The organism is Nonomuraea sp. ZG12 (assembly GCF_052068115.1).
In the GTDB taxonomy this organism is placed as follows: Bacteria; Actinomycetota; Actinomycetes; order Streptosporangiales; family Streptosporangiaceae; genus Nonomuraea.
The window spans coordinates 1-55,722 of the sequence record NZ_JBQHCW010000004.1; the positions used below are offsets into that span (position 1 = coordinate 1).

Annotated in this window: 52 protein-coding genes (1 of these 52 only partly in view); 19 read left to right on the forward strand and 33 right to left on the reverse strand. The window is 70.3% G+C overall.

What is annotated here, in order from left to right; genetic code table 11:
- Positions 1-230 precede the first annotated feature (230 nt).
- Both ACTMTF_RS14265 and ACTMTF_RS14270 read right to left on the reverse strand, forming a co-directional pair.
- Positions 231-437: a hypothetical protein gene (locus tag ACTMTF_RS14265; protein ID WP_441111038.1), complete on the reverse strand. Its 207-nt coding sequence runs from the start codon at positions 435-437 to the stop codon at positions 231-233.
- Between the two features lie 72 nt (positions 438-509).
- Positions 510-869 carry a hypothetical protein gene (locus ACTMTF_RS14270; protein ID WP_441111039.1) on the reverse strand — a complete coding sequence of 120 codons (360 nt, stop codon included), beginning with the start codon at positions 867-869 and terminating at the stop codon, positions 510-512.
- Positions 870-1,116: 247 nt separating this feature from the next.
- On the opposite strand from ACTMTF_RS14270, the gene ACTMTF_RS14275 reads away from it, so the two are divergent.
- Entirely contained in the window at positions 1,117-1,935 is an 819-nt protein-coding gene (locus ACTMTF_RS14275) for a helix-turn-helix transcriptional regulator (RefSeq protein ID WP_441111040.1), read from the forward strand.
- Positions 1,936-2,177: 242 nt separating this feature from the next.
- The gene (locus ACTMTF_RS14280) at positions 2,178-2,750 is read left to right on the forward strand and encodes a hypothetical protein (protein ID WP_441111041.1); all 573 of its coding nucleotides are present in this window, start codon (positions 2,178-2,180) and stop codon (positions 2,748-2,750) included.
- Between the two features lie 16 nt (positions 2,751-2,766).
- Here the strand turns inward: ACTMTF_RS14280 and ACTMTF_RS14285 are convergent, their stop codons facing one another.
- The 6 genes from ACTMTF_RS14285 to ACTMTF_RS14310 all read right to left on the reverse strand — a co-directional run bounded on the left by ACTMTF_RS14285 (position 2,767) and on the right by ACTMTF_RS14310 (position 11,413).
- Positions 2,767-3,681, reverse strand: a complete 915-nt coding sequence (locus ACTMTF_RS14285) for a hypothetical protein (protein WP_441111042.1) — start codon at positions 3,679-3,681, stop codon at positions 2,767-2,769.
- A gap of 153 nt (positions 3,682-3,834) precedes the next feature.
- Positions 3,835-4,992, reverse strand: a complete 1,158-nt coding sequence (locus ACTMTF_RS14290; RefSeq protein ID WP_441111043.1) for a VWA domain-containing protein — start codon at positions 4,990-4,992, stop codon at positions 3,835-3,837.
- Positions 4,985-7,342 carry a DUF5682 family protein gene (locus ACTMTF_RS14295; protein WP_441111044.1) on the reverse strand — a complete coding sequence of 786 codons (2,358 nt, stop codon included), beginning with the start codon at positions 7,340-7,342 and terminating at the stop codon, positions 4,985-4,987. Before ACTMTF_RS14295 ends, ACTMTF_RS14290 begins: the two co-directional genes overlap by 8 nt.
- On the reverse strand, positions 7,339-8,403 hold the full coding sequence (locus tag ACTMTF_RS14300; RefSeq protein ID WP_441111045.1) for an ATP-binding protein: 1,065 nt from the start codon (positions 8,401-8,403) through the stop codon (positions 7,339-7,341). The genes ACTMTF_RS14295 and ACTMTF_RS14300 overlap by 4 nt, the downstream gene beginning before the upstream one ends.
- On the reverse strand, positions 8,400-9,737 hold the full coding sequence (locus ACTMTF_RS14305) for a DUF5691 domain-containing protein (RefSeq protein ID WP_441111046.1): 1,338 nt from the start codon (positions 9,735-9,737) through the stop codon (positions 8,400-8,402). The genes ACTMTF_RS14300 and ACTMTF_RS14305 overlap by 4 nt, the downstream gene beginning before the upstream one ends.
- A gap of 101 nt (positions 9,738-9,838) precedes the next feature.
- Positions 9,839-11,413, reverse strand: a complete 1,575-nt coding sequence (locus tag ACTMTF_RS14310; protein ID WP_441111047.1) for an SWIM zinc finger family protein — start codon at positions 11,411-11,413, stop codon at positions 9,839-9,841.
- Between the two features lie 123 nt (positions 11,414-11,536).
- Here ACTMTF_RS14310 and ACTMTF_RS14315 point away from each other — a divergent pair, with 123 nt between their 5' ends.
- Positions 11,537-12,085, forward strand: a complete 549-nt coding sequence (locus ACTMTF_RS14315) for a cupin domain-containing protein (RefSeq protein WP_441111457.1) — start codon at positions 11,537-11,539, stop codon at positions 12,083-12,085.
- Positions 12,086-12,157: 72 nt separating this feature from the next.
- Here the strand turns inward: ACTMTF_RS14315 and ACTMTF_RS14320 are convergent, their stop codons facing one another.
- On the reverse strand, positions 12,158-13,186 hold the full coding sequence (locus ACTMTF_RS14320; protein WP_441111048.1) for an alpha-hydroxy acid oxidase: 1,029 nt from the start codon (positions 13,184-13,186) through the stop codon (positions 12,158-12,160).
- A gap of 484 nt (positions 13,187-13,670) precedes the next feature.
- Here ACTMTF_RS14320 and ACTMTF_RS14325 point away from each other — a divergent pair, with 484 nt between their 5' ends.
- Positions 13,671-14,051: an STAS domain-containing protein gene (locus tag ACTMTF_RS14325; protein ID WP_441111049.1), complete on the forward strand. Its 381-nt coding sequence runs from the start codon at positions 13,671-13,673 to the stop codon at positions 14,049-14,051.
- Here the strand turns inward: ACTMTF_RS14325 and ACTMTF_RS14330 are convergent.
- From ACTMTF_RS14330 to ACTMTF_RS14345, 4 genes are all read right to left on the reverse strand, one after another.
- A complete protein-coding gene (locus ACTMTF_RS14330) occupies positions 14,044-14,535 on the reverse strand; it encodes a MarR family winged helix-turn-helix transcriptional regulator (protein WP_441111050.1) in 492 nt (163 codons plus the stop codon). The genes ACTMTF_RS14325 and ACTMTF_RS14330 overlap by 8 nt on opposite strands.
- 21 nt (positions 14,536-14,556) lie before the next feature.
- Positions 14,557-16,176 carry an arylsulfatase gene (locus ACTMTF_RS14335; protein ID WP_441111051.1) on the reverse strand — a complete coding sequence of 540 codons (1,620 nt, stop codon included), beginning with the start codon at positions 16,174-16,176 and terminating at the stop codon, positions 14,557-14,559.
- A gap of 94 nt (positions 16,177-16,270) precedes the next feature.
- Complete coding sequence (locus ACTMTF_RS14340; protein WP_441111052.1) at positions 16,271-17,164, reverse strand: sulfotransferase family protein; 894 nt, start codon at positions 17,162-17,164, stop codon at positions 16,271-16,273.
- A 57-nt stretch (positions 17,165-17,221) separates the two neighbouring features.
- Positions 17,222-17,446 (reverse strand): type II toxin-antitoxin system VapB family antitoxin, encoded by a 225-nt coding sequence (locus ACTMTF_RS14345; protein ID WP_441111053.1) that lies wholly within the window; start codon positions 17,444-17,446, stop codon positions 17,222-17,224.
- Between the two features lie 39 nt (positions 17,447-17,485).
- On the opposite strand from ACTMTF_RS14345, the gene ACTMTF_RS14350 reads away from it, so the two are divergent.
- The 4 genes from ACTMTF_RS14350 (at position 17,486) to ACTMTF_RS14365 (ending at position 19,800) form a co-directional block, all read left to right on the forward strand.
- Positions 17,486-17,872 (forward strand): type II toxin-antitoxin system RelE/ParE family toxin, encoded by a 387-nt coding sequence (locus tag ACTMTF_RS14350; protein WP_441111054.1) that lies wholly within the window; start codon positions 17,486-17,488, stop codon positions 17,870-17,872.
- Entirely contained in the window at positions 17,869-18,198 is a 330-nt protein-coding gene (locus ACTMTF_RS14355) for a helix-turn-helix domain-containing protein (protein ID WP_441111055.1), read from the forward strand. Before ACTMTF_RS14350 ends, ACTMTF_RS14355 begins: the two co-directional genes overlap by 4 nt.
- A gap of 80 nt (positions 18,199-18,278) precedes the next feature.
- Positions 18,279-18,743, forward strand: a complete 465-nt coding sequence (locus ACTMTF_RS14360; protein WP_441111056.1) for an NUDIX hydrolase — start codon at positions 18,279-18,281, stop codon at positions 18,741-18,743.
- Between the two features lie 67 nt (positions 18,744-18,810).
- Complete coding sequence (locus ACTMTF_RS14365; RefSeq protein WP_441111057.1) at positions 18,811-19,800, forward strand: LLM class flavin-dependent oxidoreductase; 990 nt, start codon at positions 18,811-18,813, stop codon at positions 19,798-19,800.
- A gap of 2 nt (positions 19,801-19,802) precedes the next feature.
- On the opposite strand, the gene ACTMTF_RS14370 is transcribed toward ACTMTF_RS14365, so the two are convergent.
- From ACTMTF_RS14370 to ACTMTF_RS14380, 3 genes are all read right to left on the reverse strand, one after another.
- Complete coding sequence (locus tag ACTMTF_RS14370) at positions 19,803-20,372, reverse strand: dihydrofolate reductase family protein (RefSeq protein WP_441111058.1); 570 nt, start codon at positions 20,370-20,372, stop codon at positions 19,803-19,805.
- A gap of 201 nt (positions 20,373-20,573) precedes the next feature.
- Entirely contained in the window at positions 20,574-21,611 is a 1,038-nt protein-coding gene (locus ACTMTF_RS14375; protein WP_441111059.1) for a 1-aminocyclopropane-1-carboxylate deaminase, read from the reverse strand.
- A 2-nt stretch (positions 21,612-21,613) separates the two neighbouring features.
- Positions 21,614-22,264, reverse strand: a complete 651-nt coding sequence (locus ACTMTF_RS14380; protein ID WP_441111060.1) for a GntR family transcriptional regulator — start codon at positions 22,262-22,264, stop codon at positions 21,614-21,616.
- A gap of 116 nt (positions 22,265-22,380) precedes the next feature.
- Here ACTMTF_RS14380 and ACTMTF_RS14385 point away from each other — a divergent pair, with 116 nt between their 5' ends.
- Both ACTMTF_RS14385 and ACTMTF_RS14390 read left to right on the forward strand, forming a co-directional pair.
- On the forward strand, positions 22,381-23,082 hold the full coding sequence (locus ACTMTF_RS14385) for an alpha/beta fold hydrolase (protein WP_441111061.1): 702 nt from the start codon (positions 22,381-22,383) through the stop codon (positions 23,080-23,082).
- Between the two features lie 22 nt (positions 23,083-23,104).
- Positions 23,105-23,875: an MBL fold metallo-hydrolase gene (locus ACTMTF_RS14390; RefSeq protein ID WP_441111062.1), complete on the forward strand. Its 771-nt coding sequence runs from the start codon at positions 23,105-23,107 to the stop codon at positions 23,873-23,875.
- A 166-nt stretch (positions 23,876-24,041) separates the two neighbouring features.
- Here the strand turns inward: ACTMTF_RS14390 and ACTMTF_RS14395 are convergent, their stop codons facing one another.
- Both ACTMTF_RS14395 and ACTMTF_RS14400 read right to left on the reverse strand, forming a co-directional pair.
- On the reverse strand, positions 24,042-25,655 hold the full coding sequence (locus ACTMTF_RS14395; protein WP_441111063.1) for an FAD-binding oxidoreductase: 1,614 nt from the start codon (positions 25,653-25,655) through the stop codon (positions 24,042-24,044).
- A gap of 165 nt (positions 25,656-25,820) precedes the next feature.
- Positions 25,821-26,195, reverse strand: coding sequence for a hypothetical protein (locus ACTMTF_RS14400; protein ID WP_441111064.1), 375 nt, complete (start codon positions 26,193-26,195; stop codon positions 25,821-25,823).
- 145 nt (positions 26,196-26,340) lie between these two features.
- Here ACTMTF_RS14400 and sigJ point away from each other — a divergent pair, with 145 nt between their 5' ends.
- The gene (gene sigJ, locus ACTMTF_RS14405) at positions 26,341-27,276 is read left to right on the forward strand and encodes an RNA polymerase sigma factor SigJ (RefSeq protein ID WP_441111065.1); all 936 of its coding nucleotides are present in this window, start codon (positions 26,341-26,343) and stop codon (positions 27,274-27,276) included.
- A 75-nt stretch (positions 27,277-27,351) separates the two neighbouring features.
- Positions 27,352-28,887: an aldehyde dehydrogenase family protein gene (locus tag ACTMTF_RS14410; RefSeq protein WP_441111066.1), complete on the forward strand. Its 1,536-nt coding sequence runs from the start codon at positions 27,352-27,354 to the stop codon at positions 28,885-28,887.
- Between the two features lie 213 nt (positions 28,888-29,100).
- Here the strand turns inward: ACTMTF_RS14410 and glnII are convergent, their stop codons facing one another.
- From glnII to ACTMTF_RS14430, 4 genes are all read right to left on the reverse strand, one after another.
- Positions 29,101-30,120 (reverse strand): glutamine synthetase, encoded by a 1,020-nt coding sequence (gene glnII, locus ACTMTF_RS14415; protein WP_441111067.1) that lies wholly within the window; start codon positions 30,118-30,120, stop codon positions 29,101-29,103.
- 92 nt (positions 30,121-30,212) lie between these two features.
- Positions 30,213-30,683: a hypothetical protein gene (locus ACTMTF_RS14420; RefSeq protein WP_441111068.1), complete on the reverse strand. Its 471-nt coding sequence runs from the start codon at positions 30,681-30,683 to the stop codon at positions 30,213-30,215.
- Positions 30,684-30,714: 31 nt separating this feature from the next.
- On the reverse strand, positions 30,715-33,363 hold the full coding sequence (locus tag ACTMTF_RS14425) for an AAA family ATPase (protein WP_441111069.1): 2,649 nt from the start codon (positions 33,361-33,363) through the stop codon (positions 30,715-30,717).
- A 9-nt stretch (positions 33,364-33,372) separates the two neighbouring features.
- Positions 33,373-34,026, reverse strand: a complete 654-nt coding sequence (locus tag ACTMTF_RS14430; protein WP_441111070.1) for a hypothetical protein — start codon at positions 34,024-34,026, stop codon at positions 33,373-33,375.
- 260 nt (positions 34,027-34,286) lie between these two features.
- On the opposite strand from ACTMTF_RS14430, the gene ACTMTF_RS14435 reads away from it, so the two are divergent.
- Complete coding sequence (locus ACTMTF_RS14435; RefSeq protein WP_441111071.1) at positions 34,287-34,613, forward strand: carboxymuconolactone decarboxylase family protein; 327 nt, start codon at positions 34,287-34,289, stop codon at positions 34,611-34,613.
- On the opposite strand, the gene ACTMTF_RS14440 is transcribed toward ACTMTF_RS14435, so the two are convergent.
- Positions 34,573-35,730 carry a PQQ-dependent sugar dehydrogenase gene (locus ACTMTF_RS14440; protein WP_441111072.1) on the reverse strand — a complete coding sequence of 386 codons (1,158 nt, stop codon included), beginning with the start codon at positions 35,728-35,730 and terminating at the stop codon, positions 34,573-34,575. The two genes, ACTMTF_RS14435 and ACTMTF_RS14440, sit on opposite strands and share 41 nt — an antisense overlap.
- Before the next feature lie 111 nt (positions 35,731-35,841).
- Between ACTMTF_RS14440 and ACTMTF_RS14445 the strand changes: the two genes are divergently transcribed.
- A complete protein-coding gene (locus ACTMTF_RS14445; RefSeq protein ID WP_441111073.1) occupies positions 35,842-36,591 on the forward strand; it encodes an SDR family NAD(P)-dependent oxidoreductase in 750 nt (249 codons plus the stop codon).
- A gap of 111 nt (positions 36,592-36,702) precedes the next feature.
- Here the strand turns inward: ACTMTF_RS14445 and ACTMTF_RS14450 are convergent, their stop codons facing one another.
- Positions 36,703-37,923 (reverse strand): ABC transporter ATP-binding protein, encoded by a 1,221-nt coding sequence (locus ACTMTF_RS14450; protein ID WP_441111074.1) that lies wholly within the window; start codon positions 37,921-37,923, stop codon positions 36,703-36,705.
- A gap of 178 nt (positions 37,924-38,101) precedes the next feature.
- Between ACTMTF_RS14450 and ACTMTF_RS14455 the strand changes: the two genes are divergently transcribed.
- Positions 38,102-39,163: a LacI family DNA-binding transcriptional regulator gene (locus tag ACTMTF_RS14455; protein ID WP_397002345.1), complete on the forward strand. Its 1,062-nt coding sequence runs from the start codon at positions 38,102-38,104 to the stop codon at positions 39,161-39,163.
- A gap of 21 nt (positions 39,164-39,184) precedes the next feature.
- Here ACTMTF_RS14455 and ACTMTF_RS14460 read toward each other — a convergent pair whose 3' ends face one another.
- Positions 39,185-39,670, reverse strand: coding sequence for a glutathione peroxidase (locus tag ACTMTF_RS14460; protein ID WP_441111075.1), 486 nt, complete (start codon positions 39,668-39,670; stop codon positions 39,185-39,187).
- Between the two features lie 181 nt (positions 39,671-39,851).
- Between ACTMTF_RS14460 and ACTMTF_RS14465 the strand changes: the two genes are divergently transcribed.
- Both ACTMTF_RS14465 and ACTMTF_RS14470 read left to right on the forward strand, forming a co-directional pair.
- Positions 39,852-40,295, forward strand: coding sequence for a transglycosylase SLT domain-containing protein (locus tag ACTMTF_RS14465; RefSeq protein WP_441111076.1), 444 nt, complete (start codon positions 39,852-39,854; stop codon positions 40,293-40,295).
- 334 nt (positions 40,296-40,629) lie between these two features.
- Complete coding sequence (locus tag ACTMTF_RS14470) at positions 40,630-41,178, forward strand: transglycosylase SLT domain-containing protein (RefSeq protein ID WP_441111077.1); 549 nt, start codon at positions 40,630-40,632, stop codon at positions 41,176-41,178.
- Between the two features lie 31 nt (positions 41,179-41,209).
- Here ACTMTF_RS14470 and ACTMTF_RS14475 read toward each other — a convergent pair whose 3' ends face one another.
- From ACTMTF_RS14475 to fxsA, 5 genes are all read right to left on the reverse strand, one after another.
- The gene (locus ACTMTF_RS14475) at positions 41,210-41,857 is read right to left on the reverse strand and encodes a TetR/AcrR family transcriptional regulator (protein WP_441111078.1); all 648 of its coding nucleotides are present in this window, start codon (positions 41,855-41,857) and stop codon (positions 41,210-41,212) included.
- A 46-nt stretch (positions 41,858-41,903) separates the two neighbouring features.
- Complete coding sequence (locus ACTMTF_RS14480; protein WP_441111079.1) at positions 41,904-44,696, reverse strand: P-loop NTPase fold protein; 2,793 nt, start codon at positions 44,694-44,696, stop codon at positions 41,904-41,906.
- A gap of 63 nt (positions 44,697-44,759) precedes the next feature.
- Positions 44,760-46,124 carry an MFS transporter gene (locus ACTMTF_RS14485; protein ID WP_441111458.1) on the reverse strand — a complete coding sequence of 455 codons (1,365 nt, stop codon included), beginning with the start codon at positions 46,122-46,124 and terminating at the stop codon, positions 44,760-44,762.
- A 134-nt stretch (positions 46,125-46,258) separates the two neighbouring features.
- Complete coding sequence (locus ACTMTF_RS14490; RefSeq protein WP_441111080.1) at positions 46,259-48,142, reverse strand: nSTAND1 domain-containing NTPase; 1,884 nt, start codon at positions 48,140-48,142, stop codon at positions 46,259-46,261.
- A 212-nt stretch (positions 48,143-48,354) separates the two neighbouring features.
- Positions 48,355-48,507 carry an FxSxx-COOH cyclophane-containing RiPP peptide gene (gene fxsA, locus ACTMTF_RS14495; RefSeq protein ID WP_397002358.1) on the reverse strand — a complete coding sequence of 51 codons (153 nt, stop codon included), beginning with the start codon at positions 48,505-48,507 and terminating at the stop codon, positions 48,355-48,357.
- Between the two features lie 151 nt (positions 48,508-48,658).
- Between fxsA and fxsT the strand changes: the two genes are divergently transcribed.
- Positions 48,659-51,193 (forward strand): FxSxx-COOH system tetratricopeptide repeat protein, encoded by a 2,535-nt coding sequence (fxsT, locus tag ACTMTF_RS14500; protein ID WP_441111081.1) that lies wholly within the window; start codon positions 48,659-48,661, stop codon positions 51,191-51,193.
- On the opposite strand, the gene ACTMTF_RS14505 is transcribed toward fxsT, so the two are convergent.
- The 3 genes from ACTMTF_RS14505 to ACTMTF_RS14515 all read right to left on the reverse strand — a co-directional run bounded on the left by ACTMTF_RS14505 (position 51,188) and on the right by ACTMTF_RS14515 (position 54,336).
- A complete protein-coding gene (locus tag ACTMTF_RS14505; protein ID WP_441111082.1) occupies positions 51,188-52,486 on the reverse strand; it encodes an HEXXH motif domain-containing protein in 1,299 nt (432 codons plus the stop codon). The genes fxsT and ACTMTF_RS14505 overlap by 6 nt on opposite strands.
- 10 nt (positions 52,487-52,496) lie before the next feature.
- On the reverse strand, positions 52,497-53,651 hold the full coding sequence (locus ACTMTF_RS14510; protein WP_441111459.1) for an FxsB family cyclophane-forming radical SAM/SPASM peptide maturase: 1,155 nt from the start codon (positions 53,649-53,651) through the stop codon (positions 52,497-52,499).
- 205 nt (positions 53,652-53,856) lie between these two features.
- Entirely contained in the window at positions 53,857-54,336 is a 480-nt protein-coding gene (locus ACTMTF_RS14515; RefSeq protein ID WP_397002364.1) for a nucleoside deaminase, read from the reverse strand.
- A 112-nt stretch (positions 54,337-54,448) separates the two neighbouring features.
- Between ACTMTF_RS14515 and ACTMTF_RS14520 the strand changes: the two genes are divergently transcribed.
- Positions 54,449-55,722 carry the 5' portion of an ABC transporter ATP-binding protein gene (locus tag ACTMTF_RS14520; RefSeq protein ID WP_441111083.1) on the forward strand. 508 nt of this gene lie beyond the right edge of the window, so 1,274 of the gene's 1,782 nt are visible here — the first part of the coding sequence; the start codon lies at positions 54,449-54,451; its stop codon lies beyond the right edge, outside the window.

The following is a 55,722-nucleotide window of genomic DNA, read 5'->3' on the forward strand; positions in this document are numbered from 1 at the left end:
GGCCTCTGACGAGGCTTCTGACATGAGCGATCCCGGCGGCCCGAGGTTCACCGGAGTGATCGTTGCACGCGTCGGCAGCAGCGTGGAATACGACGGGAATACGCCTGATCACCCGGCATCGAGAGATGACTTCGGGCGGCAGGTGATATCTGCAGCCGCGCCTTCGACCGGATCGCCGACGGCAGCAAGACCATCGAGTGCCGTCGAGTCTCCAGCACACCCACTGATGCTCAGGAGCCCGCGCCGAGGTGGCGTTCGGCCCACTGGGTGATGTCGCGGCGTTCGATCGCCGCCATCAGGTCGGGGAAGGCCCTGCTGCTCCCCGTGGACAGCGGCCAGCGCGCCGTCCATCGCCGCGTCAGCGCCCTGCAACCCGCACCCGGTGCCGTCCCCCTCGCCGCCGCCCAGCACCATGCGCCACCTGCGCAGCCGCTCATCCACGCGCTCCCCCCAAGATCGCCAGCACCGTCTTCGCCGCGGCGCCGGTTCCTCACGCCGTTCCAGATTTGCTAGGCCGCAGACCAGAACCGGGCCTTCAGCAGAGTGACGCCGACGAGGTCGGGGGTGAAGTCCTCGTGGGCCAGCGCCTTGCGATGGATGCTCACCCGCCAGAGCGTGTCCCGTTGGCCCAGATCGAATTCTTCGCCGTAGGTCGTGTCGCCGTCATAGTCGCTCAGAGCGAACACTCTTCCGGCCGCGAAGCGTACGTTTCCAGACCAGCTACGGTCCCAGGAGTCGAGTGGCGGTGGCTCCCCGTTCCAGAGCTCGTACTTGATCAGGCATCGCCGGCTTTCCCGCTCGTTGATCGCGATCGCGTTCTCGCCCGCGTTGATCCAGCCTTCAGGGTCGATGTCGTAGACGTCCGACATGCGACCGCGCGAATAAGGCGGCCACCGGGTGAACGGATAGTTCTGTGTAATGCCTTCTTGCTACATTGCCCGATCCGCCACCGTTGCTCATGCCCTCTGCTCCTCTCGCGTATCCCGCCCGGACAGCCAAGCAAGGCCAGTAATCCGGTTCCAGAGCACTTTGGGCCCGCGAATGAGGCAGAAATGCGGCATCGGGCCGGGTGAGCAGGACAGTTGTACGCCCGCCGTTTTACGCTTACTTGTGGCGATGGGAGTGCAGCGGGTTCGGCTCACCCAACGGCGCAAGGCAGTCGGCTACAGCCAGGAGGCGCTGGCCGATGCTCTTGGCGTCGAGCGTTCCACTACCGGCCGGTGGGAACGGGCCGAGACCGAACCGCAACCGTGGCTACGTCCCAAGCTGGCGGCGTTGCTCAAGGTCACAACCGCCGAGCTTGACGATCTGCTGGCCGACATCACCACCCTGCCCGGCAAGTCCGCCGACTACGTGTTGCACTCGTCGGTGCCGCTCGACTTCTCACTGACCCGCAGCCACACGATAAAGATCATGGAACGCTTCTCTACCTACGACATCGCATCCAGGCGACAGGTGATTGCCGAGCTGGTGGTGCTCGCCGGCTCGGCCTTGCCGCAACCCGTACGCCAATGGGTCGCCAACTTGCCGGTAGTGCCCGTGAGCGGCGATGTGACACAGGACGACGTAGCCGAACTGGAGCAGGCGGTCATGCTGTTCAGGCGATGGGACGCCTCGGGGGCGGGTGGACTGCGGCGTAAGGCTGTAGTCGGCCAGTTGAACGCCGTGACCGAAAGCCTGACTGAGCGCCACCCTGCCGATGTTGCCCGGCGACTATTCCTCATCACCGCCGAGCTGGGGCAGCTGGCAGGTTGGATGGCCTACGACCAAGGGTTGCATGGCATGGCGCAGCGCTACTACCTGCTCGCCCTGCATGCCTGCCGTGAGGCCGCTGCCCCTGCGCTTGGCGCAAAAATCATCGGCGACATGACGCAGCTATCCACTGCCCGCGGCAACTTCGAGGACAGCTTGAGCTTGGTGCGTACGGCGCTCTGAACCAGGCCGAAGTGGACTGCCTAGCGGCCAACACGTTCACAGAACTGGCCCTGCGAAGTACGGAACCAGAGCGTTGGCGGCGCTACGCGAACTCGCAGAGTCCGTTCGTTCGTCGTTGGTGGTGGATTGGTTCGTCCGATTCGATGGTGAGTTGCTGGCCCGCCACCCGGATTGCTCGGAAGCCGCCGGATTCCACGATGAGCTACGCGACTACATACGCAGGGCAGCGCCACAGAGGGAGCGTGAGCTGGTTGGGCACGGAGGCTGAGTACCGGGTGCTGAACGGCCAGGAGGCAGCCGAGCACCTGGACGAACTCACCGACCTCTACACGGAGGTGTACTCCGAACCGCCTTACGAGTGGGGGCCGGAACACGCCTCGCTGTTCCGCGAACGGTTCGACGTGCAGCGCCGGCAAGAGGGGTTCGCGTTGGTGACGGCCGGCGAGCACGGACATCTTGTCGGCTTCGGCTTCGGAGTTACACTCCAGCCGACAACCCCATGGTGGCGAAACTTGCTCGCGCCATTGCCGGATGACCTGACGACCGAACGGTCTGGTCGAACCTGGGCGTTGGTCGAGCTGCTGGTAGGCGCCGTGGCGGCGACAGCATGTAGCCCAGACCATCCACGACACGTTGCTCGCGGACAGGTCAGAAGAACGGGCCACGCTGACGGTGCTGCCGGCGGCCGCGCCTGCCGTGGCCGCGTACCGCACATGGGGGTGGAGACAGGTTGGGCAGAAGCGGAACCCTTTGCCGGGGGCGCCTGTCTTTGCGGTGATGCTGAAGGAGTTGAGCACGCGCTGAACCGCCGTTGAGCCTCCAGCACGCTCACTAATCGTCGTGCTCGGTGTAGCCGAAGAAGTGCAGCTGCCCCAGCCAGCGGATTGGATGGCCGGCCGGAAGCCTCCGATCGGGCATCAAGGACGGCAGGAACATTCGGGACCAGTCGATCTCCGGACCACCGGCTGGGGCTTGCCGAATCACCTCGGCCAGCTCCGTTCCTCCGCTTTGGCCGCCGGGGACGTGGGTCCACACCCCGAAGTCTTCGCCCAGTCCCTGGCCACGGCCGTCCAGCCATTCGGAGAGATAGTCATCCGCCGCGCTCCGGACTGTGGACACGTCGTTCAGTAGCCAGACCTGCCCCTTGGTGCTTCCGCTATGGCCTACCAGGCGGGTCATCTCCAACAGGTGAAATCCGTAGGGATGACGGGTAGTGATCCTTGTCGGCGGATCAGGAAGTTCAACATCCTCCAGTTCCTCCACACGCGCCCTGGCGATGTCATCGTAAGGGTCGATACGCAGCGCCTCACGGTAAGCGGCTGCCGCCGCCTGATCTTCGCTCAGCCAGTGCAGTGCGCACGCGAGCGAGAACGCCGCGAGGTTATCGTCCGGCTGAAGTCTGAGGGCAAGTCGCGCGGCCTCCATCACCTCCTTCGCCAACTCCAGTCCGAGCTCGTCGTCTTCATCCAACCCGGCAGGCGGATCGTAATGCGCCTCGAAGTGGTCCTCACCGCCGGCAGAAACGTCGTTCAAGTGGGCCCGCAGCTTCCCCAAGGCCAGCACCGTCAGGCACACGGCGCTGGTGGAGTCGTCGGGAACGGCAGCCTGGATGGCTGCGTAGGCGTTCCTCACCCCGTCCTCGTCTTCCAGGTCATCAAACGTGCCGTGCTCAGTGGCCTCCCAGAAGTACTGAAGGGACACACCGGCCGCTCTACGCACCGACTCGATATCCGCCATGTCGCTCATGACACGACACGATAATGATCACAATCTGCGTGTACGCGAGAATCGCCTCGATCACTGGATCACGTCACGAACAACGGCAGGGCATCCTCACCAACGGCGTCTTGCTCATCGCTCATCGGGCTCGCACTTGATCTAAGAAGCAGGCCCTAACGCTCAGGAGCCCGTGCCGAGGTGGCGTTCGGCCCATTGGGCGATGTCGCGGCGTTCGATGGCCGCCGCCATCAGCCCGGGGAAGGCGTCGGGCGTGCACGCGAACGCCGGCACACCCAGCGCGGCCAGGGCGGCGGCGTTGTCGTGGTCGTAGAACGGGGCGCCCTCGTCGGAGAGCGCCAGCAGCACGATCACCTGGACGCCCGCCTGGGTCATGGCGGCCACCCTGCGCAGCATCTCCTGCCTGACCCCGCCCTCGTACAGGTCGCTGATCAGCACGAAGATGGACTCGGCCGGCCGGGTGATGAGCCCCTGGCCGTACGCGATGGCCCGGTTGATGTCGGTGCCGCCGCCGAGCTGAGTGCCGAAGAGCAGCTCGACCGGGTCGTGGAGCTGGTCGGTCAGGTCCACCACCGCCGTGTCGAACACCACCAGGGACGTCTTGAGCGACCGCATCGACGCCAGCACCGCGCCGAACACGCTCGAATACACCACCGAGGCCGCCATCGACCCGCTCTGGTCGATGCAGAGCACCACCTCCCGCTGGACCGCCCGCTGTCTGCGCGCGTAGCCGACGAGCCGCGACGGCACGACGGTGTTCTTCTCCGGCAGGTAGTTCTTCAGGTTCGCCCGGATCGTCCGGTCCCAGTCGATGTCGGCCACCCGCTTGGGCCGGTGAGTGCGGGCGGAGCGGTCGAGCGCGCCGGTGACGGCCGTCCTGGTCTTCTGGGAGAGCCTGCGCTCCAGGTCCTGCACCACCTTGCGGACCACCGCCCTGGCCGACTCACGCGCCTGGTCGGGCATCACCCGGTTGAGCGCGAGCAGTGTGCCGACCAGGTGCACGTCCGGCTCCACGGCCTCGAGCATCTCCGGCTCCAGCAGCAGCCTGGTCAGGTTCAGCCGCTCGATGGCGTCCTTCTGCATGACCTGGACGACCGTGGACGGGAAGTACGACCTGATGTCGCCCAGCCACCGCGCCACCCGCGGCGCCGACGCACCGAGCCCGGCTCCCCGGCCGCCCTGCCCGCCGCCCTCCTGCTCTCCGTAGACGGCGGCCAGCGCGCCGTCCATCGCCGCGTCGGCGCCCTGGAGCCCGCATCCGGTGCCGTCCGCCTCGCCGCCGCCCAGCACCATGCGCCACCTGCGCAGCCGCTCATCCATGCTCTCTCCCCAAGATCGCCAGCACTGTCCTCGCCGCGGCGGCCGCGCGCCGCTCGTCCAGCTCCGCCTCGGCCGCCTCCGCGTGCCTCCCGCCCGACCGGACGCGCTCGCCGACAGCCCTGCGCTCCGGTACGGCGAAGCCGCCGAACGTACGCCTGAGCAGGGGCAGCACCTCGATGAACTGGTCGCCGCCGAGCCCGGTCAGCCACTCGTCCACCAGGGCGAGCAGCCGGGGATCGTGCACCAGCAGCAGCCCGCCGCCCGACAGGAACCCCTCCACCCAGGCCGCCGCCCTGACCGGCGTCTGCCCCCGGGACATCGCCCTGGACATCCGGTCCCCGACGTCGTCGAGGTCGCCCGCGTCCAGCAGGATCCTGGTCAGCCGTCCCTCGATGAGCCCGTGCAGGTCCTGCCGGTCGCAGATGCCGCGTAACGTGACCAGCCACCGGCTGCGCGGCGTGGCCGCCCGCACTCCGCCCTCGTCAGGCGCCGACGCCTGTTCCCCGCCCTCGTCGGGGCTGGGGTCGGGTGTCCGCGCCCGTCCTCCGTCCTCGTCGAGCAGGGCGACGGCGGTGTGTACGGCGTCCACGTGGCCGAGCAGGTCGGCCGCGGCGCCGTCGTCCAGGCCGGTGACCGAGACGGGCAGGCCCACGCAGATCCGGTCGACCATCGAGTGCACGATGACCTCCAGCCCTTCGGCCGAGGTGCCGCGCACGTCGCCGTACCGATGGGCGCGGACCATCGCGGGCAGCGCCGCCATCAACCGCGTGACGTCGGTGTCGAGCGCGGCCCGCGCCGACAGGGCGGCCAGCACTTCGGGCAGCGCCTCCGGCAGATCCGCCAGCAGGCACCGCTCCACCAGCGCGGTCAGATCCGCCAACGACCCGACCGGCCCCGGCCCCACGCTCCCGCCAGGCGCGGAGCCACCAGGGCCCTGCGGAGCTCCGCCGCCGTCCGGCTGCCCGGCGGTCGGCGGGGCGACCGCGCCGGAGGCCAGGTCGCGGGCCTGCTGGGTGGCCGCGGCGGACACGGTGGTGCCGAGGGCGGCGCGCTCGATCAGCTCCAGGTCGAACTCCGGCTGCCAGCGCAGCGTCCATGTCTCCCTGAACGTGCCCTTGCCGCGCGAGACGCCCGGCACGCCCCAGTCCACGCCGAGCAGCCGCAGCCGGTGCAGCAGGTGGCTGCGGCTCAGGTCGAGCGGCTTGCGCAGGTCCAGGTCGAGCTCCCGGTCGAGCGCCTCCGCCCGGAGCCGGACCTTGCGCTGCTGGTCACGCAGGTCCCGCTGCAGCGGGACCATGGGCGTGCCGTCGGTGACGTGCCCGAGCCGGTCCCCGACGACCATCCGCCGCTGGATCAGCTCGACGGCCAGGTCGTCGCCCTCGCACAGCACGGCGCGGGCCGCCTCGGTCACCTCGCCCAAGCCTGCCAGCGGACGCCCGCGCAGCCCGGCCAGGCTGTTCGCCAGCCGCACCGACTCGATCACGTGGGCCGGCGACACCGGCAGCCCCTCGTCGCGGAGCACGGCCGCCGCGCCCGTCAGCCACCGCTCCACCGGCCGGTCCACCACCGCGAACAGGTGGTCGTACCAGCCGGGCGAGGTGATCCCCGCCCCGTAGCCGCTCCACCACGCCAGCCGCCCGTACGTCCACGGCACCCAGGTCAGCTCGGCCTTCACCTTGGGCAGCCCGCGCAGCAGCGCGGTGTCGTCCTTCGCCGGGGGCAGCGGCTCGGTCAGCGCGGGCACGTGCCAGGCGCCGCACACGACCACGATCCGCTCGAAGCCCTCCTTGAGCGCCGCACGGAGCGTCTTGCGCATGTACGCCTCACGCCTGGCCTCCCGCTCGTCCGGCCGGTAGCCCTCCCGGACGGCGGCCATGGCCTCGGCGATCACCTCGAACGGCGTGTCGCCCCGATGCTCGACGACGTCCTCCCACCACCGCTCGGGATCGTCATACCCGGCCGCCCGCGCGAGCGCCGCGATGGGATCGACCCGCAGCTCCGGCCCGTCCGAAGGGTCGGACTGAGGCTCGGGCCGGGGTTCGGCCAGGGTGTGGGCCGCCGGTAGGTCGCAGAAACGTACCGGAATGCCCGCCGCGACCCCGTACAGGATGGCCTGCCACTCCGGCGAGAAGGTGGCGAACGGCCAGAAGGCCGCGCCGGCGGAGGTGCCCGGGACGTGGGCCAGCAGCGCGACCGGCGGCTCCAGCTCGGGCGCGAGCCTGACGAGCGCGTCCGCCTCCGGCGGGCCCTCGATGAGGATCGCGTCGGGCCGCAGGCGCGCGAGCTCGGCCCGCACGGCACGGGCGGAGCCGGGGCCGTGGTGGCGCACGCCGAGGATCGAGACGCTCATGACACCTCGCGGCAGGCGCGGTAGAAGTCACGCCAGTCGGACCGCTCGCGGACGACCGTCTCCAGGTATTCGCGCCACACCACCCGGTCCGACACCGGCTCCTGCACCACGGCGCCGACGATGCCCGACGCCACGTCCGACGGCCGCAGCACGCCGTCGCCGAAGTGGGCCGCCAGGGCGATGCCGCTGGTCAGGACCGAGATGGCCTCGGCCGTGGACAGGGTGCCGCTGGGTGACTTGACCTTGGTACGGCCGTCCTCGGTCACGCCGGAACGCAGCTCGCGGAAGATCGTCACCACCCGGCGGATCTCGGCCATGCCGGTGCTCGTCTCCGGCAGCTCCAGCGAACGGCCGAGCTGGGTGACGCGTCGGGAGACGATGTCCACCTCCTCCTCGGCGGTGGCGGGCACCGGCAGCACGACGGTGTTGAAGCGGCGGCGCAGCGCGCTGGACAGCTCGTTCACGCCCCGGTCGCGGTCGTTGGCGGTGGCGATCACGTTGAAGCCGCGTTCGGCCTGGACCTCCCGGTTGAGCTCCGGGATGGGCAGCGTCTTCTCCGACAGCACCGTGATCAGCGCGTCCTGCACGTCGGAGGGCATCCGGGTGAGCTCCTCCACCCGCGCGACGCGCCCCTCGGCCATCGCCCGCATCACCGGCGACGGGGTCAGCGCCTCCATGGACGGGCCCTCGGCCAGCAGCCTGGCGTAGTTCCAGCCGTACCGGATGGCCTCCTCGGCGGTGCCGGCCGTGCCCTGCACCAGCAGCGTGGAGTCGCCGCTGACGGCGGCGGCGAGGTGCTCCGACAGCCATGTCTTCGCCGTGCCGGGCACGCCGAGCAGCAGCAGCGCCCGATCGGTCGCCAGCGTCGCGACGGCGACCTCGACGATCCGGCGGGCGCCCAGGTACTTGGGCGAGATCCGGTCGCCGTCGCCCAGGATGTAGGTGGTGACCGCCCACGGCGACAGCTTCCAGCCCGGCGGCCTGGGCCGGTCGTCGTCCTTGGCGAGCAGGGCCAGCTCGTCGGCGTACTGGTCTTCCGCGTGCGGGCGCAGGATGGTCATGAAAGCTCCCTGATCATGTCGGCTCGGAAACGCAGCAGGGCGGCGACCTGCTGGATGGACGGGACCGGCGAGTAGTCCTCCGCCAGATCGGCGAGCGCGGGATCGATGCGCTCACCCGCCAGCCTGACCAGCTCGCCGAGGTTCCACGGCTGGGTGGTGGCCACCTGGATGATCTTGCGGAGCACGGCAGTGGCCAGCGTCTCCTGCCAGCACGGCGACACGCCTCCCAGCACCATGATCAACTGGCTGTCCAGGTCGTGCTCCGTGGTGAAGCCGGCGGCCAGCTCCTGCTGCTCGGCCGGCCCGAGCGCCACGAGCAGGTCGGAGATGGGGTCGCAGGCGAACATCGCCCGCGCCCACGCCGGCTCCCGCTGCAGCACCGCCGCGCGCACCCAGGCGGTCTTCACCTCGCTCTCCCAGTCGGGGATCTTCTTGCGCAGCATCGCGCCGGGCGACTCCCCCCACATCTGGAGCGGGGCGCGGGCGATCACCTGCTGCAGCCACCAGGCCCGCTCCCCGACGCCGCGCGGCGCCTTGGGCCTGATGCCGTCACGCTCCATGACCTTGTCGCAGCTCGACGGCGCTTCCACGATGATCGTGGCCGGCTCGACGGTCAGGCAGGCCCGGGCCCGCTCCGCCATCCGCTGCGACAGCCGCGAGCCGGGCAGCCGGGTGAGCAGGTTCGCGGCCCCCTGGCGCACCTCGCGCCTGCGGTCGTCCAGCGCCGCCTCCAGGAAGGGCTCGTCGTCCATCGACAGCCCTTCGGCCAGCACCTGCACGAACACCGCCCGGTCGTCGGGCGTCTCCCGCTCCCAGGTGCTCTCCAGCAGCCGCCGTGCCTCGCCCGGCTCGGCGGCCCTGAGCCGCCGCAGGTGGTCGCGCCGGTCGGCGGCACTGCCCAGCTCCCACGTCTCGCCCGTCGGCTCCTCCAGCAGGTACGCCCACACCGGGTTACGCTCGGCCAGCCACCGGCCGCGCCGGCCCGCCAGCACCCCGAGATCCGCCCGCATCGAGGCGTCCCGCCTGCCACGATGCAGCAGCTCGGGCAGCACGTAGGCGGGCGCCCTGCGTCCGCTGCCGGCGGCGACGGACAGCCACTCGGGCAGCACCCTCTCGTGCTCGCCGCCCAGAATCCTGACCAGCCGCTCGGCCGCGCGCCTGCTGACGGCCTCCTGCTCCTCGTCGGGCGCGCGCACCGGCTCCCCCGGCCGGCCCGGCCGCCACCCGGCCCGCCGCCGCACCACCTCGACGGCCGCGCTGCCGAGCAGATCTCCTGCGTACGGCCTGCGATCGGTCCCCACCAGTGCCGTCGACGCCAAGTCGTCCCAGCTCACCGAATCACCGCCACCTCATCGTCGTCCCAGCTCACCGGGTCACCATCGCCTCGTCGTCAGCCCAGCTCAAAGGATCACCGTCGCCTCGTCGTCAGCCCAACTCACAGGATCACCGTTGCCTCGTCCTCGTCCCAGGTGGTCAGGGGCCGGATGCCTTGCGGGGTCCATTCGGCGGCCACCGTCAGGGGCCGGCCGCCGGACACGGCGAGCAGCCGCCAGATGTCGCCCCTGCGCGGGTGCAGCGGGAAGCCCCCGAGTGAGGTCTCCTCGGGTACGACACCGGCCAGGACGATCGGCCACGAATCGGCCCACGGGTCCCCCGCCAGGGCGACGCCGATCTCCTCCATCGCCTCCTCAGGAGTGACCCCAGGCGGCACCCTGCCCTCGGCGACCCCCGCACCGCCCTGAGCAGCGCCGTCCCACGAACCACCACCGGCAAAGCCATGGCCACCCCTCTCCGCACCGCCCCCGGCGACGCTGCCCGCACCGCCGTGGGTGGCGGTGGGGGTGGTCGGGTCGGTGGGTCGGTGGCGGGTGGCCACCAGGGCGCGCAAGGGGGAGGCGCCTGGGTAGAAGGCGAGGTCGGCGTCGATGATGGTGCCCGTGACCAGGGAAGCGTCCAGGGCCTGGCCGGGTGGGGCGAACGACAGGATGAGCGCCGCCCGGCCCGTACGGCGGCCCCGCAGCCATACGCGGCGGGCGGCGAGCCGGTCCTGCTCCTCGTCGCGGCTGCCGAGCACGTCCCACCGGTCGCGCGTCACCGGGCCGGCCAGCACCTCCTCACGCGTGACCGGGAACCCGACGCGCATCAGGACCGTCTGGGCCAGGTCGGCCGGGAGTTCGGCGCGCTGCCTGTAGGCGATCGCGAGGAGGTTGAGCAGGGAGTACTCCTCCAGGAGTCGCCCCGGCCAGCCGTCCACGGCCCGCACCCGCGCCAGCCGCGACACGATGCCCGCCACCCCGGGCGCCTGCGCGTCGATGAGCCGCTTGGCCAGCCCGGCCCAGTCATCTTCCGCCGCACCCGACAGGCCCTGCCGCACCTGGTCCGCCAGCCAGCGCTCCAACTCGGCCAACCCCGCCGCCACGCGCGTATGCCGTACGGACTCCGCGCCCGCGGCCCGCCCGCCCACGGCACCGCCCAGACCGGAACCACCGCCTGAACCCGCAGGACCGCCCGCACCCGAACCAGCATCCAAGCCAGCTGCGCCGTCCGCACCCGAACCGGCGTCCAAGCCCGCTGCGCCGTCCGCTTCCGAACCGACCTCCGAGCCCGCTGCGCCGTCCGCGTTCTCGGCGGCGGACGCGGCTCGGACGGCTTCCGCGCGGGCGGCTGACTTGGCGGCGCGGTCGGCGCGTTGGGCGAGCCACTCCGCCGCCCACGACGGGACCGCCTCCACCTCGGGCACGCCATCGGCCGACCACAGCAGCAGCAGCCCGAGCGCGTGCTTGCAGGGGAACTTGCGGCTGGGGCAGGAGCACCGGTAGGCGGGCTCGGTCAGGTCCACGGCCGCCAGGTAGGGTTTGGCGCCGCTGCCCTTGCACTCGCCGAACACCGCATCGCCTGTCGTGCCGCGTAACGACCATTTACCCGGTGTCGCCACGCCCTGGGCCGCCTTTTTGGAGGGCGCGTCGGGGGCGAGGGCGAGGACCTGATCACGGCTCCACCGTTCGATCACTTGAAGCACACTAGTCACGCGCACCGACATTTCGCGTCCCCGCCGACGCACCCGCCACCGCCCCGAAACCTCCGCGCCCGCCGCGCGAATCCCCGCAGACCGTACAATCGCCGGGTGGAATTGATGATCTATCCCGAGGGTCCGACGGTCGAGGTCGCCGACGAGGCCGAGGCGCTGGCGTGCGATCTGGAAGGGCAGCTGGTCCTCGACGGCACCCGGTTCCTGCGGCGTGACGTCACCGGGGCGCCGGTCGCCTTCGTCGAGCGCCCGCCGATCGCCGACGCGCTGGACCTGCTCCCGCATCCCGAGGGCGGCTGGTTCAGGGAGACCTGGCGGTCCGCGGTGTCGTTCGTGCCGGACGGCTACGGCGGCCCACGGGCGAGCGCCACCGGCATCTACTTCCTGCTGCGGCCCGGCGAGGAGTCGGTGCCGCACCTGGTGCGTTCGGACGAGGTGTGGCTGTGGCACCGGGGCGGGCCGCTGAGCCTGACCATCGGCGAGCGGGACGTGGTCCTGGGGCCGCTGGTCGAGGAGGGGCAGGTCCCGCAGGCGGTGGTCCCGGGCGGCGTGTGGCAGTCGGCCAGGCCGGCGGGCGACGAGGAGGTGCTGGTGAGCTGCGTCGTCTCGCCGGGCTTCGACTTCGCCGACTTCACAGCCGTGGCTGACGCCTGACCGGACACTGACGCCTGATGGGACACGTACGCCTGACCGAGCACGGACACCTGACCGGACACGCGGTCACGTTCACGGCACCACCAGCTCCCGGGGCACCGCGCCGGGATCGGCGACGCCGCACAGGGTGAGGGCGTTGACCAGCTCCGCGCGCAGCAGGGACAGCACCTTGGTCACGCCTTCCGCGCCGGCCACCGACAGGCCCCACATCACCGGCCGCCCGATGGCCACCGCCTGGGCCCCGAGCGCCAGCGCCTTGACCACGTCGGTGCCGCGCCGTACACCGCCGTCGAGCAGCAGGGGCACCTGCCCGCGGACCGCGTCGGCGATCAGCGGAAGGCGGTCGATGGTCGGCGGCATGGTGTCGAGCTGGCGGCCGCCGTGGTTGGACACGATGACGGCGGAGGCGCCGTGCTCGACCGCGAGGGCGGCGTCGGCGGGGTGCAGGATGCCCTTGAGCACGATCGGCAGCGAGGTGATCCCGCGCAGCCAGTCGATGTCCTTCCACGAGAAATCAGGAGAAAGGACGACCTGCCGTACGTCTCCGTCGCGGAGGTTGGCGCAGGACATGCCCGGAGGCAGGTCGTGGAAGTCGTGGCGGTCCTTCCGCTCGTTCATGCCCAGGGCCGGCGAGTCGACGGTGATGACCAGCGCCTTGCACCCGGCCGCCTCCGCACGCCGCACGAGAGACTCGGTGTAGCCCAGGTCGGGCTGGATGTAGAGCTGGAACCACAGCGTCGCGCCGGTGGCGGCGACCTCCTCGACGGCGACCGTCGAGAGCATCGCCACCATCATGATCACGCCGGACTCGGCGGCGGCCCTGGCCGTCTCCGTCTCACCGGCCGGGTGCGCCAGCCGGTGGAAGGCGGTCGGCGCCAGCAGCACGGGCATCGACGCCTGCTGGCCGAGCACGGTGACGCCGAGGTCGGGCTGCCCGACGCCGCGCAGGACCCGGGGCACCAGCGACAGCCGTTTGAACGCGGCCTCGTTCGCCTGGACCGTGAGCTCGTCGTGGGCTCCGCCGGCGAAGTAGTCGTAGTAGACCGGGTCGAGCTTCTCGCGCGCCACATCCTGGAAGTCGCGCAGGTTGAAAAGGTGCAATCCGTCTCCTCGAAGAAGGCGTGCGGGGGCTCGCCGTCCGTTCACTCGTTGTCGAGGCCCCAGGGCAGGCGGCAGGTGGCGACCACCTGTCCGCCGGGGACGTTCACCCGTTCGGCTCGGGGATGCGGTCGTTGATGGTCGGCTGCGGCACGCGGTCACCGCCGAAGGGGGGGAGGGTCCATCCGGGCGATGACCCGATCGTAGGCGAGCTCGACGACCTTGTCCCGGCACGCGTAGGCGAAGGTGACCATACAGTGGCCGTCGCGCGTACCGGAACGCCGGCCGGTCGGTGGAGCCCGGCAGGTTGTCACGGACCGGATCGGGAAACAGAATCTCGTTCATGCTTCCTCCTCGTCGCTGTGAGTAATACGGTTGATGCGCAGCGGAGAGATTCGCGGAACTTGGCGCATGTATCGCGGCAATTTTGGGTACTGCACCAATTCATTGCACTATGCAATGATGAACCCGGGTGAAATGTCATACTTTGGAGGGCGGAGACGTGCAGGCCGGCTTCTCCTGGATCATTACCCCGCACAGCGGTGCAGCGGTTCTCAGCCTGTCGGGTGAGCTCGACCTCGCCACGGCGGCGGAGCTTCGCCACTGCATGGCCGAGGCCATCGCGAGCACCGTGCCACCAAGGGTCGTCGTCGACCTCAAAGCCGTCGCCTTCTGCGACTCCTCGGGCCTCAGCGAGCTGCTCGCGGCCCTGGGCGGCGCCGAGGCCGCAGGCGGCACCCTCGTCCTGTGCGAGGTGCACCCGCGGATCAAGCGGGTGCTCAACGTCACCGGGCTCAACAGGCGGTTCCAGACCTACGACACGGTCCAAGAAGCGGTCGTGGCCCTGCCCGAGCCGGTCGTCAGCTAGACCGGTCGTCAGGCCAGCCGAACGGGTTCAGGCCGCTCTCAGACGGCTCGCCGCCCGCCTCGTTGAAGGCGTTCATCGCCTCGACCAGCGCGCGGCACTGCTCGGGGGACAGGCGTGAGACGATCATGCCGATCTCCTGCCTGCGCCGGGCGGTCACCTCGTCCACGATCCGCTGCCCCTCCCCGGTCAGGCGGATCAGGCTCTCGCGGCGGTTGTCCGGGTTGACCTCCCGCACGATCAGCTCGGCCGCGGCGAGCCTGCCGGCCATCCGCATGGCGGTGGAGGAGTTGACGTTGAGCACGTCGGCCAGCGTGACGAGCTTGGTCTCGCCGTGCCAGGCCAGCACCACCAGCATCCTGAACTGCGGCAGCGTGACCCGGTCCTCGACCGCGGCCAGGGAGCGGGCGGCGATGCCGACGAGCATCCTGGTCCCGGTCAGCACGGCCGAAATGACCGCCGATAGGTCGTTCGCCTGTTCTGGCATATGCACTGTTCTACACGGCTCTCACATGAGCGCGCGCTCCACCTGGGCACGGCGGCGGAAGGTGTGCCGTCTGCCGTCCGCCCGGAAGGCCGCCGAAGCCGTGACCGGCCTGTCGCCGCTGACCCGGAAGACGGCGCTGCACTCCTCCCCCGGCAGGAGCGTCGCCACCTCGTCCCGCGCCGCCAGCCTGCGCCCCTGGGCCAGGTCCAGGCCCAGCCTGACCCGCCGCCACGGCTCCGCCGACCCGTTGACCAGCGTCACCGTGACCTCGTCGGCCGCGCCCATCACCTTCAGCCCGTACGGCCTGCGCGGGTCGGGGCCGATCGCCTCGTCGAGCAGCGTCATCAACTCCGTGGCCAGCTCCGGCCTGCGCTGGGCCAGGTCGCGCTGCTCCCCGAGGTCGGTGGCCAGGTCGTACAGCTCGACCCGCCCTTCGGGCCCGGCGCCCGCGATGCCGGGCGAGAACCTGATCGCCTTCCACCGCCCGCGCCGGATCGCCTGAGCCTTGCGCGGCCGGTTCCACACCAGATGGTCGTGCCGGGGCGCGGACCGGCCGTTGAGCAGCCGCCGGAACGACAGGCCGTCGATCCGGTCCGGCACCGGCACCTCCGCCAATTCGGCGAGGGTCGGCAGGATGTCGTAGAGCGCCACCGGCCGCTTCTCCACACGCGGGCGCAGCTTCGGCGACCACGCGATCAGGGGCACCCGGATGCCGCCTTCGTACAGGTCTCGCTTGTCTGCGCGTAAGGGGCCGTTGGAGTCGAACAGCCAGGGCGTCACGCCCCTCTCCCGGTGCGGCCCGTTGTCGCTGGTGAACAGCACGAGCGTGTCCTCGGCGACGTCCGCCTCGCGCAGCGCCCGCACGATCTTGGCCACATCGGTGTCCAGCCGGGTGACCTGCGCGGCGTGCCGGCGGTTGGACCCGGTCCAGGGCTTGCGGGAATACTGACCGGCGCCGCCGGGGACCACGCTGGGCGAGTGCGGCAGGTTGGTCGCGTAGTAGAGCAGGAAGGGCTGGTCGGACGGCTGCTTGATGAAGTCGACGGCCCGTTCCAGGAACAGGTCGGGCGCGTACGCCTCCCGCGCGAGCGGCACCGGGGTGTCGTTGTGCCAGAGGTACTCGGGATAGTACTGATGCGCATGTCGATGACCGATATATCCGAAAAATTCGCTGAATCCACGCTCATTCGGATGGGACGCCTGCCCCGCCTTCTCCGGCCCGAAGCCCCACTTGCCGATGCACGCCGTCCGGTATCCCGCCAGCTGGAGCAGCTCCCCGAAGGTCAGGTCGGCCTCGGTCAGCGAGCGCTGCGCCCCGCCCTCAGGGTTCTCGCGCACCGTCGCGTGCCCGGCGTGCAGCCCGGTCAGCAACGAGCACCGCGACGGAGCGCACAGCGGCGCCCCCGAGTAGGCGGCCTCGAAGCGCACCCCTTCGGCGGCCAGCTTGTCCAGATTGGGGGTGGCGATCATCCGCTGCCCCTGGCTGCCGATCTCGCCCCAGCCCAGGTCATCGGCGAGGATGACGACGAAGTTGAGCCGCGCGGGGAACGCGGCGGCCCGCGCGGGCGAGGCCGCGGACGGCAGGGTCATACCCGCGAGGGCACCCGTCAGGAGGGTACGGCGCGACGGCGCGTCGATCATGCAGGACACCTTCAAGGCAACAAGAGATCGGCAGGGGAACCACCGGAGAACGGCAGGCGAACACTGCCGGAGTCATGGTGACGGAAGTCCTGACTCAGCGGTAGTCCCACAGCATGCAGATCTCCCTGAGCTCAGGAGGCAGCTCGTCGCCTGACGGCAGCGGGCGGCCAGCGACGACCGTACCGCTACGGATCTTGTCGCGCCAGTCACCTACGCCTTTGACGAAACCTCCGTGGTCCTTCTCGCCGTAATTCAGCATCGACGGCTCCCACTCCACCTCCAGGAACGCGCACAACCGCCGCAGCTCCGCCTCCGGCTCGGCCACCAGATCCTCGTACCTGATGGTCGCCCCCTCCAGGTGGGTGCGGGCCTCCTGCAGATACGTCATGTAACTGAGGGTGCGCGGCACCGCCTCCTCCATCGGCCGTTTCTCCGGGTCGGCCTCGTGCCACGACTGCACGATCGACATCGGATGCCGCAGCAGGAAGATGAAGCGCGCGTCCGGCCAGCAGGTGGCCAGCCGCCGCCAGGCGAACACGTTGCTCGGCGTCTTCTCCACCAGCACCGGCTTACCGCTGCGGGACAGCTCCCGGTGCAGCATCCGGTCCCACACGAGGTGCTCGAGGTCGCTGTGGGTGTGGCCGAGCAGCTCCATGGCCTGCCGTACGGGATCCGTCGGAAGCCCTACGGTCATGCGGCGGAAGTGCGTCTCGATCGGCGAGTGGATCCGGGAGTGGGTGTTCAGCATGACGCGCAGCAGGGTCGAGCCCGAGCGCACCGAGGAGAGCAGGAAGACCGGCCTGCGCAGCAGCCTGTCGTGAACCGGATCCACCGGCGGGCGAACCTCGTCGCCCGGAAGCCGTACGAGCTCGGGCGCCGGCTTGGGCGGGGCGGGCTTGGGCGGAGCCTTCGTCACCCGGCCGGCCCGCGTCAGCGTGTAACCGGTCAGTCCCTCAAGCGTCGCGTTGGCCTTGTACTTCCAGCTCATGGCCCGCAAACGTAGGCTCTACCGGTGAACCCCCGGTTAACCCGCCCTGTGAAAACCCTACGTGCGCGCTTCGAGAACCGAGAAGTCGACCACTCCCTCGGCCACCATCTCCCGCATACGAGCCACCGCCGCAGCCCGCCTGCGCCGATCGACGACCTCTCGCAGGGCGGCGTTGACCATGCCCGTCTCGGAAGTGGTACCGAGCAGCTTCACGGCTTCGGCCAGAGCTTCGTCATCAAGATCGACCAGCGCCGAAGCCGTGCTCGCGACAGGATGGGTCAACTCCTCAACACACCATAAGGCACATGTTATATTGGCTGCATGGCATGGGAGATCGTGCTGCTTGAGCCCGTGGAATCCTGGTTCCTCAAGCTATGTGAGAGCGACCCGGTTTCGGCAACTCTGATCGAGAGAGCCATCGACCGCCTCGCAGAAGTCGGACCCGCTCTGGGGCGACCGTTGGTCGATACCCTGATAGACGATGAGATGGCCAACCTCAAGGAGCTTCGCCCTGGATCGCGAGGTCGAACCGAGATTAGAATCGTGTTCGTCTTCGACCCGGACCGAGAAGCGATCTTCCTAGCCGCCGGCGACAAGGCCGGCAAGTGGTCGCGGTGGTATGACGAGGCGATCCCCCTCGCCAAGGTCCGCTACTTCGAATATCGCGCCGAGAAGGCAGCCCGGACAACGAGGGAGGACAAGCGATGAGCCCTGGACGCAACTGGCGCGAGGTCAAGGCGGAGGCGCACAGACTGCATCCCGAGATGGCCGATCCGCAGCGTCAGGCAACTGCTGACGCGCTGTTGGACGCCTACATCGCTGGACACCACCTCAAGGAACTGCGCAAGTCCCTGGGAAAGACGCAGAGCGAGGTCGCGGCAACTCTCGGCATTTCGCAGGCGCGGATCTCCCAGATCGAGAACGGCGACCTGGATTCGATGGAACTGGAGACCATCCGTGCTTACGCGGCAGCGCTCGGCGGACATGTCGACGTGACCATCAGTGTCGGGCCCCTCACCGTCAAGGTCGCCTGAACTGCGATGACGCAGGAGACCCTCCCTCGCGTCGATGCCAGGGAGAACGATAATTCGCATAAGTGGTAGATCTGGCCAGTGTGACGGAGATCAGTAAAGAGCTCAGGGTTGCCGCCTACGCGGTTTGCATCGACGGTGGGAAGGTCCTGCTCGCCCGGTGGGCCGGCCCCGAGGGGCCGCGCTGGACGCTGCCCGGCGGCGGTGTCGACCACGCCGAGGACACCGTCGACGCGGCGGTCCGCGAGGTGGAGGAGGAGACCGGCCACGTCGTCGAGGTGGAGACGCTGCTCGGCCTGGACACCATCCGCCGGCACGTCCCTCGCGGCCCCGGCGTCGAGGCCGACTTCCACGGGCTCCGGGTCATCTACGCGGCCCGGGTCGTCGGCGGCACCCTGCGGAACGAGGTCGGCGGGAGCACCGACCTGGCCGCGTGGGTGAACCTCGACGAGATCGCCGGCCTCGATCGGGTGGAGCTGGTGGATGTCGGCCTGGAGCTCCACCGCCTCCGGCCGCGCGACGGAAAGCTGCCGAACAGGGTGAAATAACCCGGCCGCCGCGATGGTTGCACCCGCATACAAGTACGATCCGGGTCCCCGTGTGAAAGGCGTGTCCATGGCTCTCCCCCTCTCCATTCTCGATCTGGCGCACATCGGCGAGGGCGAGACGGTGAGCGACAGTCTGGCCGCCAGCGTCACGCTGGCGCAGCGCGCCGAAGGCTGGGGCTTCGAGCGGATCTGGTACGCCGAGCACCACAACATGCCGGTGATCGCCTCCTCGGCGACCAGCGTGCTCATCGCGCACGTGGCCGCGCACACGCAGAAGATCCGGCTCGGCGCCGGCGGCGTGATGCTGCCCAACCACGCCCCGCTGACGATCGCCGAGCAGTACGGCACCCTCGAAACGCTGCATCCCGGACGCATCGACCTCGGCCTCGGCCGGGCGCCGGGCAGCGACCAGGCGACCATGCGCGCCATGCGCCGCAACCCCGCCTCCGCCGACACCTTCCCGCAGGACGTGCTGGAGCTGCAGGGCTATCTCACCGGCGAGACCCGGATCCCGGGCGTCGACGCGACCCCGGGCAAGGGCACCAACGTGCCGCTCTACATCCTCGGCTCCTCCCTGTTCGGGGCCCAGCTCGCCGCCATGCTGGGGCTCCCCTACGCCTTCGCCTCCCACTTCGCGCCGAACGCGCTGGAGGAGGCCGTCGCGCTCTACCGGCGCGATTTCAAGCCGTCGGCGCAGCTGGACCGTCCGTACGTGATCGCCGGCGTGAACGTCATCGCCGCGGACACCAAGGACGCGGCGGAGGAGCAGTTCCTGGCCGCGAAGCGGTCCAGGGTCGGCCTGTTCGTCGGCCGTGGCCGGACGTTCACGCCGGAGGAGGCGGACGAGATCCTGCGCTCCCCCGGAGGCCAGCAGATCCTGCAGATGACCAAGTACTCGGCCATCGGCACCCCGGCCGAGGTGAAGGACTATCTGGACGACTTCGCCAAGCACGCCCAGGCCGACGAGCTGATCGTCGCCTCCCCCGCCACCGACCGGCAGGCCTGGCTGCGCTCCTTCGAGCTGCTGGCGGACGTCCGCGGCCTCATCCCCGCCTGAGGTCAGGGGGCCGCCGTCGTGGCGGGCCGGTACCGTACGTTGACGACCGCCGTAGGATCGCCTTCGCCGACCTGGTGGAGGCGGATCGGCTCGCCGCCGGGATTGTCGTACAGCCGGATGCCCTCGCCGAGCAGGACCGGTGCGATGTGCAGGTCGATCTCGTCGATCAGTCCCAGGGCGAGGAGCTGACGGCCGATGGTCGGCGAGAACACCTCGAGGTTCTTGCCGTCGGCCGCCGCCAGCCCGATCCGCACCGCCTCGGCCGGGTCGCAGCTCAGGAACGTGACCCCGGCGCCGGGTGTCGCGTCCTCGGGGTGGTGGGTGAGCACGAAGACCGGCCCGTCCCAGGCGCTGCCGTAGATGGCGCCGGCGTCCGGGGAATGGTCCCACCCGGTCCGGCCGCCCAGCACGGCGCCCGTGGTCTCGACGTACTCGTCCACCAGGCCCGGACGGTGCGAGATCCCGGCCATCCAGTCCATCGCGTGGTCGGGCCCCGCCACGAATCCGTCCAGGGACATCGTGAAGTGCCAGAGCACCTTCGCGCCCGCGGTCTGCCGCTCGGTGTCGCTCATACGTGGCCTCCTGCCGGCTGATCTCGGTTTCGAGGCCGATGCTGCCAGGTGCCACCGACATTCCGTCACCCGCAGGTCTTGCCCTCCGCTGCTGGGGTGACGGCCCCACCGGTCGGGTGATTTCGCGTGCACGACCGCATGGGCGACCACCTCCGAGACGACCATGACCACGTCGTGGGCCGGCGCGGATGACCCACGGGGTCAAGTCACCCGCTGCGTATGGGGGAACAGGCCGCTGTAGGCGTTCAGCGCCGGCTGGCCGCCCAGGTGGGCGTACAGGACGGTGGCGTCACGGGGGATCTCCCCGCTGGTGACGAGGTCGATCAGGCCGGCCATCGACTTGCCCTCGTAGACCGGGTCGATGATCACGCCTTCGAGCTCGCCGGTGAGCCGGATCGCGTCCAAGGTGGACTGCACCGGGATGCCGTACAGGTCGCCCGCCCACCCGTCCAGGATCGTGATCTCGTCGCCCCGCAGGGGCCGGTCGACGCCGATGAGCTCGGCCGTGGCCGTCGCGATGCGGGTGACCTGGTCGCGGGTCTCCTCCAGTTTCGCGCTGGCGTCGATGCCGATCACCCGGCGCGGCCGGCCGCCGGCCTCCTCAAGTGCGGCGAACCCGGCGATCATGCCGGCCTGGGTCGAGCCGGTGACCGCGCAGACCACGATGGTGTCGAAGAAGACGCCCAGCTCGCGTTCCTGCCGCTCCACCTCGTACGCCCAGTTCGCGAAGCCGAGCCCGCCGAGCCGGTGGTCGGAGGCGCCCGCCGGGATCGGGTACGGCGTGCCGCCGCGCGCCTTCACGTCCTCGATCGCGCGTGTCCACGAATCCTTGAAGCCGATGCCAAAGCCGGCCGGGTCGAGCCGGACCTCGGCGCCCATGATCCGGCTGAGCATGATGTTGCCCACCCGGTCGTTGACGCAGTCCGGCCAGTCGACCCAGTTCTCCTGCACCAGCACCGCCTTCAGGCCCAGCGACGCGGCGACGGCGGCGACCTGGCGGGTGTGGTTGGACTGGTAGCCGCCGATCGACACCAGTGTGTCGGCGCCCTGGGCGAGCGCGTCGGGGACGATGTACTCGAGTTTGCGGGTCTTGTTGCCGCCGTACGCGAGCCCGGAGTTGCAGTCCTCGCGCTTCGCCCAGACGGACGCGCCGCCGAGGTGCCGGGTGAGGCGCGGCAGTGGGTGGACGGGGCTCGGCCCGAAGGTCAGCGGGTGGCGGGGGAAGTCGGACAGGGTCATGGTCATACCTCGGTTGCCGGCAGCGTGCGCCAGGTGTCGAAGGCGACCGCGGCCGCCTGGTCCGCGTCTCCGGCGGCGCAGAGCCGGATCAGGTCGTCGTGCCGTGCGAAGGACGCACGTCCGCCCAGCGACGAGAAGCGCAGCCGCTCGGCGCGTCGCACCACCGGCGTGAACTGGTCGAGGACCGAGGTCAGGGCCCGGTTGGAGGCCACCGTCACGGGGATGCCGTGCAGGTCATCGTCGGCGCGCAGGGCCGCCTCGACGTCGCCCCGCTCGATCGCCGCACGGAACCGATCGTTGGCCTCGCGCATCGCGTCCAGGTGGGCTTCGGTGAAGCTGCCCACAGCTTCACGGACGGCGAGTTCGTGCATCGCCGCCACTACGTCGCGGGCCTCACGGACGTCGCGCACGTTCAGCGAACTCACCGTGGTGGAGCGGCCGGGCTGGGCGATGACCAGCCCGGCCTCCGCGAGACGCAGCAGTGCCTCCCGGACCGGAGTGCGGCTGACCCCGAGCCACGCCGCCAGCTCGGCGTCGCGCAACTGCTCGCCGGGGGCGAGGCTCCCGTCGACGATGGCGTCGCGTAGCCGGTGATAGACGTCGTCACGGAGGAGGCGCCGGTCGATCGCCGGCGCGTTCTGAGGGATGGGCATGCAATATATTGCTCACACCCTGCGGAAATGTTCAAGCCGGCCAGGGAAGCCTTGACAGTGTCAGCGATATATTGCATATTCCATTTCAGAGACTCCACCACCGAAAGGAACACCCGATGACCACTCCCACTGTCGTCCTCGTCCATGGCGCCTTCGCCGAGTCCGCGAGCTGGAACGGTGTCGTGGCCGACCTCAAGCGCCGGGGCTATCCGGTCGTCGCCGTCGCCAACCCGCTGCGCGGTCTGCAGGAGGACGCGGCGTACCTGCGCAGCCTGCTCCAGAGCCTGAGCGGTCCGATCGTGATCGCCGGCCACTCCTACGGCGGCTCGGTGATGAGCGAGGCGGCCGACGGTGTGCCCGGGGTCAAGGCCCTGGTCTACATCGCCAGCTTCAACCTCGAGGTCGGCGAGAGCACCGGTGAGCTGGCGGCCAAGTTCCCGGGCGGCGAGCTCGGCCCCGCGCTCAACCCGGTGCCGTTCCCGGCGGGGACCGATCTGTACATCCAGCAGGACGAGTTCCGCCGGGTCTTCGCCGGCGACGTCGCACCGGAGGTGGCCGAGCTGATGGCGGCCACGCAGCGGCCCATCACGGCGTCCGCGCTGGAGGACAAGGCGACCAAGGCGGCCTGGAAGACCATCCCGTCCTGGACCATGGTCACCCTTCAGGACCTCAACATCCCCGCCGAGGCCATGCGCTACATGGCCGAGAGGGCAGGGTCCACGATCGTCGAGATCGACGCCTCCCACGCCGTCACCGTCTCCCGCCCGGAGGCCGTCGCCGAGCTCATCGACGCCGCCGCCCGCGCCACCACCGGCTGACGCCGCCCTAAGGAGGCTCCGTATGCCTGCCACCAGCCCGGTCCGCGCCTTCGGCGGACCGACGGCCCTCTTCGAGTACGGGGGCCTGCGCTTCCTCGTCGACCCGACCTTCGACGCCCCCGGCGACTATCCGACGCCGGGTGGCACGCTGGTCAAGACCGCGCCCTCCGCCATCACCCCCGCGGAGCTGGGCCGCATCGACGTGGTCCTGCTGTCCCATGACGAGCACCCCGACAACCTCGACACCTCCGGCCGGGCCCTGCTCGCCGACGTCCCCCTCACCCTCACCACCCCAGGCGCCGGACAGCGTCTCGGGGGCGGGGCCAAGGGCCTGGCCGACTGGGAATCGGTCCGGTTGGACCGTCCGGACGGCGGCGTCATCACCGTCACGGGCGTGCCCGCCCTCCACGGCCCCGGACCGCGCGAGCTGGTCGAGGCGTTCCTCGGCCAGGTCGTCGGCTTCGTCCTGACCGGCGAAGGACTGCCCACCGTGTACGTCAGCGGCGACAACGCCTCCCTCGACCTGGTCGAGGAGATCGCCGCACGCTTCGCCCCGGTGGACACCGCCGTCCTCTTCGCCGGAGCTCCCCGCATCCCGGTCGTCTTCGACGGCGCGCCGATCGTCCTGGACAGCGCACAGGCCGCCGAGGCCGCCAAGATCCTCGACGCCCGGCGGGTGGTCCCTGTCCACTACGACAACTGGGCGCACTTCACCGAGGGGCGCGACGAACTGGTCGCCGCTTTCACCGCCGCCGGCCTCGCCGACCGTCTGGACCTCGGCGACCGCGCCTGACCGCGGACCGCGGTCAGGCCGCCGATCGGCTGGGTAGGGCCCCGCACTACCCAGCCATCCCGTGGCGCCCACGCTCAGGCGCCCGCGTCGTACCGGTGCACGAACCCCTGACGTGCCCGGCACCTCGCCCTCACCGCCGCTGCTCGGCGGCCGCCGGCTCCGTGGCTTACGCCCGCACCGACAGCGCGTGGTGGAACACCCCGCGCGGGTCCCACCGCCGCTTCACCCGCCGTAACCGGGCGTAGTTGTCGCCGTAGTAAAGGGTGGACCACGGCACCCCGGAGGTGTTCCACGCCGGGTCGGCGTGGTCGATGTCCGGGTAGTTGATGTAGGCCCCACCGCAGTTGCCGCCGGGCACCGGCACTCCCCCGGTGCTCGCGAACGTCCGGCTGTGGAGCCGGCGCACCCAGGCCAGCTGCGCCTCGCCGTCCTGGCTCTGGTCCCAGGTGGCCATATGGATGACCTTGAGGATCGACTGCCGCTCGACCGTGGCGGTCGCCACCGCGGGCACCGTGTTGACCTGCCCGCCGTACGACAGGACCCACAGCAGGCCGGTCGCCGAGACGTCGTCGGCGGTGCCGAGGTGGTCGAAGGCGACGTCCGCCTGCTCGTCGGTGAAGGGCTTGCGGAGATAGGCGGACTTGCCCTTGTAGTGGCCGGATTCCGATGCTTCGTCGAGTCCGAGCGTACGGACCGCGTGGTACCACGGATCGCGCTGGAACGGCGGCACGATCGCCGCCGGGGTGACCCCTTCGCCGACGGCGGCGAAGTAGTCCTTGAGCAGTTGCTCGGCGCCGGGCACGCCGGCGTCCACCTGAGTGGGGAGGATCATCCCACCGGGGTCGGCGCCCTTCTGGCGGCCGGGGATCAGCAGCGAGCCCCACAGGGAGACGGCGGGGGTGCCCGGCTCGCTGTTGCGCTCGTGCCACTCGCCGTGGTTGCGCAGCAGCCTGCGGAACGACTCCTTCGTCATCCCGTCCCATGACCAGATCGCGACGCCGGACAGCACGGTGGCGGGCGGCTTCGGCAGCAGGGTCACCGGGTCGTCGCCCCGGGCCTTGGGGTCGCGCATCCAGTAGCGGGTGACGACGCCGAAGTTGCCGCCTCCGCCGCCGGTGTGCGCCCACCACAGGTCGTGGTTCGGGTCGGCCGGGTCCCGGGTGGCCACCACGGCCTGGGCCCGCCCGCGCCGGTCGACGACCACGACCTCCACCGCGTGCAGGTAGTCGACGGTCAGGCCGTCGCGCCGGGACAGCGGACCGTACCCGCCGCCCGCGATGTGCCCCCCGGCGGCCACGCCCCCGCACTGGCCGCCGGGGATGGTGACGCCCCAGCCGAGGTAGAGCTTGCGGTAGGTGTCCATCAGGGTGGCGCCGGCCTCGATGGCGAACGCGCCGCGCTCGCTGTCGAAGTACACCTCCGACATCTCGCACAGGTCGATCACGACCTGCGCGCCGTCGCCGACGAAGTTCTCGTAGCAGTGGCCGCCGCTGCGCACGGTGACGCGCCGGTTCGCGCGGACCGCGTCGCCGACCGCCTTGACGACCTGCTCGGTGGAGCCGACCACGTGGAAGTACTCCGGCTCGGGGCGGAATCGCTGGTTCGTCCTGCGTACGACCAGGTCCTCGTAGCGCGGATCGCCGGGCCTTATCATGACAGGACCGAGCGGCGGCGCCCCTTGAGGCGGCGCCGTCACCCCCGCCGTCACCCCTGCCGTCATGACGCCCCCACCGAGTGCCGCGGTGCCGCCGATGAATCCCCTGCGGGTCACCTCGCTCATGAGCCACAACCCCTGCCGCTTGTCGGGAAATGCTGTGCTCTCGACGCTAGAAGCGGACGCGGGGCCGGAGAAGGTAGCCAGTGACCCAGCTGGGGTGGAGGTATCTGCACCGGTTTCGGCCTGGTACGGGCCCGCGCGCGGGCCGGGCCGGTTCCACGCCCGGCCTCAGCTGGTCGGACCTGCGACGGCCGGGTGAGCGCGACGGGCGGTCCAGACCTGGCGGAGCTGAAGGACGCTCATGCCGAACAACAGCACGCCCAAGGGGAAGTGCAGGGTCTTCACATCCGCGATGCCCAGCGCTATCTGCGCCAGCGTGAGCCCGAAGAATCCGGCCGCGGGCAGGATGGGCCTCGACGAGCCGCCACCCGGACGCCACACCAGAATGGTGGCGACCAGGGACAACACTGCTGCGGCGAACACGCCGTACGCCGAAACACTGTGCAAGGTGCGTCCTCCCGGGGAGGACAGCAGCAGCCCGGCGGTGATCGGCGCAGTGAAGAGAGCGACGGTTTGCAGGATGATCGCGACACGCAAGAACATGGCCGGCTCCTCAGGACGGTCTGCGACGCTGGACAGCGTCTCAGCAGCCCGACGACACAACCGCCTGAAATGTCAGGCGACAGGCCCCCCTTTCTGTCTCGTCGAGCAGGTGAGGGCAGACGAGACCAAGGGAGCAGGCGCCACCATGATCACCCCAGCCGAGCCAGGGCACGGCCAGACCGACCCGCGTCAGCCCGCGATCATGAGTGAGCGCCGGCAGCTGATCAATGTCGCCTACCGGCTCCTCAGCTCCCTGGCCGATGCCGAGGATGTCGTGCAGGAGACCTACACCCGCTGGTACGCCATGTCTCGCGCGGAACAGGAGGCCATCGAATCCCCCGGCGCCTGGCTGACGACGGTCGCCGGCCGCATCTGCCTGGACCTGCTCGGCTCGGCACGCGCCAGGCGGGAGCGCTACGTGGGTGAATGGATCCCAGAACCGCTGCCCGACCGCGCCGAGTGGGTCAGCGGCCGGACGGGCGGGATCGCGGCCGACCCGGCAGACCGCGTCACCCTCGACGAGTCGGTCGACATGGCCTTTCTCGTCATGCTCGAATCGATGACCCCGGCCGAGCGCGTCGCGTTCATCCTGCACGACGTCTTCCGCTACGCCTTCACCGAGGTGGCTCCGGTCCTCGGCCGGACACCGGCGGCATGCCGCCAGCTGGCCTACTCGGCCCGCCGTCGCATCCGCGTGGCGCAGGCTCCCGCGACTGCGACCGCCCAGAACGCGGGCGTCGTCAGAAACTTCAAGCTGGCCTGGGAAGCCAAGGACGTCGAGGCCCTCATCGGCCTCCTCGCCCCCGACGCCACGGCGACCGCCGACGGCGGCGGCCTGGTCAGCGCCGTGCTTCACCCGGTCGAAGGCAGCGAGCGGATCGCGCGCTACGCCGTCGACATCGCCGGCCGCGCCCCCGGCCTGGCGCTCCTGGAACGTACGGTCAACGGCCGGCCCGGCCTGGTGGCTCAGCTCGATGGCGTCACCGTGATGGTGGTGGCGTTCGACATCGCGGGTGACCGGATCAAGCGCATCTGGGCAGTGCGCAATCCCGAGAAGCTCCGCCCATGGACCGCACTGTGAGGTCCGGGCCTGTGGGGGTTGGGGTTTCGGGGGCAGGATGATGGTGTGTCCGGAGAAACTATGAGGAGGTCAACGGTGACCCGACAGATCGTTTCCGTCGTGGGTGGCAAGGACGCCGCCGCTACGGGCACGTACGCATCCGTCAACCCCGCTCGCACCAGCGAGATCGTGGCCCAGGTGGGGCTGGCCGACGCCGGCACGTTCGCCGACGCCTGCCGTACCGCCAAGGACGCGCAGCGGGAGTGGGCCAAGGTGCCCGCGCCGGTGCGCGGGCGGGTGATCGCCTCGATCGGGCGGCTGGTCGAGGCCAACGCCGAGAGCCTGGCCCGCCTGGTGACGCGGGAGATCGGCAAGCCGTACGCCGAGGCGCTGGGCGAGGTGCGGGAGATCGTCGACACGTGTGACTTCTTCCTGGGCGAGGGGCGCAGGCTGTACGGCCAGACGGTGCCGTCGGAGATGCCGGACAAGAACCTGTTCACCTTCCGCAACCCGGTCGGCGTGGCGGCGGTGATCACCGCGGGCAACTTCCCGGTGGCGGTGCCGTCCTGGTATCTGGTGCCGGCGCTGCTGTGCGGCAACGCGGTGGTGTGGAAGCCCGCCGAGTACGCCGCGGCTTCGGCGCACGCCCTCTACCAGATCTTCGTGGCCGCCGGTCTGCCGGACGGGGTGCTCGACCTCGTCTTCGCGGACGGAGCCCAGACGTTCGAGGGGCTGGAGCGGGCGCTCACGGAGGGCACCGTGCAGAAGATCGGCTTCACCGGCTCCAGCGCCGTGGGCAGCAAGATCGGCGAGCTGGCGGGCCGTCACCTGCAGTCTCCCTGCCTGGAGCTGGGCGGCAAGAATCCCATGGTGATCATGCCGGACGCGGAGCTCGACCTGGCGGTGGAGGGCGCGCTGTTCTCCGGTTTCGGCACCGCCGGCCAGCGCTGCACCAGCCTGGGCACGGTGATCGTGCACGAGAGCGTCCACCAGGAGTTCACCGAGCGCTTCGCCCGCGCCGTACAGCAGGCCGAGATCGGCGACCCGGAGCAGGACGTGCTGGCGGGGCCGCTGCTGGACCAGAAGTTCGCCGACCGTTACGAGGAGTACCTGACCTGGATCGAGCCGCACCACCAGGTCGTCTCGGGACCGGTCGGCCGGATCACGGCGGACAGTCCGCGCCGCGCGTTCACCGGCGCGGGCGGACTCTACTATCACCCGGTCGTGGTGGACGGGGTCAGGCCGTCGGATCGGCTGTTCCTGGAGGAGACGTTCGGCCCGATCGTCGGCGTGACGACCTTCACGTCGCTGGACGAGGCGATCGAGCTGGCCAACCTGCCTGGCTACGGCCTGTCGAGCAGCATCTACACCACCGACCCGAAGCACGCCTTCCGCTTCCGTGAGGGCATCTCGGCGGGCATGGTCAGCGTCAACAACTCCACGTCGGGCGCGGAGGCGCACCTGCCGTTCGGCGGCAACGGCAAGTCGGGCAACGGCAGCCGCCAGTCCGGCATGTGGGTGCTCGACCAGTTCACCCGCTGGCAGTCGATGAACTGGGACCACTCCGGCCGCCTGCAGAAGGCGCAGATGGACGTCGCCGACATCACCCCGGACATGGGCTTCCGGATCTAGTTCTCTTATACCGAGAGTGAATGGAGCCACCCCGCCAGAGAGAAAATCCCTCCCGGCGGGGATGACCCGTGTCACGATGACGACGCCCCGTGTTACGAAGAGGAGTCGCTACGTGACACTCCGTACCCTCCGGGCATGAGGAAACGCGGGCCCCATCGGGGGTGCCCGCGTTTTCTCGTGCGTACCGTCAGTGCGTCACGTCAGTGCGTCACGTCAGACCTGGCCGGCCTTCTCCAGCGCCGAGCAGCAGGTGTTGACCAGCAGGCGGGTGACCACGTACGGGTCGATGTTGGCGTTCGGGCGGCGGTCCTCGATGTAGCCCTTCTTGTCCACCTCGACCTGCCACGGGATGCGCACCGAGGCACCACGGTCGGAGACGCCGTAGCTGTACTTGTTCCACGGGGCGGTCTCGTGGGCGCCGGTCAGGCGGCTCTCGATGTCCGCGCCGTACTGCGAGACGTGCTCCATCGGCCTGTCGTCCTGGCCGAGCGCCTCGCAGGCGGTGATGATGGCGTCGTAGCCCTCGCGCATGGCCTTGGTGGAGAAGTTGGTGTGCGCGCCGGCGCCGTTCCAGTCGCCACGGGCGGGCTTGGCGTCGAGGGTGGCCTCCACGCCGTAGTCCTCGGCGGTGCGGTAGAGCAGCCAGCGGGCGATCCACAGGTGGTCCGAGACGTCGAGCGGGCTCGCCGGGCCGACCTGGAACTCCCACTGACCCGGCATGACCTCGGCGTTGATGCCGGAGATCGCGAGCCCGGCGGCGAGGCAGCGGTCGAGGTGGATCTCCACGATCTCCCGGCCGAACACGGCCTCGGCGCCGACACCGCAGTAGTAGTGGCCCTGCGGGGCGGGGAAGCCGCCCTCGGGGAAGCCGAGCGGGCGGCTGCCCTTGAAGAAGGTGTACTCCTGCTCGATGCCGAACCACGACTCCTGGTCGGCGTACTGCTCGGCGACCGGGCGCAGCAGGGCGCGGGTGTTGCTCTTGTGCGGCGTGCCGTCGATCTCCTCGACCTCACACAGGACCAGCACGCTCGTGCCACCCCGGATCGGGTCCGGGCAGGTCATCACGGGACGGAGCACGCGATCCGACGAGTGGCCCTCGGCCTGGTTGGTGCTGGAGCCGTCGAAGCCCCACACCGGCGGCTCAACCCCGTCAGCCACGATCTTGGTCTTCGAGCGCAACAGAGCCGTGGGCTCGGTGCCGTCGATCCAGATGTATTCAGCCTTGTAGCTCACGGCGGTCCTTTCGAGGATTTGCTCAGCCACGCCGAGTCTTATGGACAGCCGTTTCCCCGATTTTGCCCGCATGTGAACGGCGTGTTAAGCCGTCAGCCTTCTCGTACGATTCCGCCCTCGGCGATGACCTCGGCGGACGGGCCCGCTTCGCCGCAGTCGGGGCCGTTGGGGAAGCGCCCTTTCGGGGTCACCTGGAGGGTCCGGTCGAGCACCTCGCCGCCGCCGGCGTCACGCAGCGTCAACCGTACGCGGACCGGGCTCTTGGGCAGGCCCGCGACGGTGCCGAAGCCGTGCTCGTCCCCGGTCGGCTCCATGGTCACCGAGCAGCTGTCGCCCGCGCAGGTCTCACCGGCGGCCGCCGTGGCGGGGAGGAGCTCCAGGCGGGGACGGTGGCAGGAGCCCGACCAGCAGACCTCCAGCGTCGCGTCCGCCACCCTGGCGGCGAGCGGCGCCTTGACGGTCACCGCCACGCCCACCGGGGCGCCGACGGCGGTGCAGGGCCGCTCGGCCGCACAGCCGGTCAGCAGGGCGAGGGCGGCCAGGCAGGCGGTGAGGGTGCGCACACCAGTAGGACGTCGGCCGGGTGGGTCCGGTTCAGACGGCGTCCTGGCGTCGCCCGTCCCCGTCGTAGCCGAGCAGCCGCATCGCCGTGTCGGGGTCGAGTGCCGCCGCCAGGAACTGGGCTCGGGCGTGCGCCTGGTCGCGTTCGCGTTCGGCCCTGAACCGCTTGGCCCGTACCCCTTTCACCGCCACGGTCGCCAGCCCGGTGCCGACGATCACGGCCACCACCACGACGAACAGCAGGAGCAGCAGCACCGGCAGGGCGATGCCCGGCCCCGGCCCGGCACTCGTCGCGCTCGTCTCCGCGCCCGAGGCCGGGCTGACCGTCAGCGCCCCGGTGACCGCCAGCCCGACGATGACCGCCAGCGCCACCAGTGCGAACGCGCTGGCGGCCGGCACCCACAGCCGCCTGCCGGGCGCGCGCGCCGGTGCCACGGGCGCGGGGCGAGGCTGGGGAACGTACGGGCCGCCCGTCGGCACGAACTCCGGACGGCCGGGCGCCCCGACCACCTGCCCCTCCATGACCTCGACCGCCGCCGCGAGCGGGGGCAGCGCGCGATCGGCGGGGCTGTGCCCCCGGTGCCCCCCGGCGGCGTCGCGGTGATAGTCCTCCAGCTCCCGGTAGAGCTCGTCGGAGGCGTAGCGCGCGCCGTCGACCATCGGCCCGCGCGACCGTTCGATGATCGCCACCACGTCGTCGCCGTCCAGTGTCCGGTACGTCTCCAGCGCGTGGGCCACGCTGAGCACGTCCCTGCGGCTCGCACGCAGGAGCCCCTCGGTCTCCTCCAGCAGCCGGGCCAGGGCGGCCTCGATCCGCTCCTCCAGCGGGACACCGCCACCGGCCGGCCCGGCCATGGCGGTGATCTCCAGCTCCCGCAGCGCGGGCAGCGAGGCGACGCCCGACCCCATCCCCCAGGTCGCCTCCATGCGGGCGGCCAGGACGGTGGCCGCGTGCAGGTCGCCGGAGACGGCGGACGAGCTGTCGCCGAAGAAGATCCGCTCCCCCGCCGGCGAGGCGAGCGCGACCATGATGTCCGCTTCGTACTCGGATTTCCACCAGGTGACCCGGCCCTCGGGGACGACCGGGTCCAGGTGGCCGGCGCCCTCCTCGATGGTCACGAGGTCGATCTCCAGGCGACGGCGGGTCGCGTACGCCACCACCGCGTGGCAGGCCTCGTGCACGGCCAGGGCGTGTCGCTCGCGTTCCGGGCACTCGACGTCCTGGGGCGGGCCGAGCCGCATGAACCGTCTGGCCCGCAGCACGTCGGACCAGGTGACGACCTCCCGGCCGTCGCGGAGCGCGCTGATCAGCGACTCGTTCACCAGGTCCCTGATCGTGGCGCCCGTCGCGTACGGGGTGACGGTGACGAGTCTGTCGAGCTGCCGCTCGGTCAGCTCGTGGCGGACCTGGTCGAAGTAGCCCCGGTACGTGCGCGTCCGTCCGGCTTTGGACGGAGGGCCGACTCTGTGGACGCGGTCGATCCGGCCGGGCTTCAGCAGCGCCTCGTCCAGCGCGTCGGGCCGGTTCGTGGCCATGATGACGAGGACGCGATGTCTCGGCGGCGGCTTCGGGCGCATCCCGAGCAGCCGCCGGATCGGCCGATTGACGAGCCCGCGCGGCTTGTCCAGGGCGGACAGCTCGGTGAGCAGCGCCCCCAGGGTGCCGGTGTCGCGCGCCCCCGGCTCGTCGGCCTCGCGACGGCCGCCGACGGCGAGCGCCGATCGGGCCCCCTCCGACAGGTAGGTGCGACCGTGACAACCGGACGAGCCGCGCGGCCCCCGCCGGGCCGGCCCGCCCTGCCCGCCGAGCGCGTCCGCCTCGTCGAAGAGGACGACCACCCCGCCGTGGCGCAGCGCCAGCCTGCGCACTTTCCTGAACAGCGCCTTCACCTTGAGTACGCCCGTGAACGCGCCCGAGTCGACGACCACGTACGGCTTGCCCGTCTCACCGGCCACGGCCTCGGCCAGCAGCGTCTTGCCGGTGCCCGGCGGCCCCCACAGCAGCACGCCGCCGGGCACGTGCCCGCCGCGCCGCTCGATCTCCCCGGGCCGCGCGAGGAGGGCGACGCTCTCCCAGAGCTGCTCCACCACGTGGTCCTGACCCCAGACGTCGGCGAAGCGGGTCGTGACCTCCCCCGGAAGGTACGTCTCGACACCGCTCCGGGACCGGACCCGGATCAGGCCGGCCGACGCCACGACGATCACCAGGACCAGTAGCACGACCGGCAGCCACGGGCCGATCATCGCGGGCGCCCTGAGCAGCGCGAAGAGCGGGCTGGTGTCCAGCACCGCGCCGAGCACCAGCGCGAGCAGGACGAGCCCGAACGCGACCTTCAGGACCAGTGCCACCTGGAACCTGGTCCAGTCGCCGAAGCGCCGGTGCGACCAGCGCTCGAACCCGCCGAAGACCCGCCGGCTCCAGAACCGGTGATAGCCGGACCACCGCTCACTGATGAGGACGTGCGCCTGCCGCAGCGCCTCGACCCCGAGCAGCCAGAAGATCCACTGATGCTTATCGGCGATCAGCCGCATCGCATCCGGATAGGTCACGATGCCCTCGAAGTCGGACATCACCTGCCAGGTCAGCACCAGATAGACGGCCGTCAGCCCGACGAGGAGCCCGCACCGGCCCAACAACGGCATCTTGGCCCTGGTCAGGCCGGCGGAATGGAGTGTCGTCACTGATGCCCCTTATCCGCGCAGCCGGAGCAGCTTGAAGGAGCCCGCGATCTCGTCGAACTCCGCGCCTCGCGCCGCGAAGCAGCTCGACCGGCAGGTGATGAGCATGACGGAGACGGTGGCGCCCTGCTCGTCGAGGATCGCGGTGTGGTCGAACGTCTGGATCGTGGCGCCGATCTGGTAGTTGAAGCGCACTCGGACCCCCCTGGCGCCGTTGTCCAGGAGGACCAGCCGGTCGCTGATCGGCTCGAACCCGGTGAACAGCGGGGTACGGCCCGTGTGCAGCGCGCGCGTGAGATAGGCGGTGCGCGTCTCCTCCGTCACCGGAAGGATGAAGTCCCGCAGCCGGTCGAGCGACACGGTGGCGCGCTGTTCCTCGGTGAGCTTGTGGACCGTGGCGTAGACGAACGGCGCGCGGGAGTCGAAGAGGTGGTCGATCGCCGGCTGCTCCGCCTGGTCGAAGGCCGTCGCCCAGACGCGCCGCGCACGCTGCAGGGCGGCCTGGGAGTCGGGCGGGTTCCCGCTGAGCGCCAGGTCCAGCGAGGAGGCGTCGATCTGGGCGAAAGAGGCCGGCACCTTGAAGTAGGTGGTGCCGTCCCGGTCGCGCACGTAGGTGAACTCGGGCGGTCCGCACCCGGACAGCATGAGAATCGTGACCAAGAGCATGATCCAAGCCCGTGTCTGTCCCACCAGGGCTTACCTCCGCATTACGGGGCAACGCCATTGTTGTGCCCGCTTTCTCAGCGGATGAGCCGTCACGGCGGCGAGAAATCTTCACCAAATCTTGGCCGTACTCTGATATGTCCGTTACAGATCGTGTCGGATCGTTCCAGAAGATCCGCCGGTGACTTCCGGACCAGGCATTGGTCAGCTGCGGGAAGTGGCGAAAGATGGGAGGACCCACCTTCGCATGACCGGAGCAGAGAATGACACATTCGGCAGTGGACTCCTACGGCATGACCGCCGAACGCGCCTTCGCCGACATCTGGTCGCGCGCCGCGCTCCCGGCCAAGGGCCGGCGCCTGCTCCTGCTCGGCCTGCTCGTCGGCCAAGGGTTCGACGAGCAGGTGGAGGTGCAGCTCGACGCCGCCCTGCGCACCGGAGACCTGAGCGAGAGCGAGCTGCGCGAGGTCGTCGTCTTCCTCACCCACTACGCGGGCTGGACCCGGGGCTGCCGGCTCAACACCCAGGTGGAGGAGCTGATCGAACGCGTCAGGCGGGATCGATCCGATAGAGGGGACCCGCCAGGCTGAGCGCGTAGAGCTCGCCGTCGAGCCCCTCGCCGAACGACGACAGCTGCTCCACCCGTCCCACCTCGGCGCCCTGGTCGAGCTCCTCGACCGGGGCGGCCTTGATCCAGCCGGCGCAGAAGTCGCCGTACAGGAACTGACCGCGCAGCCAGGCGATCTTCGTGCCCCGGTAGACGTAGCCGGTGATCACCGAGCAGTTGCCGTCCTCGTTCAGCGGGTAGACGATGACCGGGTCGACGAGGTCGGCCGCCTTGCCCCCGTCGTACGGCTCCTTGCCCTCGCGCAGGTTCCAGCCGTAGTTCTCGCCGCCTTCGGATCCGGCCGGCTGGTAGTCGACCTCCTCCCACTGGTTCTGGCCGACGTCGCCGATCCACAGATCGCCGGTCTCCCGGTCGAACCCGAACCGCCACGGGTTGCGCAGCCCGTACGCCCAGATCTCGTGCCGCGCGCCCTCCTTGCCGACGAACGGGTTGTCTTCGGGGATCTTGTACGGCTTTCCGCGCGGGTCGATGCGGAGGATCTTGCCGAGGAACGTGCCGAGGTCCTGGCCGTTGCCCTGGGGGTCGCCGCCCCCGCCACCGTCGCCGAGCGCGATGTAGAGGAGGCCGTCGGGGCCGAAGGCGAGCTGGCCGCCGTTGTGGTTGGCGTAGGGCTGTTTCTGGGTGAGCACATCGCGTCTGGCCGTCGCCTGCTCGCCGTCGTAGGCCCACTCGGTCACGTGGGTGGTGCCGGCTGTGTCGGTCCAGTCCAGGTAGAGCCAGCGGCCCGTGGGGTGGAACGCTACGCCCAGCAGCCCTTGCTCGTTGCCGCCGCTCACCTCCGCCGACAGGTCCACGATCGTGTCGCCCGTGCTGGTGCGCAGCTTGCCGCCCTGCTCGGCGACGTAGAGCCGCCGGTCGTCCGCGCGCACCGCGAACGCCACCGGCCGGTCCAGCTCAGCGATCTTCGTGAACCGGAGCTTCCCCTTGCCGGCCGTCTCCTCAGGCGCGGTCGGCTGCGGAGTCTCCGGTGGCGGCGCGGAGGCGGGTGGCGGCGAGGTCGCGGCCACCTCCGGCGCGGCGGCGGAGCAGGCGGTCAGGGCGACGGCGAGTACCGCCACGGCGAGGCGCACGCCGCACATCCTTCCACGCCCGGCTCCCGCACGGCAGATCTCATGCGTACCCGCGGAGCGCGGCAGGGGACACGTCGGCGGTGGGTCCGGGGGCGGGGTGGGCGAGGTTAGAGTTCGGCCATGCCTACCGCACTGATCACGGGCGCGACCGCCGGCATCGGCGCCGCCTTCGCCCGGCGCCTCGCCGCCGATGGCCACACGCTGGTTCTCGTCGCTCGTGACGAGAGCCGGCTCGCCGAGACGGCCGACCGGCTGAAGCTGAGATACGGCGTGCCGGTCGAGGTGCTGCCCGCCGACCTGTCCGCCGAGGAGGGCCTGTCCCGTGTGGAGTCCCGCTGCCGTGAGGGTGTCGACCTGCTGGTCAACAACGCCGGTTTCACGCTGCGGGGCAGGTTCCCGGACAATGCGGTCGAGGACGAGCTGCGCATGCTCAAGGTGCACTGCGAGGCGGTGCTGCGGCTCACCCTGGCCGCGCTGCCCGGGATGAAGGCGCGGGGCAGGGGCGCGGTGATCAACGTGGCGTCGGTGGCGGGGTTCTTCGCCAGCAGTTCCTACGGCGCGTCGAAGGCCTGGGTGATCAACTTCAGCGAGTCCGCGGCCGCCGGGGCACGCGCCGACCATGTCAGGGTGATGGCGCTCTGCCCGGGTTACGTGCGTACCGAGTTCCACCAGCGAGCTTCGATGGACATGTCGGGCACGCCCGGCTTCCTGTGGCTCAGCGCGGACCGGGTGGTGGGCGAGGCCCTGCGGGACCTGAGCCTGGGCAAGTGGGTCTCGGTGCCGTCCCTGCGCTACAAGATCGTCGTTTCGGCCGGACAGCTCTTGCCACGCCGTCTGGTGAGCCGGCTCTCCGCCCGGATCGGCCGCTGAGGCGTACCGGAAGCTGGGGAAATGAGGCGGGCCCTCGCCGCGGGAGGGGGTCGCGGTGAGGGCCCATGACGGTCGCGAGCGCATGCTCGCGACCGGGCACTGGAGAGTCGGTCAGCGGCCGACGTTCGCCGGGTGGCCGATGGACAGGCCGGAGTCCGTGTCGAAGAAGTGCAGGTTGTGCGTGTCCAGGACCAGGTCGATGGCCTGGCCGGAGCGCGCGTGGCTGCGGGCGTTGACGCGGGCGGTCCACAGGGACTTGTCGCCGACGAGCGGCAGCGCCGACTCGTCCTCGTCGCCGGTGTCGGCGGCGGCGACGGTGTCCTTGTGCTCGACGGGCGGGGCGTCGATCAGGAACAGCACGTTGATCTCGGAGCCCAGCTCCTCGGTGACCTCGGCCTTGACCGACAGCGTGCTCCAGCCGTCGGCGTGGCTGCCGGCGGAGGTGGCGTCCTCGAAGTCCGACGGGCGGATGCCGAGGATGATCTTCTTGCCGACGTACTGGTCGAGGCCGGGCTTGTCGGAGAAGGTGGAGTCCGGGATCGGCAGCTTGATGTCGGCGAAGGACACGTAGGTGGTGGAGCCGTCGCGGACCAGCTCAGCGGTGACGAAGTTCATCGACGGCGAGCCCATGAAGCCCGCGACGAACAGGTTGACCGGCGCGTCGAACAGGTTCTGCGGGGTGTCGACCTGCTGGAGGAGACCGTCGCGGAGCACGCAGACGCGGTCGCCGAGGGTCATGGCCTCGACCTGGTCGTGGGTGACGTAGACGGTCGTGACGCCGAGGCGCTCGTGCAGCGTGTTGAGCGAGGCGCGCATGGAGACGCGGAGCTTGGCGTCCAGGTTGGACAGCGGCTCGTCCATGAGGAAGGCCTGCGGCTCACGGACGATGGCGCGGCCCATGGCGACACGCTGGCGCTGACCACCGGACAGGGCGGCCGGCTTGCGCTTGAGGTAGGGGTCCAGGCCGAGCATCTTGGCGGCTTCGCCGACGCGCTGCTGGATCTCCGCCTTGGGCATCTTGCGGAGCTTGAGGCCGAAGGCGAGGTTCTCCTCGACCGTCATGTGCGGGTAGAGCGCGTAGTTCTGGAAGACCATCGCGATGTCGCGGTCCTTCGGCGGCAGGTGGTTGACCACCTTGTCGCCGATGGAGATCTCGCCGCCGCTGATGTCCTCCAGACCGGCGATCATCCGCAGCGCGGTCGACTTACCGCAACCGGAGGGGCCGACGAGGACCATGAACTCGCCGTCCTTGATCTCAAGGTTGAGGCCGTTCACCGCCTTCACGCCACCGGCGTAGATCTTGTCGACGTTGGACAGAACGATGGATGCCATGACAGTCCTTCGCGCTCAAGGGCGGGGCCCCGATGTGGTGCGGAGTTTCCACTCGTGTGGATACGTTTTCAAGCATCTCACCGGAAAGCGGGCATCCCTGTCAAGGGTTACCGTGTGAGCAGCCGAAGCGGGCGTGCCCGTCTTCCGCATCGATGGAAACCATGATGGAATCGTTTCCATGGAGAAGCGGGCGACGATCAAGGACGTGGCGGAGGCGGCGGGCGTGGGGGTCGCCACGGTCTCCCGCGTCCTGTCGGGCGGCTCGGCCAGCCCGAGCACCAGGGAGCGGGTGCTGGCGGTCGCCGCCCAGCTGGACTACCGGCCCAGCGCGCTCGGCCGCAACCTGCGCCAGCGCCGCACCGGCGGCATGGGGCTGCTCGTGCCCGATCTCACCGACACCTTCTTCGGCCGGCTCACCGAGGGGGTGCTCGCCTGTGCGCGCTCGGCGGGCGAGCCGGTGGTGGTCGGCTCCACGGGCGACGACCCCGAGCAGGAGTCCGAGCTGATCGGGATGCTGCTGGAGCAGAGCGTGGACCGGGTGATCGCGGTGCCGTCGGGCGACGCCGACGTCTGGCGTCCGGCGATCAGGGCGGGCATGACGGTGGTCTTCGCCGACCGGCTGCCCTCCGGCCCGCAGGACCCCGCCGCCGCCACCGGCTTCGGCGACCTGATGCTCCTCGACGGCCTGGCCGCCGCCGCTCCCCCGCCCGCCCGCGCGCTCGACGCGCCCGCCGTCCTGGCGGACGACAGGGCCGGGATCCGTACGGCGGTCCGCTACCTGTCGGGGCTGGGCCACCGGCGTATCGCCTTCCTCGCCGGCCCCGGCCACGAACGGCGGGTGGCGGCCTTCCGTGAGGCCGTGGGCGAGCCCGTGGACGACGAGCTGATCGTGTTCGCCACCGGGAGCCGCGACTCCGCCTACGCCGCCGCCTCAGGCCTGTTCCAGAGCCGCCCCGACCTGTCGGCGGTGCTCGCGGGCGGCAACGTGCTCGGCGAGGCGGCCGTGCTGGCCGCCAGGGAGCTGGACCTGCGGGTGCCCCAGGACGTGTCGCTGGTGATGTACGACGACGTGCCGTGGGCCGAGCTGTGCTCACCGCCGCTGACGGTGATCGCCCAGCCCGGCCGCGACATCGGCTACCGCGCGGCCGAGCTGGTCCTGCGCGCCGGGAGCAGGCGGCCGCGCACCGTCGTGCTGCCCACGGAGCTCATCGTCCGCGGCAGTTGCGGCCCGCGCCGCTGATCCCGGCTCAGGTGTACGGCCTCAGAGGACCTTCTCGATGGCCGAGACGACGATCGGGTCGCCGGGCGTGGTGCCGGGGCGGAAGCGGGCCACCACGGCGCCGTCGCGGTCGACGAGGAACTTCTCGAAGTTCCACTGCACGTCACCGGCCACGCCGTCGGGGTCGGCGGCCTCGACCAGGTGCTCGTAGAGCGGGTGCCGGCCGGGGCCGTTCACCTCGCCCTTCTCCAGCAGCGGGAAGTCGACGCCGTAGGTGGTCGAGCAGAAGGTCTGGATCTCCTCCGCCGTGCCCGGCTCCTGGCCGGCGAACTGGTTGCACGGCATGCCGACCACGGTGAACCCGCGCGGGCCGTACTCCTGCTGGAGTTTGACGAGACCACCGTACTGCGGCGTCATCCCGCAGCGGGAGGCGACGTTCACGACGAGCACGGCGCTGTCGCCGGCGAGCTCGGCAAGGGTGGTGGGGACGTCCGCCAGAGTGCGGACCGGAATCTCTCGAACGCTCATGGTCCGACCTTACGAGGTCCGGCAGGTGCTGTGACAGAGTCCACAAATCTCCCATAAACCCCCAGAACAACCATAAGTAGCGATCTTTACCTGTTATCTACTCTTTCATGGTCAATTCGCGATAAATGCGGCAAGTCGTGCAGTGTGGCGCGGTCCCCGATTCCTTCGAAAGGGAACCCGCATGCCCATGCTCCGCCGTACCCACGTCCTCCTCCTGAGCGCCACGCTCATGACGGCGGGCGGCGCCACGGCCGCACAGGCGCAGAGCTCCCAGACCGGTGCCGCGAGCACGATCTCGACGGCCGCCAAGGCCGCCGAGAGAGCCGACCGGAACAAGGCCATCGCCAGGTCCATGGTCGGCAAGCGAGGCTGGGCCGCGTCCCAGTTCAGCTGCCTGGCCAAGCTCTGGGCCCGGGAGAGCGGCTGGAACCACAGAGCGGCCAACGGCTCCTCCGGCGCCTACGGCATCCCACAGGCGCTCCCCGGCCACAAGATGGCCGCCAAGGGCCGCGACTGGCGCACCAACCCCCGCACGCAGATCGCGTGGGGACTGAGCTACATCAAGCAGCGCTACGGCTCGCCGTGTCGCGCCTGGGGCCACTTCCAATCCCACCACTGGTACTGATCCAAACCCCAGGCTTGCGCACGTTTCGCGGCAAGGCCGCACCATCGGGGCGCCGGGCCCGGCCATCGGGGCCCAACGAGAGCGCCCTTTGTCGATAACAGTGCGACAAACACCTGTCCTTCGCGTGTCCCGGGTCATCACGCTCAGTGACGACGCGTACTAGAAACCGGCTAGAGGACATGTCGTGGAGCCCTCCGGGCCGTCCGGTTCGCCGGACGGAAACCGATCCCGGAGGGCCGCGCGGGCTCTGACCGTCCGAGCCACGGACGGGAGCGACAGGGCGCCGGGGAAGCGAGAGCGCCCGCCCGCACACGACCCGACCGCGAGGATCGAGTTGAACAGCAAGCGCACACTACGCAGGACATTCGTCACCGTCACCGCGTTCACCGCCATGGGCGGGGTCGCACCGACAGCACCGGCCGCATGGGCCGAATCCGAGCCCTGGACGCACACGGCCGAATCCGGGCCCCAGGCCCACACGGCCGAGTCCGGGCCCCGGACCCGCACCTGGAACACCCCGGTGGTGCGGACCGGCACCTGGCGGACCACCGCCCGGCCGCGCGTCTTCGCCCACCGGCCGCGGAACAGCAGCAAGGGCTTCGCACTGGATCAGGTGGTGCAGCGGGCGTGGCCGCTGCGCGAGTTCCGGTGCCTGGACGCCCTGTGGACGAGGGAGAGCGGCTGGAACCATCGCGCCTACAACAGTTCGTCAGGCGCCTACGGCATCCCGCAGGCGCTTCCAGGAGGCAAGATGCGGGGGGCCGGCCCGGACTGGCGGCACAACCCCGAGACCCAGATCCGATGGGGTCTGGCCTACATCAAGGGGAGGTACGGCAGGCCTTGCGGCGCCTGGGGGCACTTCAAGTCACACAACTGGTACTGAGACGTGAGACGGCCGGCAGGGCATCCGCGGCTCACCGGATGCCCTCCCGCCGCGCCGGATGCACGGCGATCGCCTGGATGAGCAGCTCGACCCCGAAGTCGAACTCGGCCTCGTGATCACAGTCGTGGAGCAGCGACGACAGCGCGCTCACCTCCGGGAACAGCACCGGATCCACCTCCTCGGCATCGTCCGCCGAGGCCCGCACGGGGGCGAACGTGGGCGTCATCCCGACCTCGCGCAGCAGCGATCCCACGATGAACGCGATGAACAGCCGCAGCACCCGCACGGCGTCGATCCCGTCGAACCCGGCGCCGCGCAGCGTCGCCAGGGCCCGCTCGACGGGCAGCAGCCCGGCGTTGGAGTGCAGTTGCCGGCTGACGACGAGCATGGTGGAGCGCGGGTGACCGTGCGCGATCTGCCGGAACGCCCGAGCCTGCGCCCGCACCCGGTCGGTCCAGTGCGCGTCGGGGTCGTCGGTGAACTCGATCTCGCTCAGCACCGCCTCGGCCACGCCGTTCAGCAGCGCGTCCTTGTTGGGCACATGGTTGTAGAGGGACATCACGCCCACGCCCAGCTCCGCCGCGATGCGCCGCATGGAGACCGCGTCGGCGCCCTCGCGCTCGACGAGGTCGATGGCCGCGGCGACGATGCGCGCCCTGGACAGGGGCTCGGAGCTCATAGCTCATTCTATGGACGGGCGAGCGGGCAGGCGGAGGCCCGCCGCGTCACCAGCCCGCGATGAGGTCGCGGAGCAGCGGGTGGACGAAGTGGTAGGTCTCCGGGGCGCTCTCGCGGAGCAGCCCCGCGTCGACCATGGCGTGCAGCACGCTGGGCACCTGGACGCCGCGGATCCCCGAGCCCCGGAACATGGCCCTGACCTTGGCGTCATCGCTGCTGAAGGTGTCGCGCGACTCGGCTGCGAGCAGGCGGGCGACCTCGCCCAGCGCCGACGCGACGGCGGCCGTGTCCTCCGCCGTCGACCTGCCCACCGCCCGCGCGGCGTACCAGGGCAGGAACTCCACGGGGTGCTCCGGCAGGTCGTCGATCCACCCGGTCCGCGTGGTGAGGGTCGAGAGCATCTGGGGTGAGCCCAGCAGCTCGGGCGACAGGCTCAGCAGGCGCCTCGGCACCGCCTGGCGGGAGATCAGGAGCGCCTCCAGGCGGTGGCGGGCGTCCTCCTCGGGCACCCCCAGCAGTTCGAGCAGGTGGAAGCCCAGCCGGGCCGCCGGGAACTCGCGGGCCGGACGGCTGCGATCGGTCATGATGATCCCCGCTCCCGTCGTCCCCGCCCAGCGCACGACCGATTGCACGAGCGTGGTGCGGCCCGCCGCCGCGTCGAGCTCGTCCAGCCCGTCGAGCACCAGGGTCAGCAGGCCGCGGTCGACCATGGCGAACGCGTCGGGCATGGAGATCTGGTACTCGTCCACCAGGGCATGCGTCAGTGACCGTTCGACGGTGACGAAATCGCCCTCGATCGCGCGGAACGACAGCAGCACCGGGATCTGGCCGCGGGTGGGAGCCGTGAGCATGCGCCGGGCCAGCCGGGCGGCGAGGACCGTCTTCCCCGCCCCCGGCGGCCCGATGATCATGAGTCTGCCGGCGCCACGGGCCAGGATCTCGTCCAGCTCGGCCGGGCGCGCGACCTCGTCCTCCGCGAACCGGATGACCGGCGGCAGCAGCTCGCCCTCATCGCCGCTCACCCTGTCGGCCCGCGCGAGCACGCCCTCGGCGAGAACGTCGCGCGCGGTGCCGAGCGCGCGCCGGCTCGGGCGTCCCAGGCCGGGGGCCGCGTCCGGGACCGCCGCGCTCGCGGACTCGGCGAGCGGCAGGGTCAGGTCGCCCGGCGTCGGCACCGGGGAGGCCTTCACCAGGTCGATGTACGGTCTGACATCCTCCGGCACGCTCTCCCTGATCGCCTCCACGATCTTCAGCGGCAGCGGGCTCCAGGCGGGCAGCTCGTCCTCGCCGGCGGTCTCGATGTCCTCGGCGATGCGCTTCAGCAGCGTGGGATCCTCGGCGAGCCTGGCGTAGAAGGTGCTGTCCCCGTCCCGGATCAGCAGGACGGCCGCGAGCACGGTCACGTCATAGGGATCCAGGCCGCGGGCCCTGGCGACGCGGTCCTGCAGGGTGAGCACGTTGACGAAGCGTTTGATGGCGCGCGGGTTGGACCGCAGCCCGCTCCGCAGCGAGGGGATGGCGTCCTTGAGCCCATCGTCCAGCAGGTCGTCCAGATACTGGTCGAAGTCCTCGTCGGACAATCTCGGCATGTCGAACGGCAACTGCACGATCTTGTCCAGGTAGTCGCCGCGCGGATCCTGGTACTTCTCCCGCACGGCCGCGAGCAGCGGCTCCTTGTCCACCGCGAGCACGAAGACGCAGTCGGCCCGGTTGAAGTGCAGCTTCAGCGCGTCCAGCAGCGCGGTGATCTGGTCGGCGTGGCAGCGGTCCAGGTCGTCGACGAAGACGACCAGGCGGCTCTTGTTCAGGGTCGCCAGGGCAAGCCTGATGAGCCTGCCCAGGTGCTCGTCGAGGCGTGTGCGCTCGGAGCGGATCCGGAAGTTCTCGGCGTCGTACTCGACGAAGGATCTGCGGACGTCCGCGACGTTGAGCTTGATCGACGCCGACAGGACCAGGGAGCCGAGGACCTCGGAGATCGTCCTCAGGGTCCGCCTGACGTGCTGCCTCTTCTCCAGGCCGAGTTCGGTGACGATGGTGTGCAGCAGCGACAGGACCGGATTGTCGTCATATTGGTGCCGCCACGGGTCGAACCACACCTGCGCGCACTGCGGATCGGTCGCCACGATGTCGCGCACCTGCATGAGCATCGAGGTCTTGCCCGTCCCCCACTCCCCGAGGATGCCGATGACCAGCGGCGGGGTCTCGGTCCGGGCCAGCTCCGCCAGATACTCGGCGTACACCTTCCTGTTGAGCCGATCCGTGGCCGCGGGCTCGTCGCTGTGCGTGTAGCCCGGCGATTCGCCGGTCGGCCGTGCCGACGGGGGCTCTTCCTTGCCGTGCGCCGGGCGCCGCCACCACAGGAGCACCGCGACCGCAACCACCAGCAAGGCGGCGGCGATCAACGCGAGCCGGTAGCGCTCCAGGAACGGCGTCACCGTGACACTCACCTGCCGCCGGTCGATCCCCGCGGCCGAGATCAGCACGAGCTGCCCGTTACCCGCACGCGGACGCTTGCCGGGGACCATGACGACCGTGGCCGCGCCTCCAGGCCCCAGGCGGACCCGGCCGCCGCCCTCGATGGCCAGCGCGTCGGCGATCCCCCCGGTGAGCCGTACCTCCGCGTCGACGGCGGCACCGGGGTTGGCGACCGTGATCTGCCACCGGCTGCCCGTCCTCAGCCGCTCCAGCGGGATGGACAGCCGGTCCTGCTCCAGGAACTGCGGCCGGGCCGCAGTCCCGGCCACTGTGCCGGCCACTGTGCCGGCCGGTAAGCAGACGAACGCGATGAGCACCACTGTCGCGACCCGCGAGCACCATCGCGCGAACCGTCCACCCGCCATACCTTGATTTCATCTCACAGTGGCACAGACCGCACGCCCTACGATCAACCGGTTATCGACGGATCAGAGCCCTTCGATGGACGGGGGCCCCGGCGAGGCGGCCGGAGCGGACGACGCGATGCCGCGCAGCGAGGTGACCACCGCCAGCAGCAGCATGAGCACGAACAGGACGAACAGGGAGATGTACGGCTCGACACCCGTGAACAGCAGGGTAGCCAGCAGCGGGCCGAGCGCGACGGCGCTGTAGGTGCCGAGGCGGGAGGCGCTCACCACCCGCGCGTTCTTCTCCGCGGGCACCCGGCTGAGCACGGTCCGCACGGTGACGTTGCTCAGTCCCCCGGCCAGCCCGATGACGAGCAGGGCCGCGGCGAAGGCCGGCGACGTCTGCCCGAACACGAGGGTGAGCCCGAGCGCCGCGGCGCACGCGCAGACGTGCGCCAGCATCATGGATCGGTGGCGCCGCGACAGCCCCATCCGCCGGGTCAGCCGGGTGGCCCACTCCCGGCGGGAGGTCCTCCGCTCGATCCTCAGCAGGATCTGCTCGCGGATCGGTGAGATGAACGCGCCGATGACGCCGCCGACGCCCGCGGCGGCGAGGACCATGCCCACGAGCACCGGATGCAGCGACTCGGCCGTCGCCACCGAAAGGAACACCACGATCAGGCACTGCACCATCAGGTTGGTGAGCGCGGTGATGATCGTCGCCCAGCGCAGGAACCGGTGATGCCACAACTCGCTGAGGCCGGACCGGATCTGGCTGAGCAACTTCTCCCGTGACGCCGCCTCCGCACTCCACTCCGCGGGCAGCCGGCGGAGCGCCAGGGCCGCGAACAGGAACGTTCCCGCGTTGACGGCGAACGGAACGATCGGCCCGATGCCGTACAGCAGACCACCGAGCGGACGTCCGGCGAGCACGACCCCGTGCAGGGTCGTCTCGTGCATGGACAGCGCGAGCCCGACGTCGTCCGGGTCGACGGTTCTCGGGATCAGCGCGGTCTCGGCGACCGAGGTGAGCACGGACAGCACGCCTTCGGCCAGCGCCAGGGCCATCAGGTGGCTGATCTGCAACGAGCCGGAGAACATGACCGCGCAGAGCCCGGCGACCAGCAGGGCGCGTCCCGTCTCGCTCCACACGAGCACCCTGCGCGGCCCGAGCCGATCGATGAGAGCCCCGGCCGGGATGTAGCAGAGCAGGCCGGGGACCGTCGAGGCGAACATCACCCAGCCGATCCAGGCCGATGAGTCGGTGATGGTGAAGGCCAGCAGCGGATACGTCACGCCGAGCGTACGCGTGCTGAGCATAGAAAAGGACGACCCCATCCAAGCCCACCGAAAGGGCCGATGAATGACCAAAAGAGCATTGAACTGCTTAATCTGGCGCACGCCTGCCACCACAGCTTCCGAGATTCGGACCTTGGCGGCTTTCATTTCGGTTCGGCGCACGGATGAAGGCCCGAGCACTGTCGCAGACTAGAGCATCGCGGAGCGAGGAAACGCCGCGCGTAAGTAAACGGGCCATCTGTGCCACCCAAACAGAGCGCAGATCCGGATGTCGGGCCGCGTCAGCTGCGGATGAGCCGGTCCGCTTCGGCGGCGAGGTGCGGCGGAAGGGGCCGCCGGCCCGCGCTCTGCCGCGCGCGGCGAGCCAGCCGCACGGCCTCCGCCAAGTTGCCCGCGACCTCCATCACGCGGGCGGCGCGCAGCAGTGTGGGGCCGTCACTCTCCCGGTCCAGCGGCGGAATGACGCGCACCGCCTGGGAGACGTCGCCGCTCAACGCCAGGGCGAACGCGTAGGCGGCCTTGGTGGCGGGCCGTTCGTGCGGCCGTACCCGATCCAGGTCGAGCAGCGCGGGCCGCGGCCGTCGGAGGTCGGAGAGGATCTCGCCCCGGGCCCGCAGGGCTTGCAGGGAATCCCCCTTACGCGCCAGGGCGCTGTCGAGAACGTCGACGGCTCCGCTGTCCATGCCGCGATACCACAGGGCCCACGCCAACTCCGTCTGAATGACCGGTTTATCCGGACTACGCCTTACTGCGCCATTCAGTTCGCCGATCGCGGCGTCGAACCGTCCCTGGCTGATGAGAATGCGGCCGATGGCGGTGAGAAGGGTGGCGACGGACCGCCCCGCGCCGTTGAACGTGTCGAACAGCTGAGCAGATCTGCGGTAATGAACCAGTGCCTCGTCCAGGTCGTCTCTGAGATACGCCATATCGCCGAGGAAGGACTCGATGCGGGCACGTAACCTCGCGTCGTCGGCGGAGTGTCGCATGGCCTCGTCCACGTTCCTGGCGGCGAGCTCGACCAGGCCATGATGTAACGCCCGCCGGGCAGCGCGCAGTTGGTCGGCCGCCGGGGGCTGCTCCTCCTCCCTCTTCCTGAACTTGCCTCGCAGGAAGGGCCGCACCAGCCTGCCGGGCATCGCGGGACGGCGCTCCGGGCCCAGCCGGAGGACATGGCGCTCGGCCAGCGCTCGCACCACGGGCGCCGTCAGCCCGCCCACCGGTCCGTCCGAGGCGACGAGCTGCCGTAACAGCGCGACGAGCTTGTCCACGTCACCGTGCAGATGGTCGTGGGCCACCTCCACGATCTGGGCGTGACAGAAGTCGGCGAGCACCTGGTCGGTGTCCACCAGGTCGGCGGTGGTGATCGGCGAAGCCTGCCCCCGCACCCGCGCCCAGAGGGCGGTGCACACCGCCTGGAGGTGGACCGGCTCCACCGCCGGTGGCGAGGAGCCGCTCCTGAGGTCGTCGACCAGTGCCTCCGCCGCGCCGGGGGCGAACTCCCGCCCGTATCCGTCGAGCGGTCCGCGGCACGCCTGCAGGGCCGAGGGCACGTCCAGCGGTCCCAGAGCGTAGAGGGTGTTCTCCGTGACGTGCTCGCGCAGCCGGACATGATCCAGGAGCGCCGCGAGATGCTCGTCGGAGACCACCAGGAGCAGGCGGAACGGGAGATCGCCGTCGAGGGCGTCGGCCAGTTGGTCGAGCAGGTGCCCGTCCTCCGCCGGTCCAGGGACGAGCCCTTCCTCGACCTGGTCGATCGCGGCCATGACAGGCCGGCCGTCAGGGCTCCGGCGGTAGCGCCCGAGGTAGGCCGGGATCGTGAGGCCGGAGAACTCCGTCGGGATCTCATGCGGTGACCACGACGCCAGCAGGGCGAAGACACGCGCGTCGCCGTCGCGAGGGATCAGCCCGGCGGGCACGGACTGCGGCCGCAGAGCGCTGCCCACCGGCAGCACCGGCGAGCCGTCCAGGCGCGGCAGCGCCCCCGCCGCCAGCAGCGAGGACTTTCCGGCGCCCGGCGGGCCGTGCAGGATGGTCAGCCGGTTGTCGCGCCAGCGCCGGACCAACTCGGCGGCCTCCCGCTCCCGCCCGAAGAATGCCGCTCGATCGTCCCGGTGAAATGGGCGCAGGCCCACGTATGGCTTCGGGTCGCCGCCGCTGGAAGTCATCGCCACATCCCGCTACCCAGGAATAATCATCGAGAACTCACTCATCGGCCCAGCGTCAGATGAGGACCTTGCATTCACCCTGCAGAATCATCGGCGCCCCTCAACCGTACTCGCTCAATGCCGATCGCGCATCCGGCCGATACCGGGAGCGTGCGAATGGGACGCCGGTCGCCCATCCCACTCCCACGCCTCCAGCAGGGCTGCGGGCAAGGTCAGAGAGCCGACTGGAAGCCCGCGACCGTGCCACCTCCCTCTTCCGCGCACCTCTGCAACGCCCTGGTGAGTGCGGGGATCTGGAGCCGCTTCAGGCTCTCCAGATCAATTTCGCTGACATCGATGAGCCCGGTCGCGTTCTCGTCTCCCATGCGCTCTCCCTATAACCTGTTTACGGTCATCCATAACGCGGCTCTATTTATCTGTGCATGGTCACGCGCCTTCTCTTATGTCATTTTCTATCTACACTTCGCCAGAATCAATCGTAGGATCGAATTCAGGTGGGCTGGAGGTGGAGGCGACGTGGAGGAGCAGGTCGGCACACAGGCATCGGCACGGATGCCCGCGATCTGGGGGAAGGTCCCGGGCCGCAACAAGCATTTCACCGGACGCGAGGAGCTGCTGTCGCAGTTACGCGACAGCATGCTGACCACCGCCACGGCCGCCGTCGTGCCCCTCCCCCAGGCGCTGCAGGGACTCGGCGGTGTGGGCAAGACCCAGCTCGCGATCGAGTACGCCTGGCAGTACCGCGGCTTCTACGACCTCGTCTGGTGGGTGCCCTCCGACCAGCCGATGCTCGTCCCGAGCACCCTCGCGGCGCTCACCGACGAGCTCAAGCTCCGCCCGGCGGGCAGCATCGGCATCGAGGAGGCGGCCGCCTCGGTCCGGGAGGCGTTGCAGCGGGGAGACCCGTACGACAAGTGGCTTCTGATCTTCGACAACGCGGACGAGCCGGAGCAGATCAGGGACTTCCTTCCCGAGGGCGGCCCCGGCCACATCCTGATCACCTCCAGGAACAGCCGCTGGAGCGGTGTGGCGGAGACCGTGCCGGTCGACGTCTTCTCCACCACGGAGAGCGTGGCCTTCCTGCGCAAGCGACTGCAGCGCAACGTCGACGAGAAGGAGGCCGAGCACCTCGCGCACGAGCTGGGGGATCTGCCCCTGGCGCTCGAGCAGGCGGCGGCCCTTCAGGTCATGACCGGCATGTCGACCGAGGACTACGTCGAGCAGCTGTCCAAACAGACACGGGCGCTGCTGGGCATGGGCAAGTCCACGGAATACCCCCACTCCATGACCGCGGCCTGGCAGCTCTCGGTGCTCGAGATCGAGAACCGCCTGCCCCAGGCCGCCGAGGTGCTGCGCTGTCTCGCCTTCTTCGGGCCGGACCCCATCCCCCGCGACGTCTTCCGCCGGGGCAACAAGAGCGAGGCCCAGCGCATGGGGCCGCTGCTGGCCGACCCCCTCATGCTCACCCAGGCGATCGCCGAGCTCAGCCGGTTCGCCCTGGTGAAGGTGGAGCAGGACGCCGGAACCGTCCAGGTGCACCGGCTGGTCCAGGCGCTGCTGCGCGACTCGCTCAGCGACCAGGCGCGCAAGGACATCAGGCACGAGGTGCACCAGCTCCTGTCGAGCGCCGCGCCCACCGACCCCGAGGACACCGGCCAATGGCAGGACTTCGAGGCGCTGGTCCCCCATGTGCGCCCGTCGGGCCTGGTGGAGTGCCGTGACGAGGAGGTGCAGGAGTTCGGCATCAACATCGTCCGCTACCTGTATCGCGTGGCCAGTTACACCTCGGCCAGAGCCTTCGCCCTGGAGTTCCTCGACAACTGGACGTCGACCTCCGGCCCGGACAGTCACAACGTCCTGCAGATGCGCAGGCACCTGGGCAACGTGCTCTGGCAGATGGGCGGATACAAGGAGTCGTACGAGCTCAACGAGGCGACGCTGGACCTCATGCAGGCCAAGTTCGGCCCGGACCACCACGAGACCCTGCGCGTCGCCCTCACCTACGCGGCCAACCTGCGGTCGCAGGGCAGGTTCCGCGAGGCCTTCAACCAGGACACCAGCTCCCTGGCGGCCCATGAGCGCGTGTTCGGGCACACCGACCCCGCGACCATGCGCGTGATCAACAACCTCGCGCTGGACCACGCCCTGCTCAGTGAGTACGACTCCGCGCGGGAGCTGCAGAAACTCGCCTACCTGGAGCAGAGCGGCGCGAAGGCGGGGGTCAGCAAGTGGGACGTGCAGATGTCCTGGAACGGGCTGGCCCGGATCGTGAGACTGTGCGGTCATCACGCGCAGGCCTGCGACTTCGGCGAAGAGGCCTACGCCTACGGCTGCCGGGAGTTGCAGGTGGAGCATCCCCTCACCCTGATGACGGCCAAGGACCTGTCCATCGCCCGCCGCCGGACGGGCGACATCGACGGCGCTCTGCAGCTCATCGAGGAGACCTACGCCCGGCTGTCCAAGCTCTTCGGCCCGCACTATCCGGAGACGATGGCCGCGATGGTCGCGCTGAGCAACACCCTGCGGCAGGTCGGGCGCCTGGACGAGGCGATGTCGCTGGCCACCAACGCGCTGCCGCGTTACCAGGAGGTCTTCGGCGACCGTCACCCGTTCGTCCACGGCTGCCTGATCAACCAGGCGCTGCTCTACCGCCTGCGGGGCGACGTCCAGCGGGCCAGGGAGCTGGATCAGCAGGCGTACGACGGCCTGGTCGCCACGGTCGGCCGCGACCATGAGTACACCTTCGACAGTGCCATCAACCTCGCGAGCGACCTGGCCGCGCTCGGCGACACGGCCGCCGCGCGCCGGATGAGCGAGGAGACCCTGGACCATGTGCGGCAGTTCTTCGGCGAGACGCACCCGCTGTCCCTGTCGGCGGCCGTCAACCTCTCCCTCGATCTGGGCGCGTGCGGCCTCACCGAGGCCGCGGACACGCTGTACGAGACCACCATGCTGCAGTACGCCAAGCAGCTCCCGGCGGATCATCCGGAGCGGATCCACGCCGCCGCGAGGAACCGCTTCGACTGGGACTTCGATCCGGTGACGCTATGACGTCCCGCCGTTGCGGGTGACCCAGGCCGCCCGGTGCGCGGCCTCCTCCTGCCCGGCGGCGTCCCTGGCGGCCCGCGGCACCGGCTCCGCCAGCCAGGCCGACAGGGTGCGCCGCATGGCGGTGACGAACCGCGTGCCCGGCGGCGTGAGCCGGCCGCTGTCCAGCAACGTCCCGGTGACGCCGAACGCGCACTCCCGCCAGCGGGCGAACTCGATGTGCGGGCGGAGGTCGGTCTCGAACGCACGCTGACGCCGCCAGAATCCGGACACCCCCAGGTACGCGTACGCGCCCTGGATCAGACCCGACAGCGGTCGCGGATCGTCGCGCCAGGGCGCGTAGTGCCGGCTCTCGTCCGGCTCCAGGAACTCCACGACGTCGAGGACGGCGCCGAGCTTGGCGTGCTGGACCTCGTGCGCGAACGTGGAGGCCAGCCACCGGCCGTCGGGCGGCGTGGACATGGCGATCGCGCCGAACCTGCCGCTCGCCGAAGCGCTGTTCATGCCCTGGGGCGGGCCCTGGATCGGCGTCAGCACGGAGATGATCGCGCCGGTCTCCCGGGCGATCGTCCAGTGCCGGTCCGTCAGCATCCGCCAGGCCGACTCCAGGCCCGCCTGCCAGCCCCGCAGCTCGGTCTCAGGCAGGCGCCCCTCGATCGCGGTCTCACTGGTCCACCGGTAGGGGTCCAGGTCGTCCACCAGAGGGGCGAACGCGCCGTCCCCGGAACGCACCCGGCGCAGCGGCTGCCAGCCGGGCTGCTCGCCGTCCGGCACGCGGATGCGCCTCCCTCCGGCCTCCACCGTCCCATCGGCATGCACGCGCAGGTCCACCAGCTCCGGGCCGGTCGCCCGGTCGGCGAGCACGATCCGGCCCAGGGACGGAAGCATGACCGTGCCTCCGGTCACCGGCGCCTCGGTCCAGCAGGCGACGCCCGCCCTGACGGCCGCGGCGGCCGCGATGGCGCCCAGCTGCGCCGGAGCCTGCGGATCGGCCTCGCCGCCGCCCAGGGCTTGCAGCGTGTGTCCCGCCCAGCCGCCCACCGCCGGATGCCCCAGCACGTCACGCACCACCTCGGGCCGGGCCTTCTCGATGCCCGCCAGCACGTCGTACGCGTGGTCGACCGCCTTGGCGTGGGGCAGGCCGTCATCGCTCGCCAGCCGCGCCACCCCGAGCACGAGCAGCCGGTACTTGCTGCGTTCGGCCGCCACGAGGTGGCGCGCGGCCTCGGCCCCGCCGCCTCCGGCCGCCAACCGAGCGAGCACGTCATCTGGTAACCGGTGCGGCCGTGGGTCCATGGAGTTCCTTTCAGCGCGACGACCGCCGGAGGTCGGCGACGAGACGGGAGCGGATGTGGTCGATCAGCTTGTACAGGTCGTGGCAGTAGACCGACGGATTGCGGAAGCCGGTGCCCGGCCGGTAACGGTGCGGATAGAGCCCGGCGCCGCAGACCCGGGCGAAGCGGCAGGAGGTGCAGGTGTCGCTCAGCGCCTGCCAGCCGAGTTGCCTGGCCACCATGCCGGGATCGCGCAGCGCCGCGTCGAAGGGGTGGTCGACGATGTTCAGGCCGGTGGCGGCGGCGCCGTGGCGGACCACCTTCAGCGAGTCGGTCTGCTCGATCGTGCCGTCGGTCTCGATCACGACCAGGCTGGACGGGGTCAGGCCGACCGCCTCGCTGGCCGACGCGCCGCCGAGCAGCAGGTTGATGATCTCCTGGAAGAGCCGGACCTCCGGCTCCTCGGCGGAGCCGTACCAGCGGTCGAAGACGGTGACCAGCCAATCGCCGTACGGGGTCCGCCCGGGGTCGGCCGTGCGGCCCGGCGGCGGCGATTCCCAGGTGCCGTGCGGGAGGAGGAAATCAATCATCGGCGGCTGGAATTGCGCGAGGGACTCATAAGTCTCGAGCGGGTCATTGGCCAGATCTATCGTGCACAACAGGCCGCTGTACAAATGCCGATAGTCCGGGCTCATCAGCCGGGCGAGGGCGTCGGCGACCGGGGCGAAACTGCTCCGGCCGTCCGCGAACCGCCGGTTACGGTCGTTACCGCGAGCGTTCCCGTCCAGGCTGACGCCCACCTTGACGTCGAGATCGGCGAAGGACCGCAGCGCCCGTTCGTCGAGCAGCACCCCGTTGGTCTGGACGGCCGCGTCCACCCGCACGTCGGGAGCGGCTTCGGCGCGGATGGCCGCCACGGTCTCGCGGAGGAAGGCGGGCCCGGCCAGCAGCGGCTCCCCGCCGTGCAGGATCAGCCGGACGGCGGAGATCCCATGGGCCACGGCGTGCTCGGCGATGCGCTTGGCCGCGGCCGAGACGATCTCGGGCGCCATGACCATGGGCTGTGACCGCCAGCTCTGATCGGCCAGCGTGTAGACGTAGCAGTAGTCACAGGCCAGATTGCACCGGCTGTGAACCTTGAGAAGGAACTGGTGGAAGGGGTGGGGACGCCAGTTGTTCGCGTACATTTCGGCCACGTCGAGAGTGGCGGGCCACTCTCGCTCTGGGTCTCCCGCCTGGAATGTCAATCTGGAACACCCCGCACCCACCCGGAAATCACGAGTGATTCATGATATTAGCCGAGACGTGTCGAAATGAGGAGGACTTGTCCGGGCATACATAAATACCAGCACATAATTGCTATTACTTGCTGTAAAGGCGGGAGTCTTGCGTTCAGGACCCGGCGTGGAAGCGGCGGTGCAGCTCGCGCACCTCCTCCGCCAGCTCCGGCGCGGGCCCTTCGACCACCGCGTCCGGCACCACTTCCCGGACGGCCAGTGTCCGGACGGGAGGCGGCTCGACACCCATGTCCGCCAGCCACTCCCCAAGTTGCCGCGACGACGCGGCGTACACGATCCGTCCCAGCCCGACCCAGCCGTGCGCGGCCGCGCACATGGGGCAGTGCTCGCCGGAGGTGTAGACGGTGGCCGCGGCGCGCTCGTCCACCGTCAGGTGGGCCGCCGCCCAGCGCGCCAGCTCGAACTCCGGGTGCCTGGTCCGGTCCCCGGTGGCGACGACGTGGTTGTGGTCCTCGGCCAGCACCTCGCCGTCCCCGGAGACCAGGACGGAGCCGAACGGCTCGTCGCCCGATTCGAGGGCTCGTGCGGCCAATTGGACACATTTGCGCAGGTGGCGCAGGTCTGACTCGTTCATAGGGACACCCTGCCACGCGAACGTCAGGGGTCGGTTCCCGTCCCGCCACGACATGCTCACCGGCGCTCGTGGTTCCGTAATTCGGTTGATCGGCCGTATTAGCCTTACAAGGATGCCTCCTGATACGCGCTCACTTCGTCGTCCCCTGCTCAGAACCAACTCATTGTGGCGGCTGCGGTCCTATCTCCGCCCGTACGTGGTCAGGCTGACGCTCATCTGGCTGGCCGCGATGACCGGCATCGGCGCCAGCATCGCGTTGCCCCTGGTGGGCGAGCAGGTCGTCGACGGCCCCGTGCGTGACGGGGACGGCGGCGCGCTGCTCCTGCTCGGCTCGATCGCCCTCGGGCTGGGCGTACTCGAAGCGCTGCTGATCTTCCTGCGCCGCTGGGCGCAGATCAAGCCCGTGCTCGGGCTGGAGACGGCGATCCGCGACGATGTCTACGCCCACCTGCAGCGGCTGCCGATGAGCTTCCACGGCGACTGGCAGTCCGGGCAGATGCTGTCGCGGATCACCACCGATCTGTCGACGATCCGCCGGTTCACCGGCTTCGGCATGCTCTTCCTGGTCATGAACGTCCTGCAGCTCATCGTGGTCACCGCGCTGCTGCTGAGCAAGCACTGGCCGCTCGGGCTGCTCGTGGCGGCCTCGGCGGTGCCGATCGTGATGCTGTCCATGCGGTTCGAGAAGCGCTACATCAAGATCTCCCGTCAGGTGCAGGACGAGCAGGGCGACCTCGGCACGTTCGTCGAGGAGTCGGCGATCGGCATCCGGACCATCAAGGCGTTCGGCCGCCGTCACCATGTGTACGAGAGCTTCGACGAGGCCGCGGTCAAGGTCTACGACACCTCCATGGACAAGGTGCGGCTGTCCGCCCGCTTCTTCACCTTCCTGGAGGTGATCCCCAACTTCACCCTCGCGCTGGTGCTGCTGGTGGGGGCGCTGGCGGTCGGGCAGGGACAGCTCACACTGGGCGCGCTGTTCGCGTTCACCACTCTGGTGCTCCAGCTCGTCTGGCCGATCGCCAGCCTCGGCTACATCCTGGCGATGGCGCAGGAGGCGATGACCTCCGCCGACCGGGTGATGGAGGTCATGGACATGGTGCCGTCCATCACCGGCGGCACCGGCCGGATCGAGCAGCCGCGCGGCCACCTGCGCTTCGAGGGGGTCGGGTTCCGCTTCCCCGACGCCGACCGGCCGGTGCTGCACGACGTCTGGCTGGAGGTCCGGCCGGGCGAGACGGTCGCCGTGGTGGGCGCCACCGGCTCCGGCAAGACGACGCTGACCGCCCTGGTCCCCCGGCTGATCGACCCCACGGCCGGCCGGGTCACGATCGACGGGCACGACGTGCGCGACCTCGCACTGCCGGAGCTGCGCTCGGTGGTGGC

Excerpts from the sequence above, each read along its gene's own strand:
- ACTMTF_RS14370 (WP_441111058.1), bottom strand. The coding sequence starts at position 20,372 with ATGAGCGACACCGAGCGGCAGACCGCGGGCGCGAAGGTGCTCTGGCAC.
- ACTMTF_RS14295 (WP_441111044.1), bottom strand. The coding sequence starts at position 7,342 with ATGAGCGTCTCGATCCTCGGCGTGCGCCACCACGGCCCCGGCTCCGCC.
- ACTMTF_RS14475 (WP_441111078.1), bottom strand. The coding sequence starts at position 41,857 with ATGAGCTCCGAGCCCCTGTCCAGGGCGCGCATCGTCGCCGCGGCCATC.
- ACTMTF_RS14395 (WP_441111063.1), bottom strand. The coding sequence starts at position 25,655 with ATGAGCGAGGTGACCCGCAGGGGATTCATCGGCGGCACCGCGGCACTC.
- ACTMTF_RS14450 (WP_441111074.1), bottom strand. The coding sequence starts at position 37,923 with ATGGCATCCATCGTTCTGTCCAACGTCGACAAGATCTACGCCGGTGGC.
- ACTMTF_RS14290 (WP_441111043.1), bottom strand. The coding sequence starts at position 4,992 with ATGGATGAGCGGCTGCGCAGGTGGCGCATGGTGCTGGGCGGCGGCGAG.
- ACTMTF_RS14440 (WP_441111072.1), bottom strand. The coding sequence starts at position 35,730 with ATGTGCGGCGTGCGCCTCGCCGTGGCGGTACTCGCCGTCGCCCTGACC.
- ACTMTF_RS14485 (WP_441111458.1), bottom strand. The coding sequence starts at position 46,124 with ATGAAAGCCGCCAAGGTCCGAATCTCGGAAGCTGTGGTGGCAGGCGTG.
- ACTMTF_RS14375 (WP_441111059.1), bottom strand. The coding sequence starts at position 21,611 with ATGACCCTGTCCGACTTCCCCCGCCACCCGCTGACCTTCGGGCCGAGC.
- ACTMTF_RS14460 (WP_441111075.1), bottom strand. The coding sequence starts at position 39,670 with ATGAGCGTTCGAGAGATTCCGGTCCGCACTCTGGCGGACGTCCCCACC.
- ACTMTF_RS14355 (WP_441111055.1), top strand. The coding sequence starts at position 17,869 with ATGAGCCCTGGACGCAACTGGCGCGAGGTCAAGGCGGAGGCGCACAGA.
- ACTMTF_RS14490 (WP_441111080.1), bottom strand. The coding sequence starts at position 48,142 with ATGACTTCCAGCGGCGGCGACCCGAAGCCATACGTGGGCCTGCGCCCA.
- ACTMTF_RS14385 (WP_441111061.1), top strand. The coding sequence starts at position 22,381 with ATGACCACTCCCACTGTCGTCCTCGTCCATGGCGCCTTCGCCGAGTCC.
- ACTMTF_RS14480 (WP_441111079.1), bottom strand. The coding sequence starts at position 44,696 with ATGGCGGGTGGACGGTTCGCGCGATGGTGCTCGCGGGTCGCGACAGTG.
- ACTMTF_RS14455 (WP_397002345.1), top strand. The coding sequence starts at position 38,102 with ATGGAGAAGCGGGCGACGATCAAGGACGTGGCGGAGGCGGCGGGCGTG.
- ACTMTF_RS14315 (WP_441111457.1), top strand. The coding sequence starts at position 11,537 with ATGATCTATCCCGAGGGTCCGACGGTCGAGGTCGCCGACGAGGCCGAG.
- ACTMTF_RS14265 (WP_441111038.1), bottom strand. The coding sequence starts at position 437 with ATGAGCGGCTGCGCAGGTGGCGCATGGTGCTGGGCGGCGGCGAGGGGG.
- ACTMTF_RS14335 (WP_441111051.1), bottom strand. The coding sequence starts at position 16,176 with ATGATCGACGCGCCGTCGCGCCGTACCCTCCTGACGGGTGCCCTCGCG.
- ACTMTF_RS14400 (WP_441111064.1), bottom strand. The coding sequence starts at position 26,195 with ATGTTCTTGCGTGTCGCGATCATCCTGCAAACCGTCGCTCTCTTCACT.
- ACTMTF_RS14390 (WP_441111062.1), top strand. The coding sequence starts at position 23,105 with ATGCCTGCCACCAGCCCGGTCCGCGCCTTCGGCGGACCGACGGCCCTC.
- ACTMTF_RS14275 (WP_441111040.1), top strand. The coding sequence starts at position 1,117 with ATGGGAGTGCAGCGGGTTCGGCTCACCCAACGGCGCAAGGCAGTCGGC.
- ACTMTF_RS14270 (WP_441111039.1), bottom strand. The coding sequence starts at position 869 with ATGTCGGACGTCTACGACATCGACCCTGAAGGCTGGATCAACGCGGGC.
- ACTMTF_RS14465 (WP_441111076.1), top strand. The coding sequence starts at position 39,852 with ATGCCCATGCTCCGCCGTACCCACGTCCTCCTCCTGAGCGCCACGCTC.
- ACTMTF_RS14285 (WP_441111042.1), bottom strand. The coding sequence starts at position 3,681 with ATGAGCGACATGGCGGATATCGAGTCGGTGCGTAGAGCGGCCGGTGTG.
- ACTMTF_RS14430 (WP_441111070.1), bottom strand. The coding sequence starts at position 34,026 with ATGCTCTTGGTCACGATTCTCATGCTGTCCGGGTGCGGACCGCCCGAG.
- ACTMTF_RS14380 (WP_441111060.1), bottom strand. The coding sequence starts at position 22,264 with ATGCCCATCCCTCAGAACGCGCCGGCGATCGACCGGCGCCTCCTCCGT.
- fxsA (WP_397002358.1), bottom strand. The coding sequence starts at position 48,507 with ATGGGAGACGAGAACGCGACCGGGCTCATCGATGTCAGCGAAATTGAT.
- ACTMTF_RS14435 (WP_441111071.1), top strand. The coding sequence starts at position 34,287 with ATGACACATTCGGCAGTGGACTCCTACGGCATGACCGCCGAACGCGCC.
- ACTMTF_RS14505 (WP_441111082.1), bottom strand. The coding sequence starts at position 52,486 with ATGGACCCACGGCCGCACCGGTTACCAGATGACGTGCTCGCTCGGTTG.
- ACTMTF_RS14510 (WP_441111459.1), bottom strand. The coding sequence starts at position 53,651 with ATGTACGCGAACAACTGGCGTCCCCACCCCTTCCACCAGTTCCTTCTC.
- ACTMTF_RS14445 (WP_441111073.1), top strand. The coding sequence starts at position 35,842 with ATGCCTACCGCACTGATCACGGGCGCGACCGCCGGCATCGGCGCCGCC.
- ACTMTF_RS14350 (WP_441111054.1), top strand. The coding sequence starts at position 17,486 with ATGGCATGGGAGATCGTGCTGCTTGAGCCCGTGGAATCCTGGTTCCTC.
- ACTMTF_RS14515 (WP_397002364.1), bottom strand. The coding sequence starts at position 54,336 with ATGAACGAGTCAGACCTGCGCCACCTGCGCAAATGTGTCCAATTGGCC.
- sigJ (WP_441111065.1), top strand. The coding sequence starts at position 26,341 with ATGATCACCCCAGCCGAGCCAGGGCACGGCCAGACCGACCCGCGTCAG.
- ACTMTF_RS14340 (WP_441111052.1), bottom strand. The coding sequence starts at position 17,164 with ATGAGCTGGAAGTACAAGGCCAACGCGACGCTTGAGGGACTGACCGGT.
- ACTMTF_RS14365 (WP_441111057.1), top strand. The coding sequence starts at position 18,811 with ATGGCTCTCCCCCTCTCCATTCTCGATCTGGCGCACATCGGCGAGGGC.
- ACTMTF_RS14300 (WP_441111045.1), bottom strand. The coding sequence starts at position 8,403 with ATGACCATCCTGCGCCCGCACGCGGAAGACCAGTACGCCGACGAGCTG.
- ACTMTF_RS14330 (WP_441111050.1), bottom strand. The coding sequence starts at position 14,535 with ATGCCAGAACAGGCGAACGACCTATCGGCGGTCATTTCGGCCGTGCTG.